The organism is Chthonobacter albigriseus, assembly GCF_013839445.1.
Lineage (GTDB): Bacteria > Pseudomonadota > Alphaproteobacteria > Rhizobiales > Pleomorphomonadaceae > Chthonobacter > Chthonobacter albigriseus.
Map to the genome: position 1 here is coordinate 113,976 of NZ_JACDIT010000006.1, position 56,323 is coordinate 170,298.

The 56,323-nt window shown below is 67.8% G+C and carries 50 protein-coding genes and 1 tRNA gene (2 of these 51 only partly in view); 25 read left to right on the forward strand and 26 right to left on the reverse strand.

Annotation, left to right across the window (positions count from 1 at the left end; genetic code table 11):
- Positions 1-1,040 carry the 3' portion of an amidohydrolase family protein gene (locus HZ321_RS15950; protein ID WP_181703379.1) on the forward strand. It extends 238 nt beyond the left edge of the window, so the window shows 1,040 of its 1,278 coding nt (coding positions 239-1,278); its start codon lies beyond the left edge, outside the window; it ends in the stop codon at positions 1,038-1,040.
- A gap of 12 nt (positions 1,041-1,052) precedes the next feature.
- On the opposite strand, the gene HZ321_RS15955 is transcribed toward HZ321_RS15950, so the two are convergent.
- The gene (locus HZ321_RS15955) at positions 1,053-2,270 is read right to left on the reverse strand and encodes an amidohydrolase family protein (protein WP_425305412.1); all 1,218 of its coding nucleotides are present in this window, start codon (positions 2,268-2,270) and stop codon (positions 1,053-1,055) included.
- Between the two features lie 251 nt (positions 2,271-2,521).
- Here HZ321_RS15955 and HZ321_RS15960 point away from each other — a divergent pair, with 251 nt between their 5' ends.
- Positions 2,522-4,075 (forward strand): amidohydrolase family protein, encoded by a 1,554-nt coding sequence (locus tag HZ321_RS15960; protein WP_181703381.1) that lies wholly within the window; start codon positions 2,522-2,524, stop codon positions 4,073-4,075.
- 141 nt (positions 4,076-4,216) lie between these two features.
- Positions 4,217-5,983 (forward strand): cis-3-hydroxy-L-proline dehydratase, encoded by a 1,767-nt coding sequence (gene lhpI, locus HZ321_RS15965; RefSeq protein ID WP_181703382.1) that lies wholly within the window; start codon positions 4,217-4,219, stop codon positions 5,981-5,983.
- A 35-nt stretch (positions 5,984-6,018) separates the two neighbouring features.
- Here the strand turns inward: lhpI and HZ321_RS21710 are convergent, their stop codons facing one another.
- Both HZ321_RS21710 and HZ321_RS15975 read right to left on the reverse strand, forming a co-directional pair.
- On the reverse strand, positions 6,019-7,425 hold the full coding sequence (locus tag HZ321_RS21710) for an HWE histidine kinase domain-containing protein (RefSeq protein ID WP_181703383.1): 1,407 nt from the start codon (positions 7,423-7,425) through the stop codon (positions 6,019-6,021).
- On the reverse strand, positions 7,422-8,906 hold the full coding sequence (locus HZ321_RS15975) for an ATPase domain-containing protein (protein WP_181703384.1): 1,485 nt from the start codon (positions 8,904-8,906) through the stop codon (positions 7,422-7,424). The genes HZ321_RS21710 and HZ321_RS15975 overlap by 4 nt, the downstream gene beginning before the upstream one ends.
- 211 nt (positions 8,907-9,117) lie before the next feature.
- Here HZ321_RS15975 and HZ321_RS15980 point away from each other — a divergent pair, with 211 nt between their 5' ends.
- From HZ321_RS15980 to HZ321_RS15990, 3 genes are all read left to right on the forward strand, one after another.
- Positions 9,118-9,843: an SDR family oxidoreductase gene (locus HZ321_RS15980; protein ID WP_181703385.1), complete on the forward strand. Its 726-nt coding sequence runs from the start codon at positions 9,118-9,120 to the stop codon at positions 9,841-9,843.
- A 131-nt stretch (positions 9,844-9,974) separates the two neighbouring features.
- Positions 9,975-10,898: a transglutaminase family protein gene (locus tag HZ321_RS15985; protein ID WP_181703386.1), complete on the forward strand. Its 924-nt coding sequence runs from the start codon at positions 9,975-9,977 to the stop codon at positions 10,896-10,898.
- 52 nt (positions 10,899-10,950) lie between these two features.
- The gene (locus HZ321_RS15990) at positions 10,951-11,760 is read left to right on the forward strand and encodes a transglutaminase-like domain-containing protein (RefSeq protein ID WP_181703387.1); all 810 of its coding nucleotides are present in this window, start codon (positions 10,951-10,953) and stop codon (positions 11,758-11,760) included.
- Between the two features lie 46 nt (positions 11,761-11,806).
- On the opposite strand, the gene uvsE is transcribed toward HZ321_RS15990, so the two are convergent.
- On the reverse strand, positions 11,807-12,826 hold the full coding sequence (gene uvsE / locus HZ321_RS15995; RefSeq protein ID WP_181703388.1) for a UV DNA damage repair endonuclease UvsE: 1,020 nt from the start codon (positions 12,824-12,826) through the stop codon (positions 11,807-11,809).
- 156 nt (positions 12,827-12,982) lie between these two features.
- Here uvsE and exbB point away from each other — a divergent pair, with 156 nt between their 5' ends.
- From exbB to HZ321_RS21950, 3 genes are all read left to right on the forward strand, one after another.
- Positions 12,983-13,987, forward strand: a complete 1,005-nt coding sequence (exbB, locus tag HZ321_RS16000; RefSeq protein WP_483295041.1) for a tonB-system energizer ExbB — start codon at positions 12,983-12,985, stop codon at positions 13,985-13,987.
- An 18-nt stretch (positions 13,988-14,005) separates the two neighbouring features.
- Positions 14,006-14,488, forward strand: a complete 483-nt coding sequence (exbD, locus tag HZ321_RS16005) for a TonB system transport protein ExbD (protein WP_181703390.1) — start codon at positions 14,006-14,008, stop codon at positions 14,486-14,488.
- A gap of 107 nt (positions 14,489-14,595) precedes the next feature.
- Entirely contained in the window at positions 14,596-15,522 is a 927-nt protein-coding gene (locus HZ321_RS21950) for a TonB family protein (RefSeq protein WP_181703391.1), read from the forward strand.
- 121 nt (positions 15,523-15,643) lie between these two features.
- On the opposite strand, the gene HZ321_RS16015 is transcribed toward HZ321_RS21950, so the two are convergent.
- Positions 15,644-16,273: a LysE/ArgO family amino acid transporter gene (locus HZ321_RS16015; protein ID WP_181703392.1), complete on the reverse strand. Its 630-nt coding sequence runs from the start codon at positions 16,271-16,273 to the stop codon at positions 15,644-15,646.
- Positions 16,274-16,346: 73 nt separating this feature from the next.
- On the opposite strand from HZ321_RS16015, the gene HZ321_RS16020 reads away from it, so the two are divergent.
- Positions 16,347-17,264 carry a LysR family transcriptional regulator ArgP gene (locus tag HZ321_RS16020; protein ID WP_181703393.1) on the forward strand — a complete coding sequence of 306 codons (918 nt, stop codon included), beginning with the start codon at positions 16,347-16,349 and terminating at the stop codon, positions 17,262-17,264.
- Here HZ321_RS16020 and HZ321_RS16025 read toward each other — a convergent pair.
- On the reverse strand, positions 17,255-17,653 hold the full coding sequence (locus HZ321_RS16025) for a DUF6481 family protein (RefSeq protein ID WP_181703394.1): 399 nt from the start codon (positions 17,651-17,653) through the stop codon (positions 17,255-17,257). The two genes, HZ321_RS16020 and HZ321_RS16025, sit on opposite strands and share 10 nt — an antisense overlap.
- Before the next feature lie 314 nt (positions 17,654-17,967).
- On the opposite strand from HZ321_RS16025, the gene HZ321_RS16030 reads away from it, so the two are divergent.
- Positions 17,968-18,579 (forward strand): DsbA family protein, encoded by a 612-nt coding sequence (locus HZ321_RS16030; protein ID WP_181703395.1) that lies wholly within the window; start codon positions 17,968-17,970, stop codon positions 18,577-18,579.
- A gap of 78 nt (positions 18,580-18,657) precedes the next feature.
- Here HZ321_RS16030 and HZ321_RS16035 read toward each other — a convergent pair whose 3' ends face one another.
- The 8 genes from HZ321_RS16035 to hemC all read right to left on the reverse strand — a co-directional run bounded on the left by HZ321_RS16035 (position 18,658) and on the right by hemC (position 26,536).
- Entirely contained in the window at positions 18,658-19,140 is a 483-nt protein-coding gene (locus HZ321_RS16035; RefSeq protein WP_181703396.1) for a cupin domain-containing protein, read from the reverse strand.
- Between the two features lie 18 nt (positions 19,141-19,158).
- On the reverse strand, positions 19,159-19,569 hold the full coding sequence (locus tag HZ321_RS16040; RefSeq protein ID WP_181703397.1) for a VOC family protein: 411 nt from the start codon (positions 19,567-19,569) through the stop codon (positions 19,159-19,161).
- Between the two features lie 59 nt (positions 19,570-19,628).
- The gene (locus HZ321_RS16045) at positions 19,629-20,114 is read right to left on the reverse strand and encodes a YbhB/YbcL family Raf kinase inhibitor-like protein (protein ID WP_181703521.1); all 486 of its coding nucleotides are present in this window, start codon (positions 20,112-20,114) and stop codon (positions 19,629-19,631) included.
- 99 nt (positions 20,115-20,213) lie between these two features.
- Positions 20,214-21,011: a helix-turn-helix transcriptional regulator gene (locus tag HZ321_RS16050; RefSeq protein ID WP_181703398.1), complete on the reverse strand. Its 798-nt coding sequence runs from the start codon at positions 21,009-21,011 to the stop codon at positions 20,214-20,216.
- A gap of 169 nt (positions 21,012-21,180) precedes the next feature.
- Positions 21,181-21,256, reverse strand: a tRNA-Thr gene (locus tag HZ321_RS16055).
- Positions 21,257-21,369: 113 nt separating this feature from the next.
- Positions 21,370-22,998, reverse strand: coding sequence for a heme biosynthesis protein HemY (locus HZ321_RS16060; RefSeq protein ID WP_181703399.1), 1,629 nt, complete (start codon positions 22,996-22,998; stop codon positions 21,370-21,372).
- Between the two features lie 14 nt (positions 22,999-23,012).
- Complete coding sequence (locus HZ321_RS16065; RefSeq protein ID WP_181703400.1) at positions 23,013-25,592, reverse strand: uroporphyrinogen-III synthase; 2,580 nt, start codon at positions 25,590-25,592, stop codon at positions 23,013-23,015.
- A gap of 5 nt (positions 25,593-25,597) precedes the next feature.
- A complete protein-coding gene (gene hemC, locus HZ321_RS16070) occupies positions 25,598-26,536 on the reverse strand; it encodes a hydroxymethylbilane synthase (RefSeq protein WP_181703401.1) in 939 nt (312 codons plus the stop codon).
- Positions 26,537-26,636: 100 nt separating this feature from the next.
- Here hemC and tsaD point away from each other — a divergent pair, with 100 nt between their 5' ends.
- Together tsaD and HZ321_RS16080 are read left to right on the forward strand one after the other, a co-directional pair.
- The gene (gene tsaD / locus HZ321_RS16075) at positions 26,637-27,722 is read left to right on the forward strand and encodes a tRNA (adenosine(37)-N6)-threonylcarbamoyltransferase complex transferase subunit TsaD (RefSeq protein WP_181703402.1); all 1,086 of its coding nucleotides are present in this window, start codon (positions 26,637-26,639) and stop codon (positions 27,720-27,722) included.
- A 17-nt stretch (positions 27,723-27,739) separates the two neighbouring features.
- Positions 27,740-28,750: an NAD(P)H-dependent glycerol-3-phosphate dehydrogenase gene (locus HZ321_RS16080; protein WP_342343862.1), complete on the forward strand. Its 1,011-nt coding sequence runs from the start codon at positions 27,740-27,742 to the stop codon at positions 28,748-28,750.
- On the opposite strand, the gene HZ321_RS16085 is transcribed toward HZ321_RS16080, so the two are convergent.
- The 6 genes from HZ321_RS16085 to dapF form a co-directional block, all read right to left on the reverse strand.
- On the reverse strand, positions 28,744-29,664 hold the full coding sequence (locus HZ321_RS16085; protein ID WP_181703403.1) for a transglutaminase family protein: 921 nt from the start codon (positions 29,662-29,664) through the stop codon (positions 28,744-28,746). The two genes, HZ321_RS16080 and HZ321_RS16085, sit on opposite strands and share 7 nt — an antisense overlap.
- Positions 29,661-32,189, reverse strand: a complete 2,529-nt coding sequence (locus HZ321_RS16090) for a circularly permuted type 2 ATP-grasp protein (protein WP_181703404.1) — start codon at positions 32,187-32,189, stop codon at positions 29,661-29,663. Before HZ321_RS16090 ends, HZ321_RS16085 begins: the two co-directional genes overlap by 4 nt.
- Before the next feature lie 87 nt (positions 32,190-32,276).
- A complete protein-coding gene (locus tag HZ321_RS16095; RefSeq protein WP_181703405.1) occupies positions 32,277-35,588 on the reverse strand; it encodes a transglutaminase family protein in 3,312 nt (1,103 codons plus the stop codon).
- A 128-nt stretch (positions 35,589-35,716) separates the two neighbouring features.
- Positions 35,717-36,874: a signal recognition particle-docking protein FtsY gene (ftsY, locus tag HZ321_RS16100; RefSeq protein WP_181703406.1), complete on the reverse strand. Its 1,158-nt coding sequence runs from the start codon at positions 36,872-36,874 to the stop codon at positions 35,717-35,719.
- Between the two features lie 29 nt (positions 36,875-36,903).
- Positions 36,904-38,160, reverse strand: a complete 1,257-nt coding sequence (gene mtaB / locus HZ321_RS16105) for a tRNA (N(6)-L-threonylcarbamoyladenosine(37)-C(2))-methylthiotransferase MtaB (protein WP_181703407.1) — start codon at positions 38,158-38,160, stop codon at positions 36,904-36,906.
- An 89-nt stretch (positions 38,161-38,249) separates the two neighbouring features.
- Positions 38,250-39,119 (reverse strand): diaminopimelate epimerase, encoded by an 870-nt coding sequence (dapF, locus tag HZ321_RS16110; RefSeq protein ID WP_181703408.1) that lies wholly within the window; start codon positions 39,117-39,119, stop codon positions 38,250-38,252.
- A gap of 238 nt (positions 39,120-39,357) precedes the next feature.
- Here dapF and HZ321_RS16115 point away from each other — a divergent pair, with 238 nt between their 5' ends.
- Positions 39,358-40,227 (forward strand): FecR domain-containing protein, encoded by an 870-nt coding sequence (locus HZ321_RS16115; RefSeq protein WP_181703409.1) that lies wholly within the window; start codon positions 39,358-39,360, stop codon positions 40,225-40,227.
- A 14-nt stretch (positions 40,228-40,241) separates the two neighbouring features.
- Positions 40,242-43,025, forward strand: coding sequence for an EAL domain-containing protein (locus HZ321_RS16120; RefSeq protein ID WP_181703410.1), 2,784 nt, complete (start codon positions 40,242-40,244; stop codon positions 43,023-43,025).
- Positions 43,026-43,046: 21 nt separating this feature from the next.
- Here the strand turns inward: HZ321_RS16120 and HZ321_RS16125 are convergent, their stop codons facing one another.
- Both HZ321_RS16125 and HZ321_RS16130 read right to left on the reverse strand, forming a co-directional pair.
- Positions 43,047-43,343: a hypothetical protein gene (locus HZ321_RS16125; RefSeq protein WP_181703411.1), complete on the reverse strand. Its 297-nt coding sequence runs from the start codon at positions 43,341-43,343 to the stop codon at positions 43,047-43,049.
- A 77-nt stretch (positions 43,344-43,420) separates the two neighbouring features.
- Positions 43,421-43,726, reverse strand: coding sequence for a c-type cytochrome (locus HZ321_RS16130; protein ID WP_181703412.1), 306 nt, complete (start codon positions 43,724-43,726; stop codon positions 43,421-43,423).
- 108 nt (positions 43,727-43,834) lie between these two features.
- Here HZ321_RS16130 and HZ321_RS16135 point away from each other — a divergent pair, with 108 nt between their 5' ends.
- From HZ321_RS16135 to HZ321_RS16155, 5 genes are all read left to right on the forward strand, one after another.
- Positions 43,835-44,122 carry a YciI family protein gene (locus HZ321_RS16135; RefSeq protein ID WP_181703413.1) on the forward strand — a complete coding sequence of 96 codons (288 nt, stop codon included), beginning with the start codon at positions 43,835-43,837 and terminating at the stop codon, positions 44,120-44,122.
- 7 nt (positions 44,123-44,129) lie between these two features.
- Positions 44,130-44,558, forward strand: coding sequence for an EVE domain-containing protein (locus HZ321_RS16140; protein WP_181703414.1), 429 nt, complete (start codon positions 44,130-44,132; stop codon positions 44,556-44,558).
- A gap of 19 nt (positions 44,559-44,577) precedes the next feature.
- On the forward strand, positions 44,578-45,234 hold the full coding sequence (locus HZ321_RS16145) for a class I SAM-dependent methyltransferase (RefSeq protein ID WP_181703415.1): 657 nt from the start codon (positions 44,578-44,580) through the stop codon (positions 45,232-45,234).
- A gap of 213 nt (positions 45,235-45,447) precedes the next feature.
- Complete coding sequence (gene acs / locus HZ321_RS16150; RefSeq protein ID WP_181703416.1) at positions 45,448-47,391, forward strand: acetate--CoA ligase; 1,944 nt, start codon at positions 45,448-45,450, stop codon at positions 47,389-47,391.
- Between the two features lie 185 nt (positions 47,392-47,576).
- The gene (locus HZ321_RS16155; protein ID WP_194304050.1) at positions 47,577-47,936 is read left to right on the forward strand and encodes a DUF2794 domain-containing protein; all 360 of its coding nucleotides are present in this window, start codon (positions 47,577-47,579) and stop codon (positions 47,934-47,936) included.
- Between the two features lie 64 nt (positions 47,937-48,000).
- Here the strand turns inward: HZ321_RS16155 and HZ321_RS16160 are convergent, their stop codons facing one another.
- Positions 48,001-48,528, reverse strand: coding sequence for a GNAT family N-acetyltransferase (locus HZ321_RS16160; RefSeq protein ID WP_181703417.1), 528 nt, complete (start codon positions 48,526-48,528; stop codon positions 48,001-48,003).
- Positions 48,529-48,666: 138 nt separating this feature from the next.
- On the reverse strand, positions 48,667-49,431 hold the full coding sequence (locus HZ321_RS16165) for a Bax inhibitor-1/YccA family protein (RefSeq protein ID WP_425305413.1): 765 nt from the start codon (positions 49,429-49,431) through the stop codon (positions 48,667-48,669).
- Positions 49,432-49,738: 307 nt separating this feature from the next.
- On the opposite strand from HZ321_RS16165, the gene HZ321_RS16170 reads away from it, so the two are divergent.
- The 5 genes from HZ321_RS16170 to HZ321_RS16190 all read left to right on the forward strand — a co-directional run bounded on the left by HZ321_RS16170 (position 49,739) and on the right by HZ321_RS16190 (position 54,857).
- Positions 49,739-49,999 (forward strand): PilZ domain-containing protein, encoded by a 261-nt coding sequence (locus HZ321_RS16170; RefSeq protein WP_181703418.1) that lies wholly within the window; start codon positions 49,739-49,741, stop codon positions 49,997-49,999.
- Between the two features lie 7 nt (positions 50,000-50,006).
- Positions 50,007-51,047, forward strand: a complete 1,041-nt coding sequence (locus tag HZ321_RS16175; protein WP_181703419.1) for an HD-GYP domain-containing protein — start codon at positions 50,007-50,009, stop codon at positions 51,045-51,047.
- Between the two features lie 333 nt (positions 51,048-51,380).
- Entirely contained in the window at positions 51,381-52,415 is a 1,035-nt protein-coding gene (locus tag HZ321_RS16180) for an aspartate-semialdehyde dehydrogenase (RefSeq protein WP_181703420.1), read from the forward strand.
- Positions 52,416-52,661: 246 nt separating this feature from the next.
- On the forward strand, positions 52,662-53,834 hold the full coding sequence (locus HZ321_RS16185) for a PcfJ domain-containing protein (protein WP_181703421.1): 1,173 nt from the start codon (positions 52,662-52,664) through the stop codon (positions 53,832-53,834).
- 120 nt (positions 53,835-53,954) lie between these two features.
- Complete coding sequence (locus HZ321_RS16190; RefSeq protein ID WP_181703422.1) at positions 53,955-54,857, forward strand: DMT family transporter; 903 nt, start codon at positions 53,955-53,957, stop codon at positions 54,855-54,857.
- 2 nt (positions 54,858-54,859) lie between these two features.
- Here HZ321_RS16190 and HZ321_RS16195 read toward each other — a convergent pair whose 3' ends face one another.
- Positions 54,860-55,912 (reverse strand): aldo/keto reductase, encoded by a 1,053-nt coding sequence (locus HZ321_RS16195; protein WP_181703423.1) that lies wholly within the window; start codon positions 55,910-55,912, stop codon positions 54,860-54,862.
- 23 nt (positions 55,913-55,935) lie between these two features.
- Positions 55,936-56,323, reverse strand: the 3' portion of a protein-coding gene (locus HZ321_RS16200) for a DinB family protein (protein ID WP_181703424.1). It continues 152 nt past the right edge of the window; the window shows 388 of its 540 coding nt (coding positions 153-540); the start codon falls outside the window, past its right edge — the gene reads right to left on this strand; its stop codon occupies positions 55,936-55,938.

Here is a 56,323-nt window from a genome sequence, read left to right on the forward strand (position 1 = left end):
CCGGCATCATCGGGCGATGCCAGATCTGCGAGGGAACGTTGGCGGAGGCGGTCGCCGAGACATCGCGCGCGAAATCCGGCTTCACCGTCGCGGACGTCTACGACCGTGCCGCTGCGGTGGTGGAGGCAGCCATTCTCGGCGGGACCATGCGCCTCCGGACCTTCGTGGAGATCGACCCGCGAGCCGGCTACCGGTCCTTCGAGGCGATCAAGGCGGTACGCGACCGGTTCGCTCCGGCGATCGACATCGAGATTTGCGCCTTCGCCCAGGAGGGCCTCAGCAATGATCCCGGGACGGAGGAGATGCTGGACCGGGCCCTCAACGAGGGCGCGGACCTGGTGGGCGGCTGCCCCTACACCGACCCGGATCCGGCAGGGCACATCGCGCGGATCTTCGAGCTTGCCCGCCGCCATGGGGTAGCTGTCGATTTCCATCTCGACTTCGATCTCGATCCGACGGGATCGAACCTGCCGAGGGTGATCGCCGAAACGGAGGCGCGCGGGTGGGGCGGTCGCGTTTCGGTGGGTCACGTCACAAAGCTATCCGCATGGCGTCCCGACGCATTCGACGCGATCGGGCGACGGATGGCGCAAGCCGGCGTCACCGTGACCGTTCTTCCTGCGACCGATCTCTTTCTGACCGGCCGAGACGCCGACCATCTCATTCCGCGGGGCGTCACGCCGGCGCACCGGCTCGCGGCACTCGGCGTCACCGCGTCGATCGCCACCAACAATGTGCTCAACCCGTTCACGCCCTTCGGCGACGCATCGCTGATGCGAATGGCGAACCTCTATGCCACGGTCGCGCAGGCCGGAACCCCGGAAGCCCTCGACACGGTCTTCTCACTGGTGGCGGATTCGGCTGCGCGGCTGCTGCAGCCGACCAGCCCCTACGGTGTGGTGGTGGGCGCGCCCGCGGATCTCGTGCTCTTCGATGCCGCTTCGCCCGGCGAGGCGGTTGCACGGATCGCGCCGGCTCTGATGTCCTGGAAAGCCGGCCGGCCGGTCATGCACAGGCCTCCGGCGCGCACCTACTGGTGACCGCGTCGCCTCTCAGCCGCGGTTCGCCGGACTGGCGAGCACGAAGTTCTCGGCGATCGTCCGGCCGCGGCGGTAGACGGTGCGTTGCCGCGGAACGCCGACGACGGCTTCCGGGACGTGTTCCGCCGCCAGGCAGACGAAATCGGCGGGCTTGCCGATCGCGATGCCGTAGTCGCCGGAGATCCCCAAGGCCGCGGCTCCGGCGGCGGTGACGACGTCGAAGGCGGCTTCGAGATCCGGGTCCGTGTAGAACCCGGATCGGTAGCCGATCATGTTGGCTCGGTTCAGCATGTCGCCGTCGCCATACGGCCACCAGCTGTCGCGAATGTTGTCGCTGCCGGAGAAGACGGTGACGCCCGCGGCACGGAGAAGGGCTACCGGCGGGAAAGGATGGTTGCCGGGTGCGTTGGTCATGATGGCCACCCCGGAGGCGGCGATCAGATCCGCGGCTTTCTTGGCAGCGGCTTCGGATACCTCGCCAAGCCCGTAGGCATGGCTGACCGCCACGCGGCCTTGCATGCCCAGCGCGCGGGTCCGATCGCAGATCTGCTCGATCTGGAACACCCCCAGCATGTGGGGGTCGTGGAGGTGGATGTCGACGCCGACGCCTCGCCGCTCGGCGATGTCGAAAACCACGTCGAGCTGGCCCTCGATGTCGCGGTCGAGCGTCGCCGGGTCGAGCCCGCCGATGACGTCGCACCCCATCGCGATCGCCTCGTCCAGGATTTCGACCGATCCGGGGGAAGACAGGATGCCGTTCTGGGGAAAGGCGACCAGCTGGATGTCGATGAGATCGCGATAGGTTTCCCGTACCGGCAGGATCTTCTCCAGGTGCGACAAGCCTGGCCCGGCGTCCACATGGACGTGGCTGCGCATGCGCAGGGTGCCCGCGGCAAGGCAGAGATCGACCTGGCGGGCGGCGCGATAGTCCATCGGCGCAGCGGTCGCGAGGTTCTCCTCCTGGAACGCCACCCGCTCCCTCACGTCGAAACCGTCGGTGCACGGTTTGTGGGGCCTCCAGCTATCGCCGATGAAGCTGGTGTCGAGATGGATGTGGCCTTCCACGAAGGGCGGCACCAGGAGGGCACCCGCGAGTTCGACGACCGACGTACCCTCAAGGACGGGCAAGCGGCCGACCGGCTCGATCGCGGTGATGCGGCCCCCGGCGACAAGAAGATCGATCGCGCGACCGTCCGCCATCCTCGCGTTCTTGAACAACGTGTCGGCCAAGACCTGTCCCTTTCCTGCGTTTCTCCGCACAGCCATGTCCGCCGCGATCCCGCTGGGGTGGACGAACCGGCTCGCACCCGCAGCCCTGCCAGGCCCATCAACGGCGCCGCGAGTCATGAAGCGGAGCAGCGGACGCCCAATGATTGCGCTTGATCCGGGAGACGGAAGTCCGACACTCGCCCAGGCCCGCGGGGGTGTCCAGACATTCGTTGCGCCCCGAACCCTGATCGAACGAGAGGAACACACCCGTCGTGACCGAAACTTCTTTTCTCATTCGGGCCAAGGCGGTGGTCAGGGGCGTCTCCGCCGCGGGCCTGGCGGAGGTCGAGGAGAACGCCGCCCTCCTGGTCCGCGACGGCGTGATCGCGGAGATCGGTCCGGCGGACGATCTGGCCAAGGCTCACCCCGGTTGCACCGTATTCGGAGGGCCGGATGTCGTCGCGGTGCCGGGGCTCGTCAACGCCCACCACCACTTCGGCCTGACGCCGATCATGATGGGTGTACCCTTTGCACCGCTGGAACTCTGGCTACCGCAGTTCCGGGGCATGCGGTCGGTCGGGCACCGGCTCGACACGCTCTACGCGGCGATCGAGATGCTGGAAAGCGGGACGACCACCGTGCAGCACATCCAAGGCGGGCTGTCAGGGCCGGAGGAGACCTGGTTCGACACGGTGGATCCGGTCGTCGAGGCCTATCGCGAGATCGGGATGCGGGTCTCCTGGTCCTTCATGCTCCGGGATCGCAACCAGCTCACCTACGAGGCGGACGAGACCTTCCTCGCCCGCCTGCCGGCCGACGTCGCCGCGCATTTCGGTGCGCAAGTCCGCTCGGCCCTCGCCCCGGTCGAATGGCACATGGCCTTCTTCGAGGAGGCGTCGAACCGCTGGCGAGCCCGCGATCCCGACCGGGTTCGCCTGCAATTGGCGCCGGCCAACCTGCATTGGTGCACGGATCCAACGCTGGAGGCGATTTTCGACACGGCACGCCGGCACCGGGCGAAGGTGCACATGCACCTGGTGGAGACCGAACGTCAGGCCGCCTATGCCCTGACGCGGACTGGCCGGTCGGCCGTCGCGCATCTGCACCACCTCGGCTGCCTGGGGCCGAACGTGACGCTCGGGCATGGCATCTGGACAAGCCCGGCGGATTTGGACCTTCTGGCCGAACACCGTTGCCAGGTCTGCCACAACGCGAGCTCCGGACTTCGCCTGGGCAGCGGCATCGCACCGGTCACCGAAATGCAGAAGCGCGGAATCCGCGTCGCCCTCGGCATCGACCAGTCGAACCTCGACGACGATCGGGACATGTATGCGGAGATGCGGCTCGTGTTCGCCCTGCATCGGCCTTCGACGATGTTCGGGCGGACGCCCACCCCGGCGGAGGTCTTCCGGATGGCGAGCGAGCATGCCGCCGCTACGACCGGGTTCGAAGGCCGGATCGGACGGCTCGATGTCGGAATGGCCGCCGACGTGGTGACCGTCGACTGGAAGACCGTCGCCCGACCGCATGTCGAGGCCCGGACGCCGTTGCTCGATGCACTCGTGCTGCGCAGCCGCAAGGACATGGTGCGGAGCGTTTTCGTCGGAGGGCGGGAGGTCGTGCGGGACGGACGCGCGATCGGGGTCGACCGGGAGGCCGTCATGGCGGAGATCGAGGCGCGGTTGGCGCGACCGTTCACGCCGGCTGAAGCGGCAGCCCAGAGCATGGTGGAGCAGCTGATGCCGCATCTGGACTCCTGGTATCGAGCATATCCCGACCATGGCGACACGCGACCCTATCGCTACAACGCGATCGGTGATGAATGAGGGATGCCGGCCCGCACCGGGTCGACGGCGGCGGTCTGCGATCATTCGGGCCGGCAGCCTTTGTGCCGTCTCGCAAATGGGGGTACGCCTTTTTCGCGGGCGCGGCCGACCCGGCGATCGATCGCCCGACAAGGAAAGCGCATGGTTGAATCCGATGGATCCAACGAACTTCGCGGCGCCAGTCTCGTCGACGGGACAACCGATGGCGTCATCCTGGGGACCGACCTGGAGCTCAGCTTCTGGGGTGGCGTCGATCCGGCGAGCGGCGAGATCATCGACCGACATCATCCCTTGAGCGGCCAGTTGCTGACCGGAAAAGTCCTGGCGGTGCCCGGCAGCCGGGGATCCTGTACCGGCAGCGCCGTGCTGCTCGAACTGCTGCTGAACGGCAAGGGGCCCGCGGCGATCCTGGTCGCCCGTCCGGACGACATCCTCACGCTCGGGGTCGTCATAGCGGCAGACGTATTCGGCCGGTCGATCCCGGTCATCGCGCTCGAACCGGATGGGTTCGCCTTGGCGGCAACAGCGCCACACGCCCGGATCGTCGACGGCCGTGTTTCCCTTTCCGCCCGTGCCGAACCTTTCGCCAAATCGGCGGACGAGGCCGCGCCGGGAGCGGCACCAGCCAGTCGCGCCGCCGTTCGCCTCACCGCGCGAGACCGGGCCATCCTCGGCGGCGCCGAAGGCCGCGCGGCGCAGGCGGCGATGCGCATCGTCGTGCGGATGGCCGGTCTCTACGGGGCCGAGCAGTTGGTGGACGTCACGCAGGTCCATATCGACGGCTGCATCTACACCGGACCCGGCTCCCTCAGGTTCGCCGAGCGGATGAGAGACTGGGGCGGACGGGTTGCCGTTCCGACCACGCTCAACGCCATCTCGGTCGACCATCGGCGCTGGCGCGACCAGGGGGTCGACCCGGCCTTCGCTGGTCCGGCCAGCGCGCTTGCGGACGCTTATCTGGCCATGGGCGCCGCCGCCACCTACACCTGCGCGCCCTACCTGCTGGAAACGGCGCCCGGAGCGGGGGAGCAGGTCGCCTGGGGCGAGTCCAACGCCGTCGCCTTCGCCAACAGCGTGCTGGGCGCCAGGACCATGAAGTATCCGGATTTCCTCGACCTCTGCATCGCGCTGACCGGACGTGCTCCGCTTGCCGGGGCGCACCTTACGTCCGGTCGCCGGCCCACCATCCGGATCGAGGTAGCCCCGGTCGACGCGTTCGACGATGCGTTCTTTCCGCTTCTCGGCTACCACGTCGGCGTTCTCGCCGCCGATCGTATCCCCATCGTGACCGGGCTCGCGGAGACGGCTCCGTCGAGGGACGACCTGAAAGCGTTCGGTGCCGCCTTCGCCACCACCTCCGGCGCACCGATGTTTCACATCGTCGGGGTCACCCCCGAGGCGGCAGGGCACGATCCGTCGAACGACCGCGTAGGAACGATGCAGACGGCAGCGGTCGGCGTTGCCGATCTTCGGCGAAGCTGGGCGGAACTCGATAGTGCGCACGGCCGACCTGTCGGCCTCGTCGCGCTCGGTAATCCGCATCTTTCGCTTGCCGAGATCGAGAGGCTCGCAAGCCTGTGCCGCGGCCGCCGCAAGCACGCCGAAGTGTCCGTCGTGGTCACGTCCGGACGCGCAATTCACGAGAAGGCGGTTCACGCAGGTCTGGTTTCCGAGCTGGAAGCATTCGGCGTCCGGTTCGTCACCGACACCTGCTGGTGCATGATCGGCGCACCGTTGATCCCGCATGGGACGGGCTGCATCATGACCAACTCGGCCAAATATGCGCACTACGGTCCCGGGTTGACCGGCAAACGCTTCGGTTTCGGCAGCCTGGAGGCGTGCGTGGAAGCGGCCTGCCGAGGATCTGCGCCTGCACAGCTTCCAGCGTGGCTGCGCGACAGCGGGTGACAAAGCCCGCCGCCAGGCGATGGCCGACCAACCGCTCACATGGCCGTCAGAGGGATGCGGGCCTGGACGTTGAGCCCCAGGGGGTCGAAGTCGAAGTTCACCTCCGCCCCGATCTGTTCGCGAAGGACGCGCTGAAGCAGCTTGCTTCCGAAGCCCTGCACGCGCTGCGGCTGGACGGCCGGACCTCCACGTTCCCGCCATTGCCAGACCATGACGGGCGACGGCCCACTGCACTGCCAATCCACGCTGATCCGGCCGGCGGGTGTGGACAGCGCGCCGTATTTGGCCGCATTGGTCGTCAGTTCGTGGATCGCCATGCCCAGCGGAACGGCAATTTCGGAAGCCAGTTCGATACCGGGGCCGGACAGCGCCACCCGCTCGCGCTCTGCATAGGGTGCGAGTTCCGCCTCGATCAGTTCACGGAAGCTGACGCGCTGCCGGTCGCTGGCCGTCAGGAGGGTGTGGGTGCGGGCCAACGAGGCGATCCGGGCCGAGAAGGCCTCCTGGAACTGGGCTACGGTTCCTGACGCCCGTGCCGTCGATCCCATGACGGCTTGGACCGTCGCCAACGTGTTCTTGACGCGGTGGTGGAGTTCCCGGATCAGCAGTTGCTGCTGATCGCCCGCGCGCTTCTCCTCGTCGATGTCTTCGGTCGTTCCGTACCAGGCGATCACCCCGCCGCGGTCGTCGCGGCGCGGATAGGCTCGCGATCGCATCCACCGGTATGCGCCCGATTTCATGCGGATCCGATGCTCGATATCGTAGGGCATCCCGGTGGCGCAGGACGTGGCCCAGGCCAGGATCGAGGATTCCAGATCCTCCGGGTGGACCGCTTCGCCCCAATTGGCTCCGAGTCCGTCGTTTCCCGTCCAGTCGCTCCAGCGCGTCGCGACACGGTCCAACTGGCCGTCCGGTCGCGCGGTCCAGGTCACCTGCGGGTTCAGTTCGACCGTATGCCGGTAGTGATCCTCGCTCTCCTTCAGGGCAAGTGCGCCGACCACGATCTCGTCGAGCAGGCGACGCGCCTCGTACTGGCGGCGGCGGCTCCGGATAGCGGATGCCACGAGGCTGACCAGGGTCACCGGGTGGAACGGACGCTCCACCAGCGTGACGTTGCCGAGCGCGACCTCCAGGCGCGAAGCGGCCGCCGCGCGCTCCGCTCCACCGCCGTGCCTGGTGAGGACCACGAAGGGGAAGTCCGACCACGCCGGCTGCGCGTCCAGCCAGGCCGCCAGCGGCGCGAGGTCGGCATCCTTCAGCACTTCTTCCGCGATGACGGCCGCCCCGGCACCCGCCTCGATGGACGCGACGGCATCGCGCAGCCCGGACTGGATCTCGACGACGTAGCCGGCCGGTTTCAGAAGCGCCGCGGCGATCTCCGCGTCTCGGCCGAACGGCGCGAGCACGAGAACGCGTTCCGAGTTGGTGACGTCGGTCCTCACGAAGCCCCGTCCGTCAAGAGGGCATCCGGTTCACCCGCAAAGCTCGGCACGCCTCTCAGGATGCCTTGGAACCCCTCGATCACCGGGCCGATCCTCAGACCGGACGTTTCGATCTTGTACTCCCTGATGGTGTTCTCGTGCGTGCCCAGGCGCTTCTTCATCACGGAGATCGCGCGGCGGACTTTGCCGAGCGCCTCGAAATAGCGCAGCAGGATCACGGTATCGGCCAGATAGGTGATGTCGATCGGCGTCTTCATGTCGCCGACAAGACCATGCTGGGCGACCGTCAGGAAGGTCGAAGCACCCCGCCGGTTCAGATACTGCAGCAATTCATGCATGTGGAGGATCAGCAGCCGCTCGTCGGGCATCGCGGCCTGGTAGCCGTTGAGGCTGTCGATGACGACGCACTTGGCATCGCGGGAGTCCACCCCGGCGCGAACGGCATGGGCGAACTCGCCCGGCGACATCTCGGCCGCGTCGATCTGCTGGAGATGAAGCTGACCGCTGCTCTCTGCGGCATCGACGTCGATGCCGAGCTCGGCCATCCGCTTGCGGAGCTGGGCGAGTTCCTCGTCGAAGATGAAGACTGCCGCCCGCTCGCCTCGGTCCAACGCAGCCTTCGTGAAGAGCAGGGCAAGCAAGCTCTTGCCGGTTCCGGCCGGACCCAGCACGAGCGTGCCGGATCCCTGGTCGATGCCGCCGCCCAGCAATTCGTTGAGCTCCGGGCTGCCACTCTTCAGGCGTTCGCGCGGCGCCAGAGTGCGGTGCTCGCCGGCGACGAGACGCGGGTAGACCACCACGCCCCCGTGCTTGATCGAAAAATCGTGGTAGCCGCCCCGGTAGGACGATCCCCGGTACTTGAGTACCCTCAGTCGGCGTCTTTCGGCGCCGTATTCGGGCGCCAGCTGCTCCAGCTTGATCACGCAGTGGGTCAGGCTGTGCATGGTCCGGTCGTGACCCTCGGAGGTCAGGTCGTCGAGGAGGATGACCGTGGTGTCGAAGCGTGCGAAATGGTGCTTCAGGGCGAGGACCTGCCGGCGGTAGCGCAGCGAACTCTGCGCCAGCAGCCGGATCTCGGACAGGCTGTCGATGACCACCCGCGACGGCCGCAGCCGCTCGATCACGGCGATGATGTCCTTCGCGGTCTCCCCGAGTTCCAGATCGGAGGAGTAAAGCAGCGACTGCTGGTTCTCCTCGTTGAGCAGGGACTCCGGCGGGACGAGTTCGTGAACAGCGACCCGGTCGTCGATGACCCAACCATGGGAGGCCGCGCCCTCGCGTATCTCCTGTTCGGTTTCCGAGAGCGTGATGTAGAGAACCTTTTCGCCAGCCTGTGCGCCGGCGAGAGCGAACTGCATCGCGACGGTGGTCTTGCCCGCCCCTGGTTCCCCCTCGATGAGGAAGAGATGGCCGCGGGAGAAACCGCCGCCGAGGACGTTGTCCAGGCCGCCTATTCCGGTCGAAGCCAATTCCCTGGTCATCGAGGTCGATTTCCCGTGCAGTTGCAGCTTTCCTGTAGAACATTTGGAACGGGATTTCGTTTCTCGACGCGGGTCGGCACGATGCCGAGCCGCTACGAAGGGGCGGTCGTTTCGTAGCCTTGTTTCCGGACGAGATCTCGCCCGCCTCGCTTCAGGTCGGGGTTTCGTGCAGCATGACCGTGCCCGGACCGGGCTTGGAGGATGGGCGAGCATGTCGTTTCAAGGAAGAACCGTTCTCGTCACCGGCGCCGGCAAGGGCATCGGACGGGCGACCGCGCTGCATCTGGCCAGTCTCGGGGCACGGATCGTGGCCCTGACGCGCAGCCCCGCAGACCTGGACGACCTCGCCGGTCGGATCGATTGCACGCCGGTTGCCGTCGATCTCGCCGATGCTGAGGCGACCCGGGACGCGGTGCGGAGCGCGCTTCCGGTCGACTTCGTCGTCAACAACGCCGGTACGACGTCGCTCGAGTCCGTGCTGGATGTCTCGTCGGAGACGTTCGACCACATCCACGCCGTCAACACCCGTGCGCCGCTGATAGTCGCTCAGGAGTATGCGCGAGACCGCATCGCCAGAGGCCTGACCGGCGCGATCGTCAACGTCTCTTCGATCGCCTCGACGGTGGGGTTCCGCGATCATGCCGCCTATTGCGCCTCCAAGGGTGCCCTCGACGCGCTGACACGGGTGATGGCCAACGAACTCGGATCAAGGGGGATCCGCGTCAACGCGGTGAACCCCGTGGTGACGCTCACTCCCATGGCCGTGAAGGCCTGGAGCGATCCGGAGAAGGCAGGTGGCATGCTGGCGCGCATACCGCTCGGCCGGTTCGTCGAGCCCGACGAAGTAGCCGCCGTGATCGCCTTTCTGCTTTCGGATGCCGCAGCGATGGTGAACGGGGTCGCCCTTCCGGTCGACGGCGGCTTCCTGGCCGTGTGAAACAGAGCCCGAGGGCGGCAGAGACGGCAGCATCGGGACCGCGATGTCCCCCTGTGCACGACCGGTGCGCGCGACGCCCTGTCCCCTGCTCCTTTGCTGACACCCTCGATCGGACCGGCTAGTGTGCGACGATGACGGTCTACTCGGTCCGGCACATCACCACCTACCACTATTCCCGTCCGGTGAGCTTCGGCGAGCATCGGATTCTGTTCCGGCCGCGCGACAGCTTCGACCAGCATCTCCTCGGCTCCACCCTGCAGGTCAGTCCGGAGCCGAGCGAGATCAGGTGGATCCACGACGTTTTCGGAAACTGCATCACCCGCGTCTCCATTCCGGGCACCTCCAGCATCCTCCGGTTCGAGACGACCATCCGGCTCGACCACACCCCGCTCCAGGTGCCGAATTTTCGGATCGACGAGGACGCCCGGACCTATCCGATCGCCTACACGGAAGACGACAGGGCCGACTTCGGCCGGGCAGCGGACCGCCACTATCCAGATCAGGTGGACGAGGTCGGCCAGTGGGCGCGGCGCTTCCTGCGGGTGGGTCGGCCCACGGAAACCGGGGCCTTGCTGATGACGCTCTGCTTTGCGATCCGCGAAAGCTTCGTCTACGCCCGGCGAACGGAGGCGGGCACCCAGCCGCCGGACGTCACGCTGCGGCTGCGCCGCGGAACGTGCCGGGATTTCGCCCTGTTGATGATGGAGGCCGTTCGATCGCTCGGCTTCGCTGCACGGTTTGTTACGGGCTACATCTATGTGCCGGACCGCGACGGGTCCGTGACGCTCGGGGGTGGCTCCACCCACGCGTGGTGCCAGATCTACCTTCCGGGATCGGGCTGGGTCGAGTTCGACCCGACCAACGGGATTGTCGGCAACCAGGACCTGATCCGGGTCGCTGTTGCGCGGGACCCGCGGCAGGCCATCCCGCTGACCGGGAGCTTCCACGGCTACGCTTCCGACGATCTCGGAATGAGCGTCCAGGTGAACGTCACGACGGAGAAGTCGGGGGAAGAGCGCCGGCTCGATGGAACGGATCGTGCAAGGTCTCGTTGAAGCTGCGCGACCGATCCGCGACACACGCGTACGGCCACGGATTGGAGCGACCATGAAGATACGTGCCGGCTATTCCCTGAGCTACCAGTGCCCCCAGCCGACGCCAATGCTGCTCGTGCTCAACATCCACCCGTCCAGGCGCGTGGATCTTCTCACGGACCAGGTGCTCGTCTTCGACCCGCCGTTGCAGGCCTGGGACTATGTCGACGGGTTCGGCAACACCTGCACGCGCATCGTTGCGCCGGCCGGGATCACCACCATCTCCACCGCGTTCGAGATCTACGACAGCGGACAGCCCGACATCATCCAGCGCGACGCGGTCCAGCACGACGTCAAGGACCTCCCGGACGAGGTGCTCGTCTACCTGCTGGGTAGCCGTTATTGCGACACGGATCGGCTGAGCGAGTTCGCGTGGCAGACCTTTTCCTCGACACCGCCAGGCTGGGCACGCGTGCAGGCGATCTGCGACTTCGTGCATGGGCACATCGCGTTCAACTACCAGAATGCAAACCCGCTGCGGACGGCGTTCGACGGGTTCAACGACCGGACGGGCGTCTGCCGCGATTTCGCGCACCTGGCCATAACGCTCTGCCGGTGCATGAACATCCCGGCGAGATACTGCACGGGTTACCTCGGCGACATCGGCGTTCCGGCGGTCCCGGATCCGATGGATTTCAGCGCGTGGTTCCAGGTCTATCTCGGCGGGCACTGGTACACGTTCGATGCCCGACACAACAAGCCGCGCATCGGCCGTATCCTGATGGCAACGGGCCGGGACGCGACGGATGTCGCGCTCTCCACCAACTTCGGCCCCTCGCAGCTGGTCAAGTTCGAGGTGGTGACGGAGGAGGTTCTCGCCTGACGGCATAGTCGGACCGGTCGTCGACGCCGCCGGGGGCGACCCGCGGTCAGTCCACGTCCTCCAAAGCGGCTTCCTCCGCCGGGATCGCCGGGCCGCTCAGCCCGAAGCGCGCGGCGATATCAGGTGCATAGGTGAGAAGGTCGGACCGGAGCCGGAGGAGGGACAAGTCCTTGGCCTTCGCCTCCAGCATGACGTCGAAAACGAGCCCGTCGACCTGGCGCATGAAGGCGATGAACTCGAACGGCTGGCAAAAGTCGGCATGGTTGGTCCAGACCGGCGCGGCGAGACTGGTCTCCGCTTTCCCGGTCTTCGGATTCTTTCGCTTGATCTCGCGCAGCTCCGTACGCGGCGAGGAGAAGTGAACCTTCGGCCGAACCGTCTCCGGCCAGGTCCGCAGCATGGCCTCCACGGTCGGACGCATCGCCAAACCATCCCGGTTCAGGCAGTGGAAGTGCTGGTGGTCGAAGATCAGCGGCACGCCGGTGCGTTCGTGGATCCAGAGCGTGTCCGATGCATCGAACCGCAGGTCATCATGCTCGAGCGTCAGGCGACGTCTGACGAGGTCAGGCAGGACGTCCCAGGTTCGCACCCACGCCTCGCGCGACAGCAGCCGATCGCCGTAGACGCCGCCGACATGGATGACGAGGACGGCCTCTGGTCCGAGTTCCATGAGGTCGAGCATCTCGGCCTGTGACCGGAGATCCCAGACACTCTTGGCGACGAGCGTCTCGTCGGGGCTGTTCAGCACTACGAACTGCGAGGGATGGAAGGACAATCGGATGTCCCGCTGCCGGGCCTTGGCCCCGACGGCGCGGAGTTCCGCTTCGCACTCGCGGACCATGCTGTGGAACTGCGGCATGTCAGGGTGTGTGGCGTAGGGGGCGAGATCCGATGACATCCGATACATCGAGATCCCGTTGTCCGTGAGATGGTCGAGGATCGCGTCCAGGTAGACGAGCGACTGGCGCAGATGCGGGTTCTGAGCCCAGCGGCGGGTGTCGTTCGACTTCAGGTCCGGGTTTCCCATCACCTTTACCGGGAAGCCCAGCCGCAAAGGTCCGTTCATCTCATCATCCATCGTGTTGGAACCCCAAAAACCTAACGCGCGCGACCGGATATGGTTTGGCGGAGGTCGGGCGGGCAAGTTCGCCAGAACGCCCGGCCACGAGCTTGCGCCATTCGAACGTCCTTACGATGGACGCCTCCGGGCAGATCAGACGCGCTGCCCGAGCGGGCAGGAGGTCTCCGGTTCGGACACCGCCGAGGCCGCTTTGCCTTGACAGCGACAATTGTGGAGTCTTTCATTCCACTTTATAGAGGCGGCCGTCGTCCCGCAGGCTGGCAGGTCCCGACGTCAACGCCGGATCGGACAATTCGGGGTGCGACACGATCGGAATCGGGGCTGCGAGGGGTCGTCCCTCGACCAGATGAGGAATGGGGAATGGGTGACATGCCGGTTACGATCAGTGCTGCCGCGGTGGCATCGGATCTGGTTCCAGGCGCCGCTCCTGCATCCCTGGCGCAGTCTGCGGCCGCCGCGCATTCACACGGTTCCTCGGCCTACGCCATGTTCCTGCAGGCCGACGTGGTGGTGAAGGCTGTGATGCTGGGTCTGCTGGCCGCGTCCCTCGTCACCTGGACCGTTTGGATCGCCAAGTCGCTGCAACTTGCCCGCTGGCGTCGGCGCCTCAGGCGGGACATCGGCGCGCTGGCGGGCTGCCGGAGCCTTGTCGAGGCAGCGACGACATTCGGCTTCGGCGAGGGCGTCGTGTCACGGATGATCCAGGCCACAGCGCAGGAAACCCGGATCTCGGAGCATGCGACGGGCAGCCTTAAGGAGCGTGTCGCCTCACACCTGGATCGCATCGAGACGGCGAACGGGCGCTCGACGATGGCTGGAACCGGCATCCTCGCAACCATCGGATCCACCGCACCCTTCGTGGGGCTGTTCGGCACCGTGTGGGGCATCATGAACGCGTTCGTCGGGATTTCGAAGGCGCAGACCACCAACCTCGCGGTGGTGGCGCCGGGCATCGCCGAAGCTCTACTGGCGACGGCCTTTGGCCTCGTCGCGGCGATCCCGGCGGTGGTGATCTACAACGGTCTCTCCCGTTCGATCGCCGGCTACCGCGTGCTGGTGGGCGACGCCGCTGCCGAAGTCCAGCGCCTCGTATCCCGCGACCTCGACCGTCACCGGGTCTCCGCAGCTTCGGCAGCGGCGGAATAGCGGAATAGGAGAAGCGCAATGGCAGCCAGACCCCGGGGCGGCGACGATCTCGTCGAGATGCACGAGATCAACGTGACACCTTTCATCGACGTCATGCTGGTGCTGCTCATCATCTTCATGGTGGCGGCGCCCCTCTCCACCGTGGAGGTGCCCGTGGATCTGCCGGGGTCCACGGCTTTGCCCGCGCCACGGCCGGAGAGGCCGATCTACCTCTCGATCAGCAAGGATCTGACGCTGGCCCTCGGTGACGAGACGCTGCCGCGCGGAGCCCTTCCGACCGCGCTTGATGCCGCAACCGGCGGTGACCGTGAGGAGCGGATCTTTCTGCGGGCCGACGCCGGCGTCGCCTATGGCGATCTCACCGACGTGATGAATGCGCTCCGCGCTGCCGGGTATCACAAGGTGGCACTGGTCGGACTGGAACTCACACCAGGCGCCGGCGCCACCGTCACCGCGCCAGCGATAGTCCCGTCCGGCCCGGTCCGGGGTCGCGCACCGTGAGGACCGACACCCTGGTTTTCGATCCGAGGAGGACGAGCCCGTTCGCCGGCTTGCCGGTTGTCGGCGGAGGGCCGCAGCGACGCGACCGGTCGCCCGAGCCCTGGTCGGTGGCGCTCGCCCTCGCCATGACGATCCATGCCGGCGTGATCCTGCCGGCGGTGTTCGGCGCGAACCCCGTAATCCCGACGCCGGCAGGGCCGGAGGCGCTGGTGATGATCGATCTGCCGGCCGAACTCGCACTGCCGCCTGATGAAAGCGTCGAGAGCGTCGCCGCGCCCGATGTACCTGCGGTTCGGATCGCCGAACAACAGCCGGCCGACCCGTTCGAGCGAGAGGCTCCTGGTCCCGCCGTGATCGACCCGTCGCCCCGCCCCGAGGTGGTGGAGGAAGCCTCGTCGATGGCAGAGACGTCGGTGCCGACCGAGGCGGTGGAGCCGGCCAGGAGCGTGCAGAGGGCGCCTGCCCCTGCGCCGGTCGAAGACGCGGCGCCGGTCGGGCCCGCGGACCCTCCGCCACCGGAGATCGCTTCGTCGATTGCCGCCGAGCCGAAGGCGGCGCAGGTGGCGGAACAGGGTGTGCCACCCCTTCCGCCCCGCCGGCCGAAGGCGGCCGAACCGTCTGTCTCGCTTAAGCAGAAGCCGGCGATGCCGCCGCGCGAGACGCAGGTGGCGACCGATCCGCGCAAGCGGCAACCGCCCGTCGCGTCCGCCGGACAGCAGGCCAGCCAGGCCGCCTCGGGCGCCGGTCGGACCGACCCCGACGCGCTTTCCCGTTTTTTGGCTTCGGTGCGCGCCGACATCATGCGCCAGCGGCGTGGTCTGCACGGGTCGGGGCGCGGCCGGCATGCGGTCGTCCGGTTCCGGATTGCGGCGTCGGGGGAGATCGCCGATATCGCGGTGGTGCGCAGTTCGGGGGCATCGGTGCTCGACGAGGCGGCGGTGGCCCTGGTGCGGCGCGCGAGTCCGGTACCGCCGATTCCTGCGGATCTTGGACGAGAGGCGATCAACGCGACCCTGCCGATCCGATTTGACTGAGCCGGCATCGGACGAGGGTCGTCACCGCCCCTTCAATCGCCCATCGGCGTTCATGGCGCGGCAGGTTGGCATCGCTGTCGGTATCGCCGAGATGGCCGATGGAGCCGTGGTCCGGATGCGGTCAGGTCGGCGACCCGAACGCGGAGGCGGCCAGCGAGACTGCAAGCGCGAGCATGACGATCCCGACGGCGAAATCGAGGGCGCGCCAGACGGAGGGACGGTTGAACAGAGGCTGCAGGTGGCGGGCACCGAATCCGAGCAGGGTGAACCAGGCGAAGCTCGCGAGGGCGGCGCCCGCGACGAAGACCGGTCGATCCTCCAAGGGCTGCGCCGTACCGGCCGCCCCCATCAGCAGAACGGTGTCGAGGTAGACGTGGGGATTGAAGAAGGTGAAGCCGGCGGTGACGGCCAAGGCGCGTCCCAGCGACTGCCCCTCCGAGGCCATCGGCGTGACGGTTTCCGTCGTCGAGGCTCGGCGAAGGGCAACCAGCCCGTAGCAGCCAAGGAACACCGCACCGCCGAGGGCGAGGGCTGTCGCCATTTGTGGCGCACCGGCAAGGAATGCCCCCACGCCGCTCACGCCGAGGGTGATCAGGAGTGCGTCGGAGGCACCACAGAAGAGCACGACGGGTCCGACATGTTCGCGGCGGAGCCCCTGGCGGAGCACGAAGAGGTTCTGGGCGCCGATGGCCATGATGAGGGCGGCGGAGAGGGCAAAGCCTGTCGTGAACGGTGCGATCAGATCGGTCATGCGACCTGCATGAGGCCGAGCAGCAAACAAGAGAAGCTTGTTCTTCTGAACCGAATGAAGCAAAACTTCATCGATGATCGACTATCCGGCCTTGGCGGCCGTGGCCGCCATCCTTCGAGAGGGAAGCTTCGAGCGCGCCGCCGGTGCCCTCCGGATCACACCGTCCGCGATTTCACAGCGGGTTCGCGGACTTGAGGAGAGACTTGGTGCGATCCTGATCGTCCGGGGCCAGCCCTGCCGGCCGACCGACCTCGGCCGCGCCCTGGTGGCTCATTTCGATAGGGTGCAGATGCTGGAGGCGGACCTGGCCCCGGTCTTCGGCCACATGCCGGACGAGGGCATGCCGCCCCTGACCCTCAAGGTCGCGGTCAATGCCGACAGCCTTGCCACCTGGTTTCCCGCGGCCCTTGCCGATTTCGGCGTCACGACGAACCTCGCCATTCACCTGACGCTGGATGACGAGGGACATACCGCAGAGCGCCTTCGCAGCGGCGAGGTGCTGGCCGCCGTCACTGCCGATCCCGGGGCCGTGCAAGGCTGTCGAACCGTTCCCCTCGGTGTTTTGCGCTATGCGGCCTGCGCCAGCCCCGGTTTCGTAGCCCGTCATTTCCCCGGCGGGGTGACGGCCGATGCGCTCACCAAGGCCCCGCAGCTGAGGTTCGACAACCGGGACATGCTCCAGGCGCGGTGGATGGCGGCATTCCATGGGACGGAGCAGGCCGGTCCCGTTCATCGGGTGCCGTCCACCCACGCCTTCCTGGATCTCGCGCTGGCCGGGCTGGCGTGGGGCATGCAACCCCTCGCCCTCGCCGCCCCGCACATCGATGCAGGCCACCTGGTTGAACTCCCGCCGGGGCGACGGCTGGACATCGACCTCTACTGGACCGTCTCCCGCCTCCCCGTCTCATCGCTTCGAGACCTGACGCGGGCTGTGCGAGCCGCCGGACGAAGCCGGCTGATGCAGCCGCCGGGAAACAGACCTCAGCCCTGACTGCGCGCCTTGCGAGCCTGATAGCGGGCGTCACGCTGCGCCTTTCGGGCGGCGTCGTCTTCCACGACACGCACCGCGCGATCCCGGTCGGCTCGCCGGCGGGCATCCTCGGCCGCCTGTGCTGCAGCGAGCTCCGCCGCTTCCGCGGCAAGGCGGGCCTCGTTGCGGGCCTGCTCGGCTGCAAGGGCTTCGGCCCGGCGCTCGTCCTCTTCGGCCTGACGCTTGGCAAGGCGCTCGTTTCGGGCGTCCGCGATCGCTTTGCGTTCGGCAGCCCTGGCTACGACGTCGGCGTCGTCCGACGGCTTGCGGCTCTTGAAGCGCTCCAGGAGCGCAGCCTTGGCCGCTTCGGCCGTCTTGCGACGCTCGGCGAGATCATCGACCTTCTTCATCAAACAGTTTGTCCTTGTGCGTGAAAGAGATGCAGCCACTCGAATGCCGACCGACCCTGGTCTCGAACAACGTCGAGAATGGCTCGGTGTTCCGGCGCGGCTCGTGGCCGCGACAGCTCCATGAGCGTCGTCCTGGCGTGAATCCTGAGGTGTATGTAGTGGACGGCCGGCCAACAGTCCACCGCCGGATGGTAGAAGGGCTGGGAAGGTCGAGGTCCCGCGGGCGCGTCTCGTGGTAGAAAAGCCTCTGCGGCGGGCGGCAACGCTTCGCGTATCGCGTCCGGAACAGCCGTGTCCGACCCGAGGTCTTCATCGTGGAAACGCCTTCACCTATCGAATTCTGGTTCGATTTCTCGTCGGGCTACGCCTATTTCGCGTCGCTCGGCGCGGAAGCGTTGGGCGAAAGGGTCGGGCGCCGCGTTCTCTGGCGGCCCTATATGCTCGGAGCCGCGTTCGAAGTCACCGGATCGCAAAATCTGTCCTCCACGCCTCTGAAGAAGGACTACGCCTGGAAGGACTGGAAAAGGATCGCTTCATCGCTTCGGGTGCCCTTCGATCCCCCGTCCAGTCATCCGGCGACAGCGCTGGCGGCGACCCGGGCGTTCTATTGGATCGAGGAGCGCGCGCCCGACCGGGCCTCCGTCTTCGCGGCTTCGGTCTTCCGGGTCTACTACACCGGCCTCCTCGACACGGCCTCGCCGGAAGCGGTCGCCGTCCATGCGGAGGCTACGGTCGGCGTCCGGGCGGGTGACGTTCTGCTCGGGATTGCGGACCCGAACCTGAAGATTCGCGTTCGGGAGAAGTCCGATGAGGCTCTCTCGAAAGGGGTGTTCGGCTCCCCCTTCTTCATTGTCGACGAAGAGCCCTTCTGGGGCTGGGACCGGATGGGGATGATGGAGCGATGGATCTCGGCCGGGGGGTGGTGACCCGACGCCCGGATCGTGCCCGGCCTGCCGCGCCGCCCCCGTCAGTCCCTGGAAGATGCCCGGTCACCCCCCCGACGGTCAGTAGGGGCGACCGTCCTTATGCGTAAAGATCCACCCGTCCGGGCCAAGCCGTGCCTGGAGATCGTCCGCAGGATAACTGCCCTCGTCGCCCGGGGTGCGGTCACCGATCTCCAGGTAGACGACATCGGTTTCCGACCGGTTGACGATGTGATGGGCAACGCCCCCGGCCGGGAAGCCGGCACACATCCCCGGAGCCAGGAGGGCTTCTCCCACGTCGGTGACGAGGGTTGGAAAACCCTCCAGGATCAGGACGAACTCGTCCTGACGGCTGTGCCGGTGCATCAGGGCGGACTGGCTTCCCGGCGCCAGGCGGGTGAGGTTCACCCCGAAATTCCGCAAGCCGAAGAGATCGCCGAGCGGCCGCTTCTCCCGCCCGACCATGCGGCTGGCGAAAGGCTCGGGATAGTGGCTGGGCCTTGCGCGCACCGGAGCGGAGGCCGCCGCGATCGCCAATGGCCGCTTTTCGTCAATGTCGCCCATGTCTGGCTCCTGGGTGGATCATTCCGACGCCGGCGGTCCGTCCGGCTCGTGGCAGCAGATGCAGAGCTTGTTGCCGTCGGGGTCGCGGAGGTAGGCTCCGTAGTAATCGGCATGATACCAGGGCCTCAGTCCGGGACCGCCTTCATCCGAACCGCCGCTGGCCAGGGCCGCGGCATAGGCGCGGTCGACGACGGCCCGTGTCGGCGCGCGCAGTGCAACCATGTGGCCGTTGCCGGGGCTGGGATCGCGACCGTCGTAAGGCCGGCCGACCAGGAAGAGCGGCCGGTCGCAGCCGGGCTGCCTGAAACCGAACCAGCCCCGGTCGAAATCGACGAATTTCGTTTCCAGGCCGATCTCCCCGAGCACGGATCGATAGAACGCGAGGGCGCGAGAAAGGTCCGAGACCCCGACATGGATGTGCGAGAACATCTCCTCGTCCTTTCTATGGGGCCTCGACGACGTCCCGCAGTCATGTGCGTCATTCGCGGTTACTCGGCCCGGCCATAGGTCGCCGTGAGAGACGCCCGACCGAGTGCGGACGTGTTGGCGAAGAAGCCGACGAGCGCTGCCGAGGCGGTCTCGTCCAGCGGCAAGACAGCCTCCGGCATCGCAAAGACCGTGAAGATGTAGCGGTGCGACCTGCCCGGGGGCGGGCATGCCCCCGAATAGGCATTCAGACTGAGGTCGTTTCTCGCCTGAATCGAACCTTCGGGCAATCGACCGCCGCCGATCTGGCCGGCCCCCTCGGGGAGAAAAGTCGCCGAAGCCGGGATGTTGAAGACAGACCAGTGCCAGAATCCGGACCCTGTCGGGGCGTCGGGGTCGTAGGCCGACACGACAAAGCTTGCCGTGCCTTTCGGCGCGCCCGTCCAGGCCAGGGCGGGCGACCGGTTCGCGCCGTCACACCCGAACCCGGCCAGCACCTGATCGGGCTCGAGTATCCCGCTTTCGACATCGGAAGAGAAAAGGCGCATCTGAGCAGAAGCAGGCTGGGCGAACAGCGCGAGCGCAACGAACGCGGTGACATGTGTGAGGCGGTCGGACAATTGAATTCTCCTTTGGTCCGCCCACTCCTACCGGGATGCACCGCCTCCGTTGGAGCCGGTTCGATCAATCGCGACGCCGATCCGATCAATCCTGCCCCTGATCGCCGAAGGCGGGATTCCGAACCTCGCCCGGAACCGCGCGGCGAAACGCGAGGGGCAGCCGTAGCCCACCTCGAGCGCGATCCGACCGACCGGCAAGGTCGTGGTCTGGAGCAGGCCCAGCGCACGCGTCATGCGCAGATCGGAGAGGATTTCATTGAATGCTGTGCCCTCGGCGGCAAGACGCCTCCGCAAAGTCGCTTCGCTCATCGCCAGTGCACGCGCCGCGTCCGGTCCGGTCCATTCCGCTGCGATTTCGCGGGCAAGCAGTGCACGAAGACGCGATACCACGCCCTGAGCCTTGGGCGTAGGCGCTCCCAATCCCTCTCGTGCAAGCCACAGCAGCACCTCGCCGACTTTGTGCTCCCGGATGTCCGCCGGCACCAGCGGATCCTCGCAGGCGCTGGCCGCTCGTTCGAAGGCGGCCGCCGCCCGGTCGTCGGACGCGACCCGTTCGAAGCTTCCGGCCGGCAGCCGCCCTGCGTCGAGAACGAGGGCGCTTGCCAGATAGACACCGGACGTCGCCGGTATGTTTTCGATCGTCAGCGGTTCGTCCGCAGGCAGCAGGGCAAGTTGACCCTGGTTCACGACGACCAGCGATCTGCCTCTCAGGATCCGCTTCTGCCCTCGGCGCACGAGGATGATTCCCGGCCGCTCACTGGCGATCTCACGGAAGGTCGCCCGGGTCGCTTGGCGGACAAGAAGATGGGTCGAATGCAGATCCATTCGTGCGGATACCCTGCTCGAGGATGTCCAGGATACCGCTTCGCGGAAGCATCAGATAGCCGGGTGGCGTCTACCGCGTGTCCGACGGACCCCGGCTGCAGATCGGCGCTATCGCACACCGTCCGGCACGAGGTTGTCACCCATGTGTCCGGAACGAACAGAGGACGAGTGGTGCCGCAGAAGGGACTCGAACCCCCGACCCCATCATTACGAATGACGTGCTCTACCAGCTGAGCTACTGCGGCATCTCTGTCGCTTTCCCCGGGGAAAGCGGCGGTCCCGGGCGGTTCCGTCCGGAACGAGTGGGCGGTTGATAGCCCCAACGATGGCGAATTTCAAGCGCCGATGTCGTGCGAACCTACACGAAGACCCGCGACGGCGTCGGTTCGACGGCCTCGCCGCCGGGACCGGGGTCGTCCGGACGGAAAGGCATGGTGAGCATCGATGCCGACGAACCGGATCGGGCGGCCGGGCGCGCTTCTGCTGGTGCCGGTTCCGGAGTCGCCGCTTGCACAGGACGCGAGTCGGCCGGGAAGGCGGCGCCGGGTTCCTCCGGGGCAGGCGGGGGCGGGGCGGGCGGATTCCGATCGTCGCCATCGTCGTCGGAGACGCTCGCTTCAACAACCGGCGGCGGCGGCGGGGCTTCCAAGGGAAGCGCCGCCCGTTCGGCAAGATCGGATCCGTCGAGTTCGGTCGCGCCCGTATCCGTGGCGACCGGCACCCGCCACTCGAACGCGTCGAGCCGCCCCGTGACCGGGGAAACCGGATGCCACGTCTCAGCCACCACACCGTCGGCGGTCCAGGCCTCGTCGCGCGGCGCACGGACGGCACGGGAGAGCCACTCGCGGACGCGGCCGCGGTCTCCGTGCTGGCGCTCCTCGAGCTCGGCCATCATCAGGCAGATCCGCTGCGTCGGCATCAGGCGAAGGGCCTTGCCAAGATACTCGCGGGCAAGATCCCATTCCTGCGCATCGAGCGCCGCCCGGGCGACGGCGACAGCCCCTTCACGGGCGTTCGGCCGGATCCCGTAGAGAGTCTGGGCGCGTTTCAGCCGGTCATGCGTGGAGTCGCCAGGCCGGACGTGAATGAAAGCTTCGGCGAGTTCCGGGTGCGGCTCCAGCTTCCAGGTTGTCTCGACAACCTTGGCCGCCTTCCGGGTGTCGTTCAGGCGGGTGAGGACGCGGGCGGCCAGCACGGCAGCCGGCACGAACTCCGGAACCAGGCGGTGGGCTTCCAGGGCGAAGGCGCGCGCCTTGTCCGGCTCGGCGTCCTCCACGTCTGCGGCCCGCGCGGTGAGCAGCACCGCCCGAAGCCGCTTCGCCTGGCTCTTCTCAAGAAGCCGCGTTCCCGCCGCCTGCTCGAGCGTCGAGAGCGCCCCTTCCCAGTCGTGTTCCGCTGATTGGTATTCCATCATCGCCGTGGCGGACCAGGGAACGCCCGGAGCGATCTTCTGCGCTTCGGCCGCGTAGTGGCGGGCGGCTTCGCTCTCCCCGGCCCGGGTCGCCTCGATGAACAGGCCCCTGAGTCCGAGCAGCCGCGTGTCCGGATCCTCCAGCATGCGCGTGAAGGCGCTGCGGGCCGCGTCGGGCCGCCCTTCCAGCTGGGCGGTCTGCGCTTCGAGGAGCATCACCAGCGGCTCGCGCGACAGGTGGCGTCCGGCCTCACCGGCGTAGCGGTGCGCCAGCCGGATGTCGCCCGACCCCACCGCGATCATCCCGCGGGACAGCGCCTGGTACCCCTTGTCGCGCCGCCGCGCCCGGAAGAACCCGCGGATGGCGCCCGGCGTATGGAAGAGGCCGCTGACGAGTTTCCAGAGCACGATGGCGGCCAGCGCGAACACCAGCAGGGAGACCACCACCACGCGGAGCGGCGGAGCCATCTCGCCGCCCGGCCAGTTGATGGCCACGCTGACCGGGACGCCGCCGAGCCAGTCCAGCGTGAACACGGCGGCGAACAGAAGGGCGATGGCGACAAGGACGCGAATCATCCACGGACCTCTTTTCAGTTCGCCGCGGGGGCGGCCGGTTCTCCGGCGCCCGCCTGCAATCGGGTCAAGACGCTTTGGGTCAGGTCGGCCACGGCCTTGTCGGCCGCAACCCGCTCGTCCAGGCTTGCCTTCCAGGCGGCGGAACGCTCCTGGGCGAACGCCGGCAGTCGTGTCCAGGCTTCAGCGGCAGCCGGCAGGTCGCCGGCGTCGAGGGCCTTGCGCAGATCGTCGAGGGGAACCGACAGGGGATCGGTCGCGCTGTCGCCGGTTTCGCGATAGTTCACCAGCGACTTCGCCCCGATCATCATCCGGTCCAGGAGACCGGTGTCCTCGCCCGCGGGTCGCGCTGCGAGGATCTCGGCGGTGGGAAACCCGGCGACGAGTTCGTCCGTTGTGGCGACACCAGCCGCCGCGGTGGCGTCGAGTGCCGCAAGGTCCGGAAGTTCGCTTGCTGTTGCGCGCAGCACGTCGAGATCCCCTTTGAACGGCTCTCCGGCGGCCACCTTCGACGACAGCGAGGTCACGGCCAGCGACAGCGCGGCGATTTCGCCCTGCTTGGGCGCTTCCGCCAACCGGGCTTCGATGTCCGCCAGCCGGCCATCCAGTGCGGTGAGCTGGTCGGCAACGGGCTTGATGCTTCCGGCCACGCCGTCGATCGTGCTCCGCAAGCCCTCCACGGTCGCCGTGACGGAGCCCCTGGTCTCGCCGAGCGACTGGTCCAGCGCCCCGATCCGTTCGATGACGCCGGCAACCGATTGCTCCAGCGTTTCGACGCGTTGCGGATCGACGGTCGGCGGCTGCGGCCGGTTGGCGAGGTCGGTTACCGCCGCGCGCTGTTCTTCCAGACCACGGCCGAAGTCGGTCTGTGCCGTGCGCAAACCGTCGAGATCGGCCCGCAAGCTTTCCAGCGCTGCGGTGACCTCCGCGATCTGCGAGCCTTCGGTCCCGCCGGCCTGCTGCTCGATCACGGTGAGCCGGCTCCCGAGTTCGTCGACGGCGCCCTTGAGGGCCGCCACCGCCTCGCCCTGGTCGGCGGGAGGCTGCGGCAGGGCGCCGAGCGCCGTCTCCAGGCTACCGACCCGCTCGGCCAGCGCCGCGTCGGGCGCAGGCGCCGGTCGGGCATCAAGCGCCGCGAGCTGTTCGGACAATGCGGCGACCTCCGTGCGGAGGGCCGAAACCTCGGCAGGATCCGCCCCGACGGGCGGAAGCACGCCGCTCGTATAGAGCAGTGCACCACCTCCGAGAGCCACCACACCGCCCAGGAGAGCGGCGGCCACGGTGCCGAGGGTTCCACGGCCCTCCCGCGGAGGCGGGTAGGTGGCCGCCGCGACACGGGGCGCAGGATCTTCGGCGAAGGCAGCGCCCGCCGTCTCGGCCGCCGATGAGGCGTGCACCGTGTCCTCGGTCGAAGCGTCATCGCGAGTCGACTCGGACCCCGTAGCGCCCGGCTGTTCGGCACCGGCCAGCACATCGCTGACGAAGATCTGGTCGGGATCGTCGGCCTTCTTTTCCGGCTCGGCGGACGCTTCACCGGCAGGCTCGACCGCTGCGGCTTCGGCTGCGGGGTCGCTGGCCGCGGCAAGGTCGGCTGCCGCGGAGCCCGGAGTTCCCACCGCTTCCGCCATCGGTTCGGGCGCCACCGGCGTCTCCTGCGCGGCGGCGGCAGCTTCGTCCGCACGCGCCGCGCGGGCGGCGATCTCGGTCGCCGTCAGGTCGATGGTGGTCGGCTTCCCCTTGCGACGGCCCGCTTTGGCGAAGGGATCGGTGTCGCGACGATCGTTTCCGGATGCCATGTTTGCCGCTTCCTCCCAATCGTCGCTCCCCGAGTCCGGGGATCTTGTCTCGATGTCGTCGACGCCCGCATTGTTTTCGAGCGTGAGCCCCAACGCAACCACGGCCTTGGTAAGGTCCTCGCCGGTCGGGTGTTCGGCGACGACGATCCGCGTCAATTCAGGCGCGAGCGGGGCCGCGGCCTTGGCCGAGATCGCCACCACGGCCGGCCGGTCTCCCCCAAGCGTCAGCGCGGCAGCCTCAAGGGAACGCCGCAACGCCCTTGCGGTTCGTTCGGATCCGACGACGATCGCATCGACGGAGCCCTCGCCCAGCGCGGCGATCGCCTCGGCAGGAAGTTTGTCGGCCATCTCGGCCCGGTAGACCTCCACCACCTTGACGGCGAATCCGTCCGCGGCAAGCCGTTCGGCCACGTCACCGGCCCTGTCCCGGCCGGCCGCATGAATAACCAGTCCGACGGAGGGCTGGAACCGATTGCGCACGAGCTCCAGGACTGCCTCCGCATCACCGCCGGCATCGTAGACGTCCGCGAACCCAGCATGCCGCGCGGCTTCGGCCGTGGCCGTCCCCACTGCGACAACTGCGCAGGTTCGCAAGCTTTCCGGTACCGGCTGAAGCGCGGACACGGCGTTCAGGCTGGTCAGGATGAGGAGCCCGGGCCGGTCGGCGGCTATCGTCGCTCCCGCGCCTGGCAGGGCGTCCACCCGCAGCATTGGCGCGATGATCGACGTGATCCTGTGCCCGGCGAGCGTCCGGGCCATCGCCTCGGCCTGGGGTTCGGGTCTGAGGATCAGGACCCGCATCGGCGTCAGCCCTCGGCCGGATGCTGTGTGAAGAACGCCGGTCCACCCGCAAGCCGCAGCCGCTCGCCGAGACCGCTGCCGAGAGCCGCGGCGTCCTCGGGCCTGCCGGAGACGGTTCCGTCGTGATGAATCCGTCCATCTGGCGTCAGGATCAGCCCGTAGAGCGTGAGAAGTCCCTGCGCGACTTTCGCATGCCCCGCGATCGGCGTTCGGCAGGAGCCGTCGAGCGCCGCCAGCATGGCGCGCTCCGCCCTCAGACAGACGGCGGTCGCCTCGTCGTGGATCGCCGACACCAGGCTGTCGATCCGTGCGTCGCCGGCCCGTGTCTCGATGCCGATGGCGCCTTGCCCGACCGCGGGCGGAAAGGTCTCCTCCGGAAGGATCTCGGTCGCGACATGGCTGAGGCCCAGCCGGTTGAGCCCGGCCAATGCGAGCAGCGTGGCATCCACCTCCCCGGCGTCCAGCTTGCGCAGTCGCGACTGGACGTTGCCGCGATAGGTCACGACGTCCAGGTCGGGACGAAGCCGCTTCACCATCGCCTGCCGGCGCAGCGAAGCCGTCCCGACCACGGCCCCCGCAGGCAACGACGCCAGCGAGGCATGGCGGGTCGAAATCAGCACGTCCCGCACATCCTCGCGCGGAAGAAAATGCTCGAGCACCAGGCCGTCGGGCAGCAGGGTTGGCATGTCCTTGGACGAGTGGACGGCCAGATCGATGTCGCCGGCGATCAGCGCCTCCTCGATCTCCTTGGTGAAGAGGCCCTTCCCCCCGACCTCCGACAGCGGACGGTCCAGGATCCGGTCCCCCGAAGTCTTGATCACCACGATCTCGAACGCCGGGGCGGCTTCTCCCCAGGCGGCCGACAGCCGGTCCCGGACTTCGTGCGCCTGGGCGAGCGCCAGTGGGCTGCCGCGGGTTCCGATACGGACGGGAATAGTTTGCACTCGGGGTCGTCCAGATGATAGGGCCGGGTTTCGGTCGAGGGCCCGATATAGCGCCCGGACGGCCCCGAAGAAACCCGTGACGACACGGATGGCGTAACGAATGGCGGAAACACTCGTCCTCGGCATCGAGACGAGCTGCGACGAAACGGCCGCGGCGGTCGTCGCGCGCTCATCCGAAGGGCGCGGGCGCATCCTCTCCAACGTCGTGCTCAGCCAGATCGACGCCCACGCGCTGTTCGGCGGCGTGGTGCCCGAGATCGCCGCCCGCGCCCACGTGGAAGCGCTGGACGACGTCATCCGCGCAGCGCTCGCGGACGCCGGCGTCGCTCTCGCCGACCTCGACGCGATCGCCGCCACGGCAGGTCCGGGACTGATCGGCGGCGTGCTGGTGGGCCTCACGACCGCCAAGGCGCTCGCCTATGCCACCGGCAAGCCGCTCGTCGCCGTCAACCACCTGGAAGGCCACGCTCTGACCGCTCGCCTGACGGACGCGATCGATTTCCCCTACCTTCTCTTGTTGGTGTCAGGGGGACACACGCAGATCGTCAGGGTCGAGGGCATCGGCCGCTACACACGCCTGGGCACCACCATCGACGATGCCCTGGGCGAGGCTTTCGACAAGACGGCCAAGCTTCTCGCCCTTGGCTATCCAGGCGGGCCGGCGGTCGAACGGATGGCCCTCGACGGCAATCCGGCACGCTTCCCGCTCCCCCGCCCCCTCCTTCACAGGCCCGAACCGGACTTCTCCTTCTCCGGTCTCAAGACCGCGGTCCGACAGGAAGCGCAGGCGGCGAGCCCCCTCTCCCCGCAGGACGTCGCCGACCTCTGCGCGTCCTTCCAGGCCGCTGTCGCCGACGTCATCGCGGACCGCGCCGGCCTTGCCTTGCGTCGTTTTGCAGCAACGATGGGCGACAAGATCCCCACTCTCGTCGTCGCGGGCGGTGTCGCGGCCAACAAGACGATCGCCGCCCGATTGGAAACCTTGGCCAAATCGCTCGGTGCGCGTCTGATCGTACCACCTCTCAAGCTCTGTACGGACAACGGCGCCATGATAGCCTGGGCGGGTGCGGAGCATCTTGCACTCGGGCTCGTCGATGGACTCGACGCGCCGGCCCGCGCACGCTGGCCTCTCGACGGCGAATCGGAACCGGTTGTCGGCCGCGGTCGGCTCGGCGCCAAGGTTTGAGGGGAGACCGCAGCAGCGTGTCTGGGATATCGGAAGAAGCGAGGGAGCGGACGCGCATCGCGGTCTACGGAGCGGGCGCCTGGGGCGCGGCTCTGGCCATGGTGGCCGCCAGGGCGGGTCACGAGGTTGCGCTCGTCGGACGCGACCACGCCGTAGCCGATGCGATCAACCGGACGCGCAGGACGCCGTATCTGCCCGGTATGGACCTTCCGGAGGGCATCCAGGCGACGGCCGACCCGGCAAGCCTTCTCCACGCCGAGATCATCCTGCTCGCCACCCCGGCCCAGGTCACCGGAATCGCCGCTGGCGAAATCTCCCGTCACGCCCGCCCCGGCACGGCCGTGGTCTCATGCGCCAAGGGGATCGACCGGCAGACAGGGCTTCTCGTGTCCGAGGTCGCCTTCGCCAGCTACGCGAAGGGTCCGATCGCGGTGCTATCGGGCCCGGGCTTTGCCGCCGACGTCGCCCTCGGCCTGCCGACGGCGGTGACCATCGCGGCGGAGGACCTGATCCTGGCCGAGGCCCTTTGCCAGATCCTCGCCGGCCCTGGCTTCCGTCCCTACGCCGCCAGCGACATGGTCGGCGTCCAGCTCGGCGGCGCGTTGAAGAATGTTCTCGCCATCGCCGCCGGCGTGGTCGCCGGCCGCCGCCTGGGGGCCAGTGCCGAAGCGGCTGTCATCACACGCGGTTTCGTCGAGATGCGCCGGCTTGCGGCAGCCTGGGGCGCGAAGTCCGACACGCTGATGGGGCTATCCGGCCTTGGCGATCTCGTTCTCACCTGCCGCTCCACCCAGTCGCGCAACTTCGCACTGGGCGTCGCGCTCGGCGAAGGCGCCGACCCCGCGACCTTCGGCAAGCTCGCCGAAGGGGCGTTCACCGCCTCGATTGCTGTCGAACGGGCTGTCGCCTTCGGTATCGAGGCGCCGATCATGCACTGCGTCGCCGCCGTGCTGGACGGCAGCCTCTCCGTCGACGGAGCCGTCGAGCGCCTCTTGTCACGGCCGCTCAAGCGCGAGGACGTCTACTGAGCAGCCGTCGCCGGGCGGCTCCGCCCGAGCGGCTTTGATGGAACGGGCACCACATCCACCTCAACCGTCAGGCTGTGCTCGCCGGAGGCGATGATCACGCCGTCGAGGGGCGAGACGTCCGCGTAGTCCCGCCCGATGGCGAGCACGATGTGGTCCTCCCCGGCGGCGATCCCGTTCGTCGGGTCGAGCCCCACCCAGCCCGACGCCTCGCCGCACCAGACCGACACCCAGGCGTGGGTCGCGTCCGCGCCTTGCAGGCGGGGCCGGCCGGGCGGCGGATCGGTTCTGAGATATCCGCTGACATAGGCGGCCGGCAGACCGAGCCCCCGCAGACCCGCGATCATCACGTGCGCGAAGTCCTGGCAGACACCCCTCTTTGCGGCGAAAGCGACAGCCGGCGGCGTCTTTGCGTCGGTCGCGCCGGGCTGATAGCGCAGTCCCGACTTGATCCGCGTCATCAGGGCCGTAGCGGCCTCCAGGATCGGGCGCGATCGCGGGAAGCTCTCTGCCGTCCAGGCAGTGATCGCCGGATCCAGCGCCACCGACCGGGACGGATAAAGGAAATGCGCCGGTGAGCCGGACGACAGGTCGGCGCTCGCCATCGCTTCCGACCGCACCGCCTCCCAAGGTGGAGTCAGACTCGCCAGGAGGGGTTCGGGAGCCTGCACCTCGATCCGCGCGCTCAGCGACACCACCAGTTCGGCATGCGGCTGCTCGAGCGCGAACACCGTCAGGCGATTCCCGAAGAAATCCCGCGCGTCTGATCGCTCGGCCGGCGCCGGGTCGATATCCAGCGCGGCCTCGATCACCCGCTGTCCCGGCCTGTTCACCGGCAACAGCCGCGCCGCATGGCGCGAGAACGGAACCGTGGACGTGTAGGCGTAGGTCGTGACCTGCCGGACGTCGTAAATCATCCGAGCTCCTCCGGAAGATCCTGCGACGGCGCCTGACGGAAGAAGCGCTCCGAGATCCCCTCGGAAAGGCGGAACAGGTCGCCCATGATCTCGTCCAGATCGGCGAGGGCGAGATCCTCCACCGGTGTGGTGGACAGCATCGCCTGGAGTTTCCGCGAAGCCCGCAACACGGGCACGGGTCGGCCGTCGACGGTCGTCGCCGGCAGTTCGCCGAGGTGCTGGTTGATCCGCCCCACCTGAAAGGCCACCGATCGCGGATTGTTGTCGTCGAGCACGAGAAGATCGAGCACCGGCACCCGGGACGCCGTCATGACATAGCGCGACCGGTAGGTGATCTGGCTGTCGCCAAGCTCGAGCATCACGTCGAGCGCCCCCGACGGGGCGGTCTCCTCTCCGAACATCTGCACGAAGCGGGAGGTGTTCACGGCCCTTTCGATGCGGCGCCCGAGCTCCAGAAAACGCCAGCCCATCTGGCGGTTCATGTTTTCCGAGGCCAACCCCGAAAAGGCGGCGACCAGTCTGAGCGCCTGGTTCGTTTCGTCGAAGGCCTGGCTTGGCGTCATCCGGCGTCCGGACGCTTCGAAACGCGCGGCGATGTCAGTCACCGCCTGGAATGCGTCCGGTGCCAGGCGATCCCGGATCACCGCCGCTGCCGAGCGCGCCATTGCCGTCAGCCGCGGTAATGCGCCGATGGCCGTGCGGTCGGTCAGGACGGACATCGCCAGCCGCGACGCCGGCAGACGGGCGGGACCCGGCAGCGCGCCCATCCGCGACAAGAGCAGCACGAGCCGTTCGACCAGCGGCCCCTCCGACGCGACGCCGGAATCCACCACCCGGCCGAGCAGGGCCCGCACCAGCCGAAGCGTCGCCTCGGTCCGCTCCAGGTACCGCGCCAGCCAGAACAGGTTGTCGGCCGCACGGCTTGGCAGCGTGCCGGTCGTCCGCCTCACGCGAACGCGATCCGCTGTCGGCAGCAGTGTCGTCTCCGCCACCGGCCCGTCGCCGAGCACCCAGACATCCGAAGCGCTCGCCCCTTGCTGCAGCGAAACGAACCGCGCATCGGACGAGCCCGAGATCCGGCAGAACCCGCCGGGCATCACCGTCCAGTCGTCGTCGCCCACCGCCGCCAGGAACAGGCGGAGCACGAAGGGCCGGGGCTCCAACACGCCATTGGTCCACACCGGCATGGTCGACAGGTTCACCGCCTCTTGGCCCACCACGTCCATGCCGCGCCGCTCGACGATCTCCCTCAGCGCTCTGCGCTGCTCCGCGGTGAGCCCGGCGCCCACCCCGGTCTTGAACTCCGGCAGGCCCGGGATGTGCGCCCCGAAGGCTGGCGCCACCACCATGCCGTCGAGGTGAGCGAGCACGGCCTCCCGCTCGCGCGGCTGCCCGCACCACCAGGTGGCCACGTTGGGAAGGATCAGGTCTTCGCCCAGAACATGCCGCGCCAGAGCCGGCATGAAGCCCATCAGCGCCCGGCTCTCCACCACGCCCGAACCGAGGCTGTTGGCGACCGTGACGCCGCCTTCCCGGATCGCCTGCACCAGTCCCGGCACGCCGAGCCGCGACGACGTCCGCAGCTCCAGAGGATCGGCGAAGTCGCCGTCGAGCCGCCGCCAGACCACGTCCACCCGCTTCAGTCCGGACACGGTGCGCACATAGGTCGCCCCGTCCCGCACCGCCAGGTCGCCCCCTTCGACCAGCAGGAAGCCGAGGTATCGCGCGAGATAAGCGTGCTCGAAGTAGGTCTCGTTGAGCGGCCCGGGCGTCAACAGCGCCACCCGCGCCTCGGCGCGCGCGTTGAGCCGCGCAAGCTCGTCCCGGAAACTCTGGAAGAACGGCGCCAGTCGCTCCACATTGAGCGCGCGGGCGATGTCCGGCATCGCGCGCGACACCGCGATCCGGTTCTCCAGCGCATACCCCGCGCCCGACGGAGCCTGGGCGCGGTCGCTCAGCACCCACCACGCGCCGTCGGGACCGCGCCCGATATCGACTGCGTAGAGGTGGAGATGTCGACCGCCGGGCGGTGGCAGGCCGACCAGCGGCCGCAGGTAGTCCGGGCTGCCTGTCACCACGGCCGCGGGAAGCACGCCGTCGCGGACGAGCCGTCCCTCTCCGTAGACGTCCTTCAGCAGCGCCTCTGCCAGCCGGGCACGCTGGATCACGCCCGCCTTCAGGCCTTCCCACTCGCGCGCCCCGATCAGGAGCGGCATCGCCGCCAGCGGCCACGGGCGTTCGCCGCCCTGCGCGTCGTCGTAGACGCGGTAGAAGACCCCCGAATCCTCCAGGTGCCGCCGTGCGGAGGAAAACGCCTCCTTCAACGGCTCCGGTCCAAGCCGGCCTATCTCCGCGTGGAAGCGGTGCCACGGCTCGCGCAGCGACCCGTCCGCCCGCATCATCTCGTCGTGGACACCCGGAAGCGGTCGATAGCGGCCCACGAGGGCCGAGATCCACCCCGGCAGCGCGCCACGCGCCGCGGAGCGGGCGTCGGTCTTCAGCGTGTCGGGACGGGTCTCGCTCATGAAAGCTCGGCAGGATCGGCGCACGGTCAGGCTAAGGCAAATACGCGAAGCGTCCAGCCCCTTCGGAAGGGTCGCTGGACACGGCCGTCACATCCACGCCGGCCGGCGGAGGTCGAGCGTCGCCGGAAACGCACCGGGCCTTTCCTCCGGCGGCACCGCGATGGGCCCGATCGCGTGACCGTGGTCCTGGAACCGCGCCAGACGGCGGGCTTCCGCCTCGTAGGCGTTGACGGGGTAGGTGTCGTAGTTCCGCCCGCCCGGATGGGCCACGTGATAGACGCAGCCGCCGAGCGAGCGCCCGTTCCAGCTGTCCACCACGTCGAAGGTCAGCGGTGCGTTCACCGGCAGCACCGGATGGATGCCGCTCGCCGGATGCCAGGCCTTGAACCGCACCCCGCCCACATGCCGGCCGTTGCTGCCGGTCGCCAGCATCGGCACGCGCCGGCCGTTGCACGCGATCACGTGCCGGTTCGGGTCGAGCCCGGTCGCCTTCACCTGCAGCCGTTCCACCGAGCTGTCGACATAGCGGACCGTGCCGCCGACCGCGCCTTCCTCACCCGTTACGTGCCACGGCTCCAGCGCGCCGCGGATCTCCAGCTCCACCCCGCCATAGGACACCGTCCCGAAATACGGGAAGCGGAACTCCCGTTGCGCCTCGAACCAAAGTGCCTCAATCGGGAAACCGGCCCGTTGCAGATCGCTGACCACCTCCCGAAAATCCGCCCACACGAAGTGCTCCAGCATGAAGCGGTCGTGCAGGTCGGTGCCCCAGCGTGTGAAGCCGCCGGTCTGCGGCTGGTCCCAGAACCAGGCCACCAGAGCCCTGAGGAGGAGCTGCTGGGCGAGCGACATCCGCGCGTCCGGCGGCATCTCGAACGAGCGGAACTCCACCAGCCCGAGCCGACCGGTCGGGCCGTCCGGTGAGTAGAGCTTGTCGATGCAGATCTCCGACCGGTGCGTGTTGCCGGTGACGTCCACCAGGAGATTGCGGAACAGCCGGTCGACGAGCCAGGGCAGCGGTGCCGGCCCCTCGCCCGGCCGCGGCACCTGCGCCAGCGCGATCTCCAGCTCGTAGAGCGCGTCGTGCCGGGCCTCGTCGATCCGCGGCGCCTGGCTGGTCGGGCCGATGAACAGTCCGGAGAACAGGTAGGACAGGCTCGGATGACGCTGCCAGTAGAGCACCAGGCTTTTCAGCAGGTCCGGCCGGCGCAGGAACGGGCTGTCGGCAGGCGTCGCACCGCCGATCACCACATGATTGCCGCCGCCGGTGCCGGTGTGCCGGCCGTCCGTCATGAACTTGTCGGTACCGAGCCGCGTCAGCCGCGCCTCTTCGTAGACGCCCGTGGTGATGTCCACGCACGCGCGCCAGGAGGCGGCCGGATGCACGTTCACCTCGATGACACCCGGATCCGGCGCCACTCGCACCACGCCTATCCGCGGATCGAACGGAGGCGCGTATCCCTCGATGTGAACGGGAAGCCCCAACTCCTCGGCGGTGTTCTCCGCCGCGGCCAGCAGCTCCAGGTAATCCTCGATCGTCGAGGTCGGCGGCATGAACACGCAGAGCCGTCCGTCGCGCGGCTCCACCGACAGCGCGGTGCGCACCGCCCCGACCCCGGTCATCCACTGCTGGACGCGCGGGTCGTCCGGCGTCACCTCGGTGGAGCGGCGGAACGTCTGGTGCAGCTCCTCCGGATCCGGCAGGTCCGGCCTGTCGTCGAAGGTGTCGCGTTCCACGATGTAGGGATAGGCAGCTGGCGGCACATAGGGCAGCGCCGCCAGCGGCAGCCGGTAGCCCACGGGCGAATCTCCGGGAATCAGGAACAGCCGGCCGCGCCGGAAATTCCAGAGTTCGGAGACCCACCCCGAACCCGCGCGCGACTGCCAGCGCTGGACCGGCAGCACGTAGCCGGACGCCTTGCCGAGCCCGCGCTCGAACACCCGCGCGATGCGGGCCCGCTCCTCTGCGCTCTCCAGCTTGCTGTCGTCGGTCGTAACGTTCTCCGGCAACCCCTGCTCCTTCAGGATCCAGTGGCCGGGATCCTCGAAGGCCGGCACGGCGAAGCTGGCGGGAATGCCGAGCCGTTTGGCGACACCCGCCGTGAAGGCCGCGGCGTCGTCGATCGAAGGCGGCGTGTTGCCGGTTTCCCGGGCCACCAGGTCGAGGTTTCGCCAGACCGGCTTGCCGTCCTTGCGCCAGTAGAGCGAGAAGGTCCAGCGCGGCAGGCTTTCGCCGGGATACCACTTGCCCTGGCCGTAGTGCAGGAAGCCGCCCGGCGCGAAGCGGTCCGCCAGCCGCCGGATCAGCTGGTCGGCCAGCGTGCGCTTGGTCGGGCCTACCGCCGCGGTGTTCCACTCCGCCGACTGGTAGTCGTCGATCGAAACGAACGTCGGCTCGCCGCCCATCGTCAGCCGCACGTCGCGGGCTTGGAGCGCGGCGTCCACCGTGTCGCCGGCGACAAGCAGCCGCTCCCAGGCGTCGTCGGCGAACGGATAGGTCACCCGCGGCCGCTCGTCGATCCGCGCGATCGACATGTCGAAGCTGAACGACACCTGCGTGTCCGGGTGCCCCGTATAGCCGCCGGAGATCGGCGCCGCCGAGGCGTAATGGGGCGTCGCGGCCAGCGGAATATGCCCCTCGCCGCAGAGCAGCCCCGACGTCGGGTCGAGCCCGATCCAGCCGGCGCCGGGGATGTAGACCTCGCACCAGGCGTGCAGGTCGGTGAAGTCGACCGCCGTGCCGGCCGGCCCGTCCAGCGCCTTCAGGTCCGGCTTCAGCTGGATCAGGTATCCGGACACGAAGCGGGCGGCGAGCCCGAGGTGTCGCAGCAGCTGGACCAGCAGCCAGCCGGTATCGCGGCAGGAGCCGGACCGCCGTGCCAGCGTCTCGTCGGGGGTCTGCACCCCCGGCTCCATGCGGATCTCGTAGCTGATGTGCCGCTGCAGGTCCTGGTTGATCCCGACCAGGAAGTCGATCGTCGGCACCAGCTTGCGCGAAACGCCAGCCAGGTAGTCGCGGAAGAGGTCCCCCTCGCTTTCGCGGATCAGGTAGGGCGCGAGCTCGATCCCGAGCTCAGGCGTGTAGGCGAACGGGAACTTCTGCGCATAGTCCTCTGTGAAGAAGTCGAACGGGTTGATCGTCGCCATCTCCGCCATCAGGTCGACGGAGACGGAGAACTCCGTCGATGGCTCCGGGAACACGAACCGGGCCAGCCAATTGCCGTGCGGATCCTGCTGCCAGTTCACGAAGTGCGGCTCCGGCGTCACCTTCAGCGCGTAGGAGGGCACCTTGGTGCGGCTGTGCGGCGCCGGCCTGAGGCGGACCACCTGAGGTCCGAGCTGGACGGGGCGGTCGTAGGTATAGCGGGTGACGTGGGTGAGCTTCGTCAGGATCGCCATCAGGTCTTCAGCCTCGCGTTGCGCAACGTCCCGCCATGAGAAACCATCCGGGCGGGCAGTAGAAGCCTAACCCGTAGGCATGCCGACGGAAAGGGCAGTGTGCGCCCCGCAGGCGACGAACACTGTCGTCAGTCTTCCAGCCCTGCGATTGCCCGGGCGAAATCGCGGGCCTGGAACGGCTCCAGGTCGTCTATCTGCTCGCCGACACCGATGAAGTGGACGGGGAGGCCGAATTTCGCGGAGATGGCCACCAGGATACCGCCGCGCGCCGTACCGTCCAGCTTGGTCATGACCAGACCGGTCACGCCCGCCGTCTTGCCGAAAACGTCCACCTGGTTGAGCGCGTTCTGGCCGGTCGTTGCGTCGAGGACGAGCAGCACGTCGTGCGGGGCACTCGGATCGACCTTGCGGATGACCCGCACGACCTTCTCCAGCTCCGCCATCAGCTCGGCCTTGTTCTGCAGCCGTCCCGCCGTGTCGACCATCAGCACGTCGCGTCCGCCGGCCTTGGCCTCCGTCAGGGCATCGAACGCCAGGCCGGCGGCGTCCGAACCCACCGGTCGGGCTACGACCGGCACCTGTGTCCGCTCGCCCCAGACCTTCAGCTGGTCGATCGCCGCCGCCCGGAAGGTGTCTCCGGCCGCCAGCATCACCGACCGGCCCTCGGCCCGGAACTTCGCTGCCAGCTTGCCGATCGTCGTCGTCTTGCCCGAACCGTTGACGCCGACCACCAGGATCACATGCGGCTTCAGGTCGGCCCGGATCTCCAGCGGCTTGGCCACCGGCGAAAGCACCGCCTCGACCTCCTCGGCCAGAACCGTGCGGACCTCCTGGTCGGAGATGTCCTTGCCGAACCGGCCCTTGGCCAGCCGCTCGGTAATGGCGGTCGCGGTCTGCACGCCGAGGTCCGCCTGGATCAGGACGTTCTCCAGCTCCTCCAGAGTCTCGTCGTCGAGCTTGCGCTTGGTGAAGATCGAAACGATCCCGCCCCCGATCGCCGTGCGCGAGCGCGACAGCCCTTCGCGCAGCTTGTCGAGCCAGGACTTCTTCGGGCCCGTCTCGCCGGCGTCGGGCGCCGGGGTATCGACCGCGGGAACTCCGAGCGGCGCCGGAGCGAAGCGCGCGAACGGGTTCTCTCCGGGCTCCGCGATCACCGTGGGAGCCTGGGGCTCGTCCGGAGCCTGCTCCACCGCAACGGGCTCCGCCGCCGGCTTCGTCTCGGGCTCCCCGTCCTTGCCGAAGCCGAACAGGCGGCCGAAGAATCCAGGCTTCTTGTCTTCGGCCATCGTCGGTCCCGTCTCCAGAGGTCAGTTGATCAAGCGGCCTTGGCCACGAGCGCCCGCTCGGTATGGCCGGTCACGACGGCGTCGACGATCTCGCCCGGCCGGCCCGCGGCGATCTCGGCCAGCGTGAACTGTTCGGTCCGCCCGAGGCCGTTCTTCTCGATCAACACCAGCCGCCGCCGTCCGGTTTCGCTCGCAAGGTGGGCGGTGAACGCATCGTCTCCCTTCACCCTCAGCCGCGCCGCTCGCTCCTTGATGACCGCGCGCTCCAGCTGCGGCATGCGCGCGGCGGGTGTTCCGGGCCGCGGCGAATAGGGGAAGACGTGGAGATGCGTCAGCCCGCAATCGTCGACGATGGCGAGCGACTGGGCGAACATCGCCTCGTCCTCGGTGGGGAACCCGGCGATCAGGTCGGCGCCGAACACCATGTCGGGCCGCAGCCGTCGGGCCTCCTCGCAGAAGCGGATTGCATCCGCGCGCAGGTGTCGGCGCTTCATCCGCTTGAGGATCATGTCGTCGCCGGCCTGCAGGGAGAGGTGCAGGTGCGGCATCAGCCGCTCCTCCTCCGCGATCGCGCGCATCAGGTCCTCGTCCGCCTCGATCGAGTCGATGGAGGAGATCCTCAGACGCTTCAGCTCCGGCACATGCGCCAGGATGGTCCGGGTGAGCTTACCGAGCCGTGGCGTCCCCGGCAGGTCCTGTCCATAGGACGTCAGGTCGACACCCGTCAGCACCACCTCCGCATAACCGTTCTCCACCAGCCGGCGGACCTGGGCGACGACCTCGCCCATCGGCACGGAACGCGAATTCCCGCGGCCATAGGGGATGATGCAGAAGGTGCAGCGGTGGTCGCAGCCGTTCTGAACCTGCACGAAGGCCCGCGCCCGCCCCTCGAACCCGTCGACCAGATGCAGCGCCGTTTCCCGCACGCTCATGATGTCGTTGACGCGCGTCTTTTCCGCCGCCGCCACGCCGAAGTCCGGCAGGGCCCGGTAGGCCGCCTCGGTCATCTTCTGGTCGTTGCCGACGACGAGGTCCACCTCCTCCATCGCCGCGAAGGACGCCGGATCGGTCTGCGCAGCGCAGCCGGTCACGACGATCCGGGCGGCCGGGTTCTCCCGCCGCGCGCGCCGGATCGCTTGCCGGGCCTGGCGCACGGCCTCGCCGGTCACCGCGCAGGTGTTCACCAGCACGGCGTCCGTCAGTCCGGCCGCTTCGGCCTTCTGCTTCATGACCTCCGATTCCACCGTGTTCAGACGGCAGCCGAAGGTCACCACCTCGATAGCCATGGGAGTGGTCGATGCCCTGCTTGTGGGGTTGGTCCGCCGCTATATGGCCGAAACGGCGGACAAACGCCAGAGCGGCGCCGGATCGGCGGTCAGGCGACCGCAGCCCGGGGGGCGAAGATCTCGCCCGGCAGCATACCGCGATGCTCCAGTTCGGTCGCCCCTGTCATCAGAACCTTGTCGGCGTCCGTCCACTCGATCAGAAGGTCGCCGCCCGGCAGGCTGACGCGCACCGTGCGCCCGGTCCGGCCGGTACGGGCCGCCGAAACCGCAGCGGCGCAGGCCGCCGAGCCGCAGGCCCTCGTCAGTCCCGCCCCGCGCTCCCAGACCCGCAGGATCAACGAGTCCGGTCCCGTGACCTGCGCAAGCGAGATGTTCGCTCCCTCCGGAAAGATCGGGTGATGCTCCAGCATCGGGCCGATCGCACCGAGGTCGTAGGCCGATGCGTCGTCGACCCAGAAGATCGCGTGCGGATTGCCCATGCTGGCCACCGACGGGGAATGCAGGATCGGATCGTCGATCGGCCCGATCTGCAGCTCGATCGCCCGCGTGTCATGGAAAGGTTCGGCCAGCGGGATCTTGTCCCAGGCGAACTCCGGCCGGCCCATGTCGACCGTCACGAGCCCGTCGCCGGCCTCGCGAACCGTCAGCAGGCCCGCCCGGGTCTGCAGCGTCAGCCGGTCCTTGCCGCTCTCGTCGAACATCAAACGCCCCACGCACCGGGTGCCGTTGCCGCAGGCCGCCGACTCCGATCCGTCGATGTTGAAGATGATCATCGCCGCATCCGTCTGCGGCGTCACCGGATCGTAGACCACCATCAGCTGGTCGAAATGCGCACCAGGCGTCTGGCCGATCGCCCGCGCGGCATCCGCCGTCACCCGCTCGCGCCGGCCACGCATATCCAGGACGACGATCTCGTTCCCGATCCCGTTCATCTTTGTGAAAGGCACGCCGTCGGTCATGGGAGCATTCGATCCATGGGTGGCTTGACACCCGATAGGTAGCGATTTTCGGACGGTTTCGGAAGGGGCGACCGTCCACTGAACACGGCACGCCCCGATTGATGAAGAAGGCGTGAATCCGATCCGCCGGATAGTTGATGGAGGGGTTAGAATCCCGTTCACCAGCTCTTTTAAGCCGACGAAAGTACATTCTCGTTAGAACATATTTTTGGTGGGAGGACGCCGCTTCGGGGCCGATATGAACATCTTCAAGAAATTGCTTGTGGCGCTTGCCCTGCTTCTGGCAACCAGCCAGGCCGTACTTGCGTCCGCTTGGACCGTTGAGCGTGTAACCGGCCGCGCCTGGATCACCGGAAGTGGCACGGAACCGATCGCGCTCAAACCCCGCATGACGGTCACCAGCGGCCAGACCGTGGCAACCGCCGATCGGGCAAGGGTCCTGCTCGTTCAGGACAAGAACCGCATGGCGCTCGGCCCAAACACCGTCATTTCTGTCGGCCCCACGTCCTTCTTCTCGCGCAAGGTGCGCATCGAGCAGCAGGTCGGCTCCATCGAAGTGGACGTCGAAAAGCGGCGCGCGCCCTACTTTTCCGTCGAGACGCCTTTCCTGGCGGCCGTCGTCAAGGGCACCCGCTTCACCGTGACCGTTTCCCCGTCGCGGGCCTCCGTCAACGTCGACCGTGGACTTGTCCAGGTCTCCGATTTCACGTCCGGAGACCACGCTGATCTCGGTCCCGGACAGCGCGCCAAGACCCGGCCGGGCACCGGCGGCCTTTCCGTCGCCGGTGTCGACAGACCCGTCGTGGAGAAGGGCAAGCCCGCAGAGGCCACCGTCAAGGCATTCGGAACCCGTAAGGTCTCCGTAGAGTCGCTCGGCGCAGCCTCGGACGAGAAGGCCTCAGCCGAGGCCGACAGCGGCAAACCGGACAAGTCGAAGAACAGCAACGGCAAGAGCGGCAACGCCGGAAACGGTGGCGGCAATTCCGGAAACGGCGGCGGCAACAGCGGAGCTGGAGGCAACTCTGGCAACGGCGGCGGTGGAGGCGGTAATTCCGGGCATGGCGGCGGCAACTCGGGTGGCCATGGGCACGGCGGCGGTCGCCACTGAGCGAAGGACGGGCCATGTCCCTCCAGCATCAAGCCGAAGGTGATGGTCGTCGCCGCAAGGCCGTGCGCGACGGCAGCCTGATCGCCGTCATCGGGCTGGTTCTCGCCTTCCTCCATGGCGTCGGCGTCTTCGCGCCGCTCTCCCGGGTTCTGCAGGACCAGCGCTTTCACGCAACGACCCGCGCACCCTCCGACAAGGTCGTTCTCGTCGACATCGACGCCCGCAGTCTCGCCGGGATCGGCGTATGGCCCTGGGATCGCCGGATCTATGCCGACCTCCTCGCGTCCGCTGCCACGCACGGGGCCGAGGCCGTCGCTTTCGACATCGACTTCAGCACGCGCTCGACCACCGGCTCGGACGCCGCTTTCGCCGAAGCCCTGGCCGGCTCAGGCGTGCCGGTCTACATGGCCGCCTTCGTGCAGCCGGAGACGGCAGCCGGTCCGGACCGGCTGCTTCTGTCGCTCCCGACACCCGCCTTGATGGAAAGCGCCTGGCCTGCCCTGGTCAACGTGCCGGTCGATCCGGACGGCGCGGTCCGGTCGATCCTCTACGGCCTGGACACCCCGGAAGGGCCGGTCCAGTCGATGCCCGCGCTCCTGGCTGGGTCCGAGCGGACCACCGGGGCGTTTTCCATTGACTACTCGATCGACGCCGCCGGCCTTCGCCGTGTCTCGTTCGTCGACGTCCTCCGTGGAACGGTTCCTCCCGACACGCTGAAGGGCCGCGTCCTCATCGTCGGCGCCACCGCGGTCGAGCTCCGCGACATCTTCCAGGTGCCCCGTCACGGCCTCGTCTCCGGCTCGACGATCCTCGCGCTCGCGACCGAAACCGTGGCGCAGGACCGCGCCGTGGATGTTGGAGGCGGTTATGCGCTCGCCCTCCTCGCCGGCGCAGTGGTCCTGGCGATCCTGGCTTTCGCCCTGATCTCCTCCTGGACGGTGATGCCGCTGCTCGCCGGGGCCGGCGTTGCGCTGCACGGCGCCGCTGTGGGACTTCACACTTTCACCGCCCAGACCCTCGACACCGGGCCCGCCCTCGCCGCGGTCGCGGTCTTCAGCCTCTGGGGCCTCTTGAGGGAACTCGATCTGCGCCAATGGCTGTTGCGTCTCGCCCGGACGCGCATCGCCAACGCCGACCGGATCCTTGTCAACCTCATCGAAGAGGGCTTCGACGGGATCCTGGTGGTCGACTCCGACGGTCGGATCCGCCACGCCAACCGGTCGGCGACGGCGATCCTCGGCCTCGGAGACCAGGCCCTGCCCCGGACGATCGCGGATCTCCCCGACCCCGTCGCCCGCCTGGTCTCCCGGCCCGGCGCCCACGACGGCGTCGAGCCGTCCAGCGGCCTCCTGCGCATGGGCGAGGGATCCGAGGCGCGGATCCTGGAGTACGCGACCCGACCTGTCCGCCTCGATCCGGAGTCCGGCCCGGGCCCGACGGAGGAGCCTCGGCTTCTGGTCTGCCTGTCGTTCCGCGACGTTACCGAGCGCCAGCGGGCCGCCGAACAGATGGAATACCTCGCCTACCACGATGCCCTGACCGGATTGCCGAACCGGCGCGCCCTGGAGGCCCGGCTTGCGGACTCACCGGCCGAAATGCCCGCTGCCCTGCTCTTCTTCGACCTCGACCGGTTCAAGGACGTCAACGGCAAGCTCGGCCACGGCTGGGGCGATGCGCTGCTGAGGGATGTCGCGACGCGTGCCACCTGCGCCATAGGCCCGGACGCTTTCCTCGCCCGCCTCGGCGGCGACGAATTCGCCGCGCTCCTGCCGTCAGGTTCGGCGTCGGATCCCGCGAACCGCACGATGGCCCTGTTGAAGGACCTGTCGCGGCCATTCTCGTTGCAGAACCACAAGATTGCGATCACCGCGAGCGCCGGACTGCGCCTTCTGGACGGTTCGCAGACCACACCCCAGGATACGCTGCGGCAGGCCGACCTTGCACTCGGCGAGGCCAAAAAGGCAGGTCGGAATCGCGCGGTGATCTTCTCCCCGGACCTTGAAGTCGCCCGTCTGCGGCGACTGCGGCTCGAGCACGATCTGGAGGCGGCGTTCCGCAACAACGAACTCCGGCTCGTCTTCCAGCCGCAGGTCTCGCTGGCCACCGGCGAGATCGTCGGCGCGGAAGCGCTGACGCGCTGGTACCACCCGGAACGCGGCTTCGTCTCGCCCGCCGAATTCATCCCGGTCATGGAGGAGACCGGCCTGATCCACCGGCTGGGCGCCTGGACGCTGGCAACGGCATGCCGCGAGGCGGCGCGCTGGCCGGAGCACATCCGGATCGCCGTCAACGTGTCTGCGATCGAACTGGAGATGGGCGACGTTCCCGCGACCGTCGCAGATATCCTCTCCGCCACCGGTTTGCGCCCCGATCGCCTGGAACTGGAGATCACGGAAACCGCCTTCGTGAAGGAGACGCCTCTTCTCGTGGAGCGCCTGCGCCGGATCCGCGGCTTCGGCGTCGGGTTCGCGCTCGACGACTTCGGCACCGGATACTCGTCGCTGGGCTACCTGCACCGCTTCCCCGTCGGCAAGATCAAGATCGACCGCTCCTTCGTGATGGGGCTTCCCGAGGATGAAACAGCCGCTGCGATCGTCCGGTCCATCGTCGCGCTCGCCGCGAGCCTGCGCCTGCGGACCGTCGCGGAAGGCATAGAAACCGAGCGGCAGCAGGACTGCCTGCGGCGGATGGGCTGTACGGAAGGACAGGGGTACCTGTTCTCCCAGCCGGTCGACTCGGCAACGATAGCCGCGCTGATCGCGCGCGACGCGGCCCGACCCTCGGCCCTGGCAGGCTGACCGGCCGCAGGGTGGTTGGCGTCAGTTGAGCCGCTTCTGCGGAGTCAGCCAGGCGGCCGCGAACGCCGCGCTGTGCTGGGTATTTCCGGCCAGGAACATGCAGATCATCGTCGTCGCGTACTCGCCGTCCTCCCAGTCCGAGAACACCTGGTATTGGTAGGCGAACGGCGGCACGTTGGCGCGCAGCCAGTTCTGCACTTCCACGATCCGCTCGTCTTCTCCGAAGGGGGCCTCCAGCACGAACATCTGGCTCACATCCTCGACAAAATCGAGCGCCTCGATGTCCTCCTGGTCCGCAACGATCACCGACAAGCCCATGGTCCTGCTCCGCGCCTCACTTGAAGGAACAACGCGCGGAATGCTGGCAGGATCCGTCGGACCGCAGATCGGGACGTTCAGCGCGGCAGGGAAGCGTAGTAGTCGGCCAATGCCTCCATCTCCGCCTCGGTCATCCGCCGCGTCATGAAGCGCATCTCCTCGTGCGCCCGCTGCCCGCTGTGAAAGGCCCTGAGCTGCGACAGCAGATAGCCGTAGTTCTGGCCGGCGAGATGAGGCACCAGCGTGTCGGGCGCCAGCCCCTCAGGCCCGTGGCAGGGAGCGCAGGCCGCGACGAGGCCCGCGAGGTCCACGGATTCGGCCGCCCGGCTTGGCAACGCCATGGCCGCCAACACTGCGGCAAGCACGACGACATCGATCCGCATGGCAACTCCGCTCTCCAGGGCCGGGCCCCGGTGGTTCAAACGGACGCGCTGGACGGCGCCCCGCTCTCGAACTAGCTTCACCCCCTCGACTTCGGCAAGGACCCCTCCATGCTTTTCGCCGTCACCTGCATCGACAAGACCGGCCACGCGGCCGTCCGCACCGACAACCGGTCGTCCCACCTGGAATTCCTCAAGGCCAACGCGGACGCCGTCAAGATCGCCGGCCCGATGCTGACCGACGACGGCGCCGGCATGGTCGGCTCCCTGCTGGTGATCGAGGCCGCGGACCGGTCCGCCTTGGACGCGCTTCTCGCGGAAGATCCCTACGCCAAGGCCGGGCTGTTCGAGCGGATCGAGATCCGCCCCTGGCGCTGGGTCATCGGCAATCCCGGCTGACGCACCCATGGCCCACTGGCTCTACAAGTCCGAACCGGCGGCCTGGTCCTGGGACCAGCAGAAGGCCGCCGGGGCGGCCGGCACTCCGTGGACCGGCGTGCGCAACTATCAGGCCCGCAACTTCATGCGCGCCATGCGGATCGGCGACCGCGGCTTCTTCTACCACTCCAACGACGGCCTCGCTGTGGTCGGCCTCGTCGAGGTCTGCGCTCTCTCCCACCCCGATCCGACCACCGACGATCCGCGATGGGACTGCGTCGACATTCGCGCCGTGGCGGACATGCCGCGGCCCGTTACCCTGGCCGCCATCAAGGCCGAACCCCGCCTTTCCGCCATGAGCCTCGTCACCTCCTTCCGCCTCTCGGTCCAACCGGTCACCGACGAGGAATGGGCGATCGTCTGCGAGATGGGTGGCCTGCCCCCGGACAAGTCATGACCCGGGAGGGGTCGCGTCCATGATCGAGCCGACACGCGACCCCGAGGCCTTCATCCGCGCGGAGACACGCCTCTCCGCACCGCCCCACGTACCGGAGATCCGGCTGCATCTGGCCGACGAAGCCGTCGACCTCTGGCACCGGACCGAGGAGGAACTGGGGGAGATGGGCCTGCCGCCGCCCTATTGGGCCTTCGCATGGGCCGGCGGGCAGGCGATTGCGCGCTACGTGCTCGACCACCCCGAGACCGTCCGCGGCCGCACAGTCCTCGATTTCGCGTCTGGCTCAGGCATTGTGGCCATCGCCGCCGCGATGGCCGGCGCGGCCCGGGTGCTTGCGACCGACATCGACCGTTTCTCGCTGGTCGCCATCGGTTTGAACGCGGTGGCCAACAAGGTGACGGTTGAGACAACCGGGCGCGACATCCTCTCCTCCGGCCCCGCCGGCTTCGACGTCGTCCTCGCGGGCGATGTCTTCTACGAGAAGCCGATGGCCGACAGGGTCGAACCCTTCCTGAAACAGGCTCAGGCGGAAGGCGCCCTTGTGCTCTTCGGTGATCCCGGGCGGAGCTACCTGCCGAAGGCGGGCATCGAGGCGATCGCCGAGTACCGGGTGCCGGTAACCCGCGCGATCGAGGACAACGAGGTCAAGCACACCAGGGTCTGGCGCTTCCTATGATCCGCGCGCACCGGCCCGCACCCTTCTGGCGGGCGGTTGCTGCATCGCACCCTACGAAGTGATGAGCGGGAAAACAGCCATCAGGGCTATTCCGGTGAACGAAAGTTCGACGGTTGACCCGTGGACGCCCCCCGGCCGCTTTCGCATAATGCGGCCCGAAATGGAGGCCGCCGGGGCCGAGGAGAAAACCCGCGGCCGCAAGGGAGGATCGTCATGTCGGTCGAGTTGTTTCCGGTTCCGGAGTCCGTCGCCAGGACGGCCTTGGTCGATGATGCCAAGTATCAGGAGATGTACCGCCGTTCGGTCGAGGATCCCGAGGGCTTCTGGGGCGACGAGGGCAAGCGGCTCGACTGGATTAAGCCCTACACCAAGGTGAAGAACACCCGTTACGCGCCGGACGTTTCGATCAAGTGGTTCGAGGACGGCACGCTCAACGTGTCCGCCAATTGCGTCGACCGCCACCTTGCGACGCGCGGCGACCAGACCGCCATCATCTTCGAGGGCGACGATCCGAACGACAGCCGCCACATCACCTATCGGGAGCTGTCCGAGGAGGTGAACCGCTTCGCCAACGTTCTGAAGGCGCACGGCGTCAAGAAGGGCGACCGCGTCACCATCTACCTGCCGATGATCCCCGAGGCGGCCTACGCGATGCTGGCCTGCACCCGGGTTGGGGCGGTCCATTCGATCGTCTTCGCCGGCTTCTCCCCGGACAGCCTCGCCGGGCGCATCGAGGACTGCGAGTCCAAGATCATCCTCACCGCCGATGAAGGCCTGCGCGGCGGCCGCAAGGTACCGCTGAAGGCGAATGTCGACGCGGCCCTGAAGAAGACCCCCGGCGGCGAGAAGGTGATCGTCGTCAAGCGCACCGGCGGCGCCATCGCCATGACCGAGGGTCGTGACTTCTGGTATTCGGACGAAGCTGCCAAGGTTTCCGCCGATTGCCCGCCCGAGGAGATGAACGCGGAGGACCCGCTGTTCATCCTCTACACCTCCGGATCGACCGGCAAGCCGAAAGGCGTGCTGCACACCACAGGCGGCTACCTCGTCTACGCTTCGATGACGCACCAGTATGTCTTCGACTACCACGACGGCGACGTCTACTGGTGCACTGCCGACGTCGGCTGGGTCACAGGTCACAGCTACATCGTCTACGGACCGCTCGCCAACGGGGCGACCACCCTGATGTTCGAGGGCGTGCCCACCTATCCAGATGCCGGCCGCTTCTGGCAGGTGATCGACAAGCACAACGTCAACATCTTCTACACCGCACCGACTGCCATCCGCTCGCTGATGGGTGCCGGCAACGACCACGTCACCAAGACCAGCCGCAAGTCCTTGAGAATTCTGGGTTCCGTCGGCGAACCGATCAACCCGGAAGCCTGGCTCTGGTACTACAACGTCGTCGGCGAGAAGCGCTGCCCGATCGTCGACACCTGGTGGCAGACCGAGACCGGCGGCATCCTGATCACGCCGTTGCCGGGCGCGACCGCGCTGAAGCCGGGTTCCGCGACCCGCCCGTTCTTCGGCGTCAAACCGGCAGTCGTCGATGCCGAAGGCAAGTTCCTGGAAGGCGCGACCGAAGGCAACCTCGTGATCACCGACAGCTGGCCCGGCCAGATGCGGACAATCTACGGCGACCACGAGCGCTTCGAGCAGACCTACTTCTCCACCTACAAGGGCCTCTACTTCACCGGCGACGGTTGCCGGCGCGACGCCGACGGCTACTACTGGATCACCGGCCGCGTCGACGACGTCATCAACGTCTCCGGCCACCGCATGGGAACCGCCGAGGTGGAGAGCGCCCTGGTCGCCCATCCCAAGGTCTCGGAAGCCGCCGTCGTCGGATATCCCCATGATATCAAGGGCCAAGGCATCTACTGCTACGTCACGCTGATGGCCGGCGAGGAGCCGACCGAGGCGCTGAAGAAGGAACTGAAGGACTGGGTCCGCCGCGAGATCGGTCCGATCGCGACCCCCGACCTCATTCAGTTCTCGCCCGGCCTGCCCAAGACCCGCTCCGGAAAGATCATGCGCCGCATCCTGCGCAAGATCGCCGAGGACGAGTTCGGCAGCCTGGGCGACACCTCCACGCTCGCCGATCCGGGCGTGGTGACCGACCTGATCGACAACCGGCAGAACCGCAAGGCCGGTTGAAAAATCCCGGTTTTCTGAGGAAAATTGCATTGCCGAACCTGCCCTCCCGCACTGCGGGAGGGCTTTTTCGTTGCATCCCGCGTCGTCCGGGGTGATCATGACGTTAGCATGACCACTCGGACGCGGAGGCTCGGTTGACCGAGAGAGTGGACGACGAAGAGCAGCGGCTCGCCCCCGTGGTGCCCTTGCGGGCAAGCCCGCCCGAAGCGGGCTCCCCGGCCGCGCCGAGCCCGCACCGGGAGCCGCCCTATACCGCTTTCGACCGACGGGAACTCTCTGAAATCCTGAAGCTTTACGGCCGCATGGTGGCCGCCGGCGAATGGCGCGACTATGCCATCGACATGCTGAAGGACAGGGCGGTCTTCTCCGTTTTCAGGCGCTCTTCGGAGATGCCGATCTACCGGATCGAGAAGAACCCGAAGCTCGCCCGCCGCCAGGGCGCCTATGCGGTGATATCCCAGACCGGGATGATCCTGAAGCGCGGCCCCGACCTCGCCCGGGTGCTGCGGGTGCTCGACAAGACCCTCAAGCTGGTCGACGCCTGACCCCGGTTTGTCGTGGAAGGTGTAGTCGCGTTTTCCGGCGCGACACCCGGCTACGTAGCCCCGCTCACGGTGCCGACGCGTCGCCCTCGCCGATCGCCCGTTGCATCAGCACCTGGTCGAGCCATCGCCCGTGCTTGAACCCCACCGAGCGGGCGACACCGATCATCGCGAACCCCATCGCCCGGTGAAGACCGATCGAGGCGGCGTTGTCGCTGTCCCCGATCACCGCGATCATCTGACGGAACCCTCTATCCCCGGCCGCGGCGATCAGCCCGGACAGGAGAGCCCGCCCGACACCCGCTCTTTGAATGCTCGGATCGACATAGATCGAGTTTTCGATGGTGTACCGGTAGGCCGCCCGCGGCCGGTAGGCGGAGGCGTAGGCATAGCCGGCGAGCCGGCCGGCGACCTCCGCCACCAGATAGGGATAGCCGCCGCCGAGGATCGTCTCGGCCCGCCGCGCCATCTCCGCCTCGTCGGGCGGCTCCAGCTCCCAGGAGGCGGTGCCATGGATAACCGCATCGGCATAGATCGCGCGGATCGCCGGAATGTCGGCCGGAGCGAACGGGCGGAGGACGGCGGTGGCGGTCATCGGGACCTCGGGCAGGCTGGCGGGCGGCGGAGCCCGGCGAGTAGCACGCGGCCCCGCATCCGCGGAAGAGGCCCCGGAACGACGAAGGGCGCGGGAGTTGTCCCCGCGCCCTCCATCCGGTCCATACTCGGCTCGACCTTAGCGGCGTTCGCCGAACAGCTGGAGCATCATGACGAACATGTTGATGAAGTCGAGATACAGCGTCAGCGCGCCCATGATGGCCTTGCGGCCGGCCGTCGCGCCGTCGTCGCCCGCGAAATACATCTCCTTGATGCGCTGGGTGTCGTAGGCGGTGAGGCCCGCGAACACCAGAACGCCGATCACCGACACCGCGAAGGCGAGCGCCGAGGAGGCCAGGAAGATGTTGACGATCGAGGCGATGATCACCCCGAACAGGCCCATGATCAGGAACGAGCCCATCGCCGAGAGATCGCGGCCGGTGGTGTATCCGTAGAGGCTGAGCGCGCCGAAGGCGGCCGCCGTCACGAAGAACACCTGGCTGATCGACGTCGACGTGTATACCAGGAAGATCGACGACAGCGACAGACCGACCAGGCCGGCATAGATCCAGAAGGTGAGCTGGGCGGCGCCGACGCTCATCTTGTGGATGCGGAACGACAGGAACATCACCGCGCCGAGCGGCGCGAAGATCAGCACCCAGCGCAGCGGACTGGCGAACAGGAGCTGGCCGAAGGACGTCAGCGCGAGGCCTTCCGAAGTCTCCACGACGGCGGCCGAGAAGGCGCCATAGGCGGCCAGACCGGTCACCAGCAGACCGATCGCCATGTAGTTGTAGACCTTGAGCATGTACGCGCGGAGACCCTGATCGATCTCCCCGGCGTAGCCGTGCGACGTCACGCCCGGGCGGGCGCCGACGTTCGGATCGGGGTACGGCATGGACATGAAACCTTTCGTGCATGCCGGCCAGGCATCAGTCGGGCGGCCGGCAGGAACCCTTGCCCGTCAATATGGCGGTTCGCTTGCCAGCGAACAAGGTAGGGAATTCAAGGGTCCGCGCCGAACGCCGATGCGCATCGGGCACGGAGCCACCGCCCCTTCGACCGGCCCGGCGATTCTGCCGGTCGCCAGCGACGGTCACCAACTGTCAGGGATTTTGCCGTATTCACCAAGGGACGGCATCCGGAACTGGCGGGCGCGGGCCGGTGAACCGCGGCGCCAGGTGATCATCCCGCGTGCCGAAGGAGAGTCGATGCGGATCGAGCGTGCGGTCAAGCGACGCCTCTGCAGCCTGCCGGCAACCGTCTACTCGGACGGCTTGCGGACCGACTGCGCGATTCTGGACATCAGCGAACGCGGATGCCAGTTGGAGGGCGATGTGTTCGGACTTGGCAACGAGGTCGAGATCCACTTCCAGGATGCCAAGCTCTGCGTTCCCGGAACCGTCGCCTGGAAGACCTACATGCGGGTCGGCATCCACTTCAAGGCTACCATCGGCCTGTCGGAGAAATGATCCGGCGATGCTAGTTCTCCTCACCGACACTTCCGAGATCGCCCGCCGGACCTGCGAGGTCCTCGGCACGAGCGGCGCGATCCGGCAGATCAATCTGAAACAGGCGCCGCCGCTTCTCACCGACTCCGTCGAAGGCTGGATCTTCGCCGCCGATCTGGACCAGGAGGGTACCGTGACGGCGGGCATCCGGCATCTGCGCGAGCGCGCCCTGGAGCAGCCGCTGATCGTCGTCACCGCCCGGCGCGACGTGAAGACGTCGGCCCGCGCCAGCGCCCTCGGCGCCACGCGCGTGCACGAGATCTCGAACGCCGCAGGCCTGCTGCGCGATCCGATCTTCGCCAATCGGTTCATGGCGATGCCCTCGCCGTTCAGCAACGATCCCGTGCTGATGGCGGCGATCGCCGGCACGGTGGCAATCGTCACGGAAACGATGACCGGCCGGGCAACGACGTCGGCGTCCGAGGACCTGAACACCGCCATCGACGCCGCGATCGCATCGCTGCAGACCAAGGGGGTGGCCGCCTGGCTGAAGGCGCTGGAGGCGGTCCACAGCCCCACCTACAGGCACGTGCTGCAGGTTCTGGCCTTCGCCGTCTCTTTCGGCACCCTGACGAAGCTGCCGCCCCCGCTTTTGCGGAAGTTGGCCGCCGCCAGCCTCCTCCACGACATCGGCAAGGCCAAGCTGCCGGTCGAGATCCTGAACCGGGCCGACCGGACCGCACCGGGCGACGACGCGATCCTGCAGACGCACGTGAAGCTCGGCTTCGAGATGCTCCGCGCCTACGGAGAGCGCGACTTCGACATCCTCGACGCGGTTCTTCACCATCACGAATACATGGACGGCAGCGGCTATCCCCACCGCATGAAAGGCGCCCAGATCCGTCCTCTCACGCGGATGCTGACGATCGCCAACCACTACGCCAACCTGATCGAGCAACGCCCGTCCCGCCCGGTCCGCACCAAGCAGGACGCCTACAAGCGCCTGCAGGCGATGGGCCACAAGCTGGACCTCGGCCTCGTGGCCACCTTCAAGGGCGTGGTCCGGTAGCGCACCGATGACGGCTCATCCTCGCCGACCCTTGACACCCGCCCGCTTTTCGCTGAAAACCCGGCCATTCGAGAGGTCAACCGGTCGATGAGCCGTTCCGTATCCAACCGTCATGACGTCAGCGCCGTCCGGGCTCTCCCGGCGGGCGTACAGGCGTGCATGACGACGGGGACGAAAACCACGACCACGACGTGATCGACCCTCTCGCTCCCCGCAACGTCCTCCTCGGGGTTCGAGGGGGCGGGCGGCGAGCCTCTCGGGATCGGTGATCCGACCCGCCGGGCAGCCGGACCTGAAGCGGGGGACGGTCCGGTCAAGAAAAGGTTCTCCATCATGGGTTACAAGGTCGCCGTCGTCGGTGCCACGGGCAACGTGGGCCGGGAAATGCTTGCCATCCTGGAAGAGCGCGGGTTCCCCGCCGACGAGGTCGTGGCGCTGGCTTCGCGCCGCAGCCAGGGCACGGAGGTCTCCTACGGCGACAGGACGCTGAAGGTGAAGACGCTCGACACCTACGACTTCTCGGACACCGACATCTGCCTGATGTCGGCCGGTGGATCGGTGTCGAAGGAGTGGTCGCCGCGGATCGGCCAGCAGGGCTGCGTGGTGATCGACAACTCCTCGGCCTTCCGAATGGACCCGGACGTGCCGCTGATCGTGCCCGAGGTCAATGCCGACGCCGCCGCCGGCTTCACCCGCAAGAACATCATCGCCAACCCGAACTGCTCCACCGCGCAGCTGGTGGTGGCGCTGAAGCCGCTGCACGACAAGGCCCGCATCAAGCGCGTGGTGGTGGCCACCTACCAGTCCGTTTCCGGCGCCGGCAAGGACGCCATGGACGAGCTGTTCACCCAGACCCGCGCGGTGTTCGTCTCCGATCCCGTCGAAGCCTCCAAGTTCCCCAAGCGCATCGCCTTCAACCTGATCCCCCAGATCGACGTGTTCATGGAGGACGGCTACACGAAGGAGGAGTGGAAGATGGTGGTCGAGACCAAGAAGATCCTCGACCCCAAGATCAAGCTGACCGCCACCTGCGTGCGCGTGCCGGTGTTCGTCTCCCATTCCGAGGCGGTCAACATCGAGTTCGAGGAACCGATCACGGCGGACGAGGCGCGCAACATCCTGCGCGAGGCCCCCGGCTGCCTCGTCATCGACAAGCACGAGCCCGGCGGCTACATCACGCCCTACGAGGCGACCGGCGAGGACGCCACCTACATCAGCCGCATCCGCGAGGACGCGACGGTGGACAACGGCCTCTCCATGTGGATCGTCTCCGACAACCTGCGCAAGGGCGCGGCCCTCAACGCGGTGCAGATCGCCGAAGTGCTGGTCAACCGCGGCCTAATCAAGCCGAAGAAGAAGGCCGCCTGAGCGGCATCTACAGTGAAGTCGAGCGTAAAGGCCGGGCCAAGCGCCCGGCCGTTTCCATTTGTGCTTGTGATTTCGACGGATGTTTGCTAGTCACACCGCCGTTCGTCCACTCTGACCGGGGAGACATGCCATGCTTGCAACGATGATCGTCCCTGGCCTGCAGGGAACCTGACGGGAAGAGCCGCATAGCGCGCACCCGTCACCGTTTCAGAGATCCTGGCTGATTAAGCCAAGAACGGACGTCCCATGTCTGCCCTGTCTTCCGTTGCCGCGTTTCGCGGCGGCATCGTCACGCCTTCTTTCTCCAATCTGGAGCGGCGACTGCGCCGGTTTGATCCCGACGTTCGGCCAGCCGTGTACGCGATCGCCACGCAGCACCGCTACCTCGCGGATCTCGCGAAATCATATCCGGGGCTCCTGTTCTCTCTGGCCGTTCCCGCCAGTTGGAGCAGCCCCGCCCGCAACGCGAGGACCGGACAAGCTGCCGCTGCGATCACCCGAGGCGAGAGCATCGACCGGGCCGCTTCGCTCATCGGCCTACCCCGCTGGCTTCGCGCTCTGCCGCCCGAAGCCTATCGGCGTCCGCTTGGCACTCTGCCGACGAGCGATTTCTTCAGGGTCCGCATCGCTAACCTGCTGCCGAAGCGTCGTTCGCAGGCCGCTGCCTGGCTGGAAACGGTCATGGAAGCCGCGGAATGGGGCGACGAGACCTACGCGTTGTGGACGGCCCGGGTCGAGACACGCGACAAAAACCCGTTTCTAGTATCGCGTCGTTATCGCCGGGACCGGCGCAACCTGGCGCTCTGGGCCTGGTATTCGCAGCGTCCGGCCACCGTAGCTGGCGTGTGGTGCGAACGGCGCTGGCAACCGACGATGGGTGGGGTCGGAGCCATCGGCGAGGCTCGCGCGTGGAAAGATCGAGTCGATCTGGAGCTGGAGCTGGCTGGCCTTGAGATCGCCGATCTCTGGCTGGAGCCGGGCGAGGCGCTCGGCTACCACTTCGTTCCGCTCGCCACGGTGTCGGCCATCGACGACGAGGCAAGACGGATGGATCACTGCATCCGCACCTACGGCGATTGCGTGGCACTGGGCCAGTCGCGGCTATGGAGCATCGAGCAAGACGGGCGACCTGTCGCCAGCCTCGAACTGGCAACAGGCCGGTCTCGGGCGCCGATCGTCAAGCAGCTCCGCGGCATACGAAACGCAGCGGTCGATGACGACGTCTGGGTGGCCGTCCATACCTGGATCCGCGCTCAGCCGTTTCGCCTTATCGATGTGCCCGACCGGCCGTTAGCGTATCAGATCCCCCTCGACCGGCTGACGTGGCAGCGCGTCTGGCGGCCCTATTGGCTGGAGAAGCGGCGGATCCCGTCATGGCTGCCACTCTCGGCAACCGCCGGCGACCTCTACGCGATCTGAACCGGATCCATTGTATTGCCAATAGGGACGGCGGCCGTGGCAGCCGCCGTGCTCGACATCGATGGCCGGCCGGACTATCAGCATGCAATTCGCCCACCCCCCTCGAAAGCCCTCCCCGCGATGAAAACCCGCCTCGACGGTCTGGCGCTTCTCGTGCTGGTGCTCTGCTGCGCGTCCTGGGGGTTCAACCAGGTGGCCGTGAAGGCGGCGCTGGAGGGGATTCCGCCGGTGCTTCAGATGGGCCTGCGCTCGGCGGTCGCCGGGCTGCTGGTCTGGGGCTGGTGCCTCCTGCGCGGCGTCCCGCTCATGGAGCGCGACGGCAGCCTCCTGCCGGGGCTGCTCCTCGGCACCTTCTTCGGGCTGGAGTTCCTGGTGCTCTTCATCGGGCTCGGCTACACCACCGCCTCGCACGGCGCGATCCTGCTCTATCTCGCCCCGTTCATGGTGGCGGGGCTCGCCCATGTGATGCTGGGCGAGCGGCTGACGGTGCTGAAGGTGACTGGCCTCGCGGTGGCCTTCGCCGGCGTGGTGCTGCTGTTCTCCGGCAGCGGCGAAGCGGCGGCCGGCCCGCACCAGCTCTACGGCGACGTGCTCTGCGTGCTGGCCTCGGTGGGGTGGGCCTTTTCCACCATCCTCATCAAGAAGACGGTGCTGTTGAAGATCCCGGCGGAGAAGACGCTGCTCTATCAGCTCGCCGTCTCCGCCGCGATGGGCCTCGTCGTCTCGGTCGCGCTGGGCGAGCCAGCAGCCGATTTCAGCACCGCCCCGGTGGTCTGGTCCTTCGCCTACCAGACGCTCTGGGTCGGCAGCGTGACCTATATGATCTGGTTCTCGCTGATGCGGATCTACCCCGCCTCGCTGCTGACGGCGGCAAGCTTCATGACGCCGATCTTCGGCGTGATCGGCGGCATCGTCTTCCTCGCTGAACCACTGACGTGGAACCTGGCGGCCGCCGTGGCGCTGGTGGCGCTCGGCATCGTCCTCGTCAACCGCCCGCAGGCCGCGCAGGCTGCAGCGGCCTGACCTCAGGGGCAGGGATTGCCGAACCGCTGATGGAGGTCGTCCACCGCGGCCTGCATCTCCCGCGTCCACTTGAGCGAAGCGGCGGCGAGCGCATCCTCCAGCTGGTCCATGGTGGTCGCGCCGATCAGGCTGGAGGTCACCACGCTCTGGTTCGCCACGAAGGCGTTGGCGAACACCGCCGGCTTGACGCCGAAGTCGCGCGCGAGCTGCACGTAGGCCGAGACGGCTGCCGCCGCGTGCGGCTTCTCGTAGCGCTGCAGCCGGTCGAACAGCTGCTTGCGGCTGCCCTCCGGCAGGCCACCGTTCTCGTACTTGCCGGAAAGGTACCCCTGCGCCAGCGGCGAGTAGGCGATCAGCGACACGTCCTCCCGCTCGCCGACTTCCGCCAGCGCGCCCTCCCACGTGCGGTTGACGAGGCTGTAGGCGTTCTGGATGGAGACGACGCGCGGGCCGATCCCGGCTTCCGCGGCGACCAGCCAGCGCATCGCGCCCCAGGCGGATTCGTTGGAAAGGCCGATGTAGCGCACCTTGCCGGCCTTCACGACATCGGCGAGGGCGGCCAGCGTCTCCTCGATCGGCGTCTCGTCCGCCATCCGCTTCGGCGAGGTCCAGCGGGTGGGGTTGGAACCGAAGCCCGGCGTCGCCCGGTCCGGCCAGTGCACCTGGTAGAGGTCGATCACGTCGGTCTGCAGCCGCTTCAGGCTCTTGTCCACCGCCTCCTCGATCTGCCCGCGGACGAGCCGTCCCTCGACGCCGCCGTCCCGGAACCAGCGCATCTCCGACCGGCCGATCACCTTGGTGGCGATCACCACGTCGTCGCGCCGCCCGCGCGCCTTCAGCCACGTGCCGATGATCTCCTCGGTGCGGCCCTGCGTCTCCGCCTTCGGCGGGATCGGATAGAGCTCGGCCGCGTCGAGGAGGTTGACCCCGGCCGCCACCGCCCGGTCCATCTGGGCGTGGCCCTCGGCCTCGGTGTTCTGCTGGCCGAAGGTCATGGTTCCGAGGCCGATCACGCCGACGTGGATGTCGGTCCGGCCGAGGCGCCGCTGCTGCATGGACGAGAGCTCCGCTGAGGGGCTCAGATCAGGTTGGGCGTCAGCGCGTTCACGTCGGTGACGCCGACGTCGAGGCCGGCCTGGCTGAACAGCGTGGTGATCTGGCCGCGATGGTGGGTCTGGTGATTGAAGAGATGGGAGAAGATCGAGCCCAGCGACTTCTTCTGCGTCTCGCCGTTCGCCCGGGTGAACGTGACTAGCACGTCGAAATCGGCCGCGTCGAGACCGCCGACGTAGGCCTCGATCGCGGCATCGAGGCGCTCCCTGAGGAGGCGAAGCTCGCCGAGGTCGAGGCTGAGGATCTGGTCGAGCGTCTTCGGCGGCGTGATCGACAGCACGTCGGTGAGCGCCGGCTCGGCCTTGTCGAGCGCGCGCAGTCGCTGCAGCCACATGATGTCGGTGACGGCGAGA

Excerpts from the sequence above, each read along its gene's own strand:
- lhpI (WP_181703382.1), top strand. The coding sequence starts at position 4,217 with ATGGTTGAATCCGATGGATCCAACGAACTTCGCGGCGCCAGTCTCGTC.
- HZ321_RS15985 (WP_181703386.1), top strand. The coding sequence starts at position 9,975 with ATGACGGTCTACTCGGTCCGGCACATCACCACCTACCACTATTCCCGT.
- dapF (WP_181703408.1), bottom strand. The coding sequence starts at position 39,119 with ATGACCGACGGCGTGCCTTTCACAAAGATGAACGGGATCGGGAACGAG.
- HZ321_RS16035 (WP_181703396.1), bottom strand. The coding sequence starts at position 19,140 with ATGGGCGACATTGACGAAAAGCGGCCATTGGCGATCGCGGCGGCCTCC.
- HZ321_RS16090 (WP_181703404.1), bottom strand. The coding sequence starts at position 32,189 with ATGAGCGAGACCCGTCCCGACACGCTGAAGACCGACGCCCGCTCCGCG.
- HZ321_RS16165 (WP_425305413.1), bottom strand. The coding sequence starts at position 49,431 with ATGTCCATGCCGTACCCCGATCCGAACGTCGGCGCCCGCCCGGGCGTG.
- HZ321_RS16190 (WP_181703422.1), top strand. The coding sequence starts at position 53,955 with ATGAAAACCCGCCTCGACGGTCTGGCGCTTCTCGTGCTGGTGCTCTGC.
- HZ321_RS16060 (WP_181703399.1), bottom strand. The coding sequence starts at position 22,998 with ATGATTCGCGTCCTTGTCGCCATCGCCCTTCTGTTCGCCGCCGTGTTC.
- HZ321_RS15975 (WP_181703384.1), bottom strand. The coding sequence starts at position 8,906 with ATGACCAGGGAATTGGCTTCGACCGGAATAGGCGGCCTGGACAACGTC.
- HZ321_RS16170 (WP_181703418.1), top strand. The coding sequence starts at position 49,739 with ATGCGGATCGAGCGTGCGGTCAAGCGACGCCTCTGCAGCCTGCCGGCA.
- HZ321_RS16040 (WP_181703397.1), bottom strand. The coding sequence starts at position 19,569 with ATGTTCTCGCACATCCATGTCGGGGTCTCGGACCTTTCTCGCGCCCTC.
- HZ321_RS16020 (WP_181703393.1), top strand. The coding sequence starts at position 16,347 with ATGATCGACTATCCGGCCTTGGCGGCCGTGGCCGCCATCCTTCGAGAG.
- HZ321_RS16015 (WP_181703392.1), bottom strand. The coding sequence starts at position 16,273 with ATGACCGATCTGATCGCACCGTTCACGACAGGCTTTGCCCTCTCCGCC.
- HZ321_RS16185 (WP_181703421.1), top strand. The coding sequence starts at position 52,662 with ATGTCTGCCCTGTCTTCCGTTGCCGCGTTTCGCGGCGGCATCGTCACG.
- HZ321_RS15980 (WP_181703385.1), top strand. The coding sequence starts at position 9,118 with ATGTCGTTTCAAGGAAGAACCGTTCTCGTCACCGGCGCCGGCAAGGGC.
- HZ321_RS16025 (WP_181703394.1), bottom strand. The coding sequence starts at position 17,653 with ATGAAGAAGGTCGATGATCTCGCCGAGCGTCGCAAGACGGCCGAAGCG.
- HZ321_RS16145 (WP_181703415.1), top strand. The coding sequence starts at position 44,578 with ATGATCGAGCCGACACGCGACCCCGAGGCCTTCATCCGCGCGGAGACA.
- HZ321_RS16195 (WP_181703423.1), bottom strand. The coding sequence starts at position 55,912 with ATGCAGCAGCGGCGCCTCGGCCGGACCGACATCCACGTCGGCGTGATC.
- HZ321_RS16180 (WP_181703420.1), top strand. The coding sequence starts at position 51,381 with ATGGGTTACAAGGTCGCCGTCGTCGGTGCCACGGGCAACGTGGGCCGG.
- HZ321_RS16050 (WP_181703398.1), bottom strand. The coding sequence starts at position 21,011 with ATGGATCTGCATTCGACCCATCTTCTTGTCCGCCAAGCGACCCGGGCG.
- ftsY (WP_181703406.1), bottom strand. The coding sequence starts at position 36,874 with ATGGCCGAAGACAAGAAGCCTGGATTCTTCGGCCGCCTGTTCGGCTTC.
- HZ321_RS16125 (WP_181703411.1), bottom strand. The coding sequence starts at position 43,343 with ATGGGCTTGTCGGTGATCGTTGCGGACCAGGAGGACATCGAGGCGCTC.
- HZ321_RS16160 (WP_181703417.1), bottom strand. The coding sequence starts at position 48,528 with ATGACCGCCACCGCCGTCCTCCGCCCGTTCGCTCCGGCCGACATTCCG.
- HZ321_RS16065 (WP_181703400.1), bottom strand. The coding sequence starts at position 25,592 with ATGCGGGTCCTGATCCTCAGACCCGAACCCCAGGCCGAGGCGATGGCC.
- exbD (WP_181703390.1), top strand. The coding sequence starts at position 14,006 with ATGGCAGCCAGACCCCGGGGCGGCGACGATCTCGTCGAGATGCACGAG.
- acs (WP_181703416.1), top strand. The coding sequence starts at position 45,448 with ATGTCGGTCGAGTTGTTTCCGGTTCCGGAGTCCGTCGCCAGGACGGCC.
- HZ321_RS16045 (WP_181703521.1), bottom strand. The coding sequence starts at position 20,114 with ATGCGCCTTTTCTCTTCCGATGTCGAAAGCGGGATACTCGAGCCCGAT.
- HZ321_RS16130 (WP_181703412.1), bottom strand. The coding sequence starts at position 43,726 with ATGCGGATCGATGTCGTCGTGCTTGCCGCAGTGTTGGCGGCCATGGCG.
- mtaB (WP_181703407.1), bottom strand. The coding sequence starts at position 38,160 with ATGGCTATCGAGGTGGTGACCTTCGGCTGCCGTCTGAACACGGTGGAA.
- tsaD (WP_181703402.1), top strand. The coding sequence starts at position 26,637 with ATGGCGGAAACACTCGTCCTCGGCATCGAGACGAGCTGCGACGAAACG.
- HZ321_RS16120 (WP_181703410.1), top strand. The coding sequence starts at position 40,242 with ATGTCCCTCCAGCATCAAGCCGAAGGTGATGGTCGTCGCCGCAAGGCC.
- HZ321_RS16095 (WP_181703405.1), bottom strand. The coding sequence starts at position 35,588 with ATGGCGATCCTGACGAAGCTCACCCACGTCACCCGCTATACCTACGAC.
- HZ321_RS16140 (WP_181703414.1), top strand. The coding sequence starts at position 44,130 with ATGGCCCACTGGCTCTACAAGTCCGAACCGGCGGCCTGGTCCTGGGAC.
- HZ321_RS16175 (WP_181703419.1), top strand. The coding sequence starts at position 50,007 with ATGCTAGTTCTCCTCACCGACACTTCCGAGATCGCCCGCCGGACCTGC.
- uvsE (WP_181703388.1), bottom strand. The coding sequence starts at position 12,826 with ATGAACGGACCTTTGCGGCTGGGCTTCCCGGTAAAGGTGATGGGAAAC.
- HZ321_RS16135 (WP_181703413.1), top strand. The coding sequence starts at position 43,835 with ATGCTTTTCGCCGTCACCTGCATCGACAAGACCGGCCACGCGGCCGTC.
- HZ321_RS15990 (WP_181703387.1), top strand. The coding sequence starts at position 10,951 with ATGAAGATACGTGCCGGCTATTCCCTGAGCTACCAGTGCCCCCAGCCG.
- HZ321_RS16115 (WP_181703409.1), top strand. The coding sequence starts at position 39,358 with ATGAACATCTTCAAGAAATTGCTTGTGGCGCTTGCCCTGCTTCTGGCA.
- HZ321_RS16085 (WP_181703403.1), bottom strand. The coding sequence starts at position 29,664 with ATGATTTACGACGTCCGGCAGGTCACGACCTACGCCTACACGTCCACG.